The following is a 57,671-nucleotide window of genomic DNA, read 5'->3' as shown; positions in this document are numbered from 1 at the left end:
GCCGGTTCGACCATCGTTCCGATGCCCTCACCGGTGAAGAGTTCGAGCAGAACCGAGTGCTCTACACGTCCGTCGATGACATGTGCGCTGGGAACGCCTCCGAGGACGGCGCGCAGACACGCCTCCATCTTGGGCACCATCCCGGCATCCAGAGACGGCAACAGCGCCTCGAGAGACGTGGTGTCGATGACCGACGTCAGGGACGAGCGGTCGGGCCAATTCGTGTACAGCCCTTCGACATCGGTGAGAACGACGAGCTTCTGCGCGCCGATCGCCTCCGCGAGAGCAGCGGCCGCGGTGTCGGCGTTGATGTTGTGCACGACGCCGTCCGCATCCGGGGCGATGGTCGACACGACCGGGATACGCCCCGCCGCGATCAGATCGTGGATGGCTGCGGGCCTGACCGAGGTGACGTCACCCACCAGGCCGATGTCGGTGGCTACCCCGTCGACCGTGACGGACCGGCGGGTGGCGGTGAACAGGTGCGCGTCCTCCCCGGAGATGCCGACGGCGTACGGCCCGTGGGCGTTGATCAGGCCGACCAGCTCGCGCCCGACCTGACCGAACAAGACCATCCGCACGACGTCCATGACCTCCGGAGTGGTCACTCGGAAGCCGCCCCGGAACTCGCCCTGCAGACCGAGTTTGGTGAGCATCGAGGTGATCTGCGGGCCGCCGCCATGCACCACGACGGGGTGAATTCCGACGGTGCGAAGGAACGCCATGTCCGCGGCGAAGGCACGTTTGAGGGTGTCGTCGATCATCGCGTTGCCGCCGTACTTGACCACGACGATCTTGCCGGACCACTGCTGCAACCACGGCAGTGCGTCCGCGAGGATGCCCGCCTTCTCCAACGCTGTCGTCGTCATGAGGAATACGCCGAATTCTCTTCGACGTACGCGTGCGAGAGATCGGTCGTGCGGATGGACGCGGTGGCGCTCCCCACCCCTAGATCGACGTCGACCGTGATGTCGACACCCGACAGATCGACCTCGCGCGCCCCGGGTGCTCCCATTCCGTCGACGCACACCGCCTGGCCGTTGAACAGGACAGCGATGCGCTCGGGATCGAGTGCGACAGGGGCGATTCCGACGGCGGCGAGGACGCGCCCCCAGTTCGGGTCCGACCCGAACAATGCGGTCTTGACGAGGCTGTCGCGAGCGACGGTGCGCGCAGCGATCAGTGCGTCGTCCTCGCTCGCGGCTCCCGTGACGGTGATCCGGATTCGTTTGGTGACGCCCTCCGCGTCGGCCATCAACTGGTCGGCGAGATCGTCACAGACTGCCAGCACCGCGCCGTCGAGTTCTTTCTGGGTGGCCGTCACGCCACTGGCGCCCGACGCGAGAAGCAAGACCGTGTCGTTGGTCGACGTGGCTCCGTCGACGTCGAGACGATCGAACGACAGGCGGGTCGCAGCACGCAGTGCAGCGTCGAGTTGTTCGGCCGTGGCCACCACGTCCGTGGTGATCACGCACAGCATCGTTGCGAGCGACGGGGCGAGCATGCCGGCACCCTTCGCCATTCCTCCGACGTTCCATCCGTGCGCGTGATGGACCGCGGCCTGCTTGGGCACGGTGTCCGTGGTCATGATGGCGTGCGCCGCGTCCGTGCCGCCGGAGATTCCGCCGGCGAGTTCGTGCACCACGTCGGCGATTCCAGAACTGATTTTGTCCATGGGCAGACGGTCACCGATGAGCCCGGTCGAACACACGGCCACGTCGATCGCCCCGGTGTCCGTACCCCAATTGCTCAGTGCAGCAGCAAGTTCCTCGGCGGTGCGGTGCGTGTCCTGGAATCCGGGAGCACCGGTGCACGCGTTGGCACCGCCGGAGTTCAGAACGACCGCACGCAGCGTGCCGGTGGTCAGCACCTGCTGGGACCACAACACGGGCGCAGCTTTGATCTTGTTGGTGGTGAACACGCCGGCTGCGGTGAGGTCGGGCCCCTCGTTCACGACGAGGGCCAGATCGGGACCGCCACTGGCCTTGATTCCTGCCGCGATTCCCGCGGCACGGAAACCGGCCGACGCAGTGACACCCTGCGTCCGCAACAAGACGCCCGGCTGAACCTTCTCGGAGTTCACGATGTCGTCGGTCACGGTGCAACTCCTACGGTGCTGAGGCCGTCCGTCTCGGCGAAACCGACGGCGAGGTTCATGGATTGGACTGCGGCACCGGCGGTTCCCTTGGTCAGGTTGTCGATGGCCGCGACGACCACGAGCAGGCCCGCCTCCGTGTCGACGTCGACCTGGAGCGTGACTGCGTTGGACCCGACCACGGAACCGGTCTGCGGCAGTTGGCCTTCCGGCAGCAGGTGCACGAACGGCTCGGCCGCGTAAGCCTTTTCGTAGACCTCGCGTGCTTGCGCCGCGGACACGTCGGTCGGCGCCGAGCACGTCGTCAGGATTCCGCGCGGCATCGGTGCGAGTACCGGGGTGAACGAGACGACGACATCGCGACCCGCTGCTGCCGACAGATTCTGTCTGATCTCGGGCGTGTGGCGGTGCGCACCGGCGATGCCGTAGGCGCGGACCGAACCCATCACCTCCGACCCGAGGAGATTCGCTTTCGGAGCACGTCCGGCCCCCGACGTTCCGCTGACGGAGACGACCGTGACCCGAGGCTCGACGATGCTCGCCGCGACGGCAGGCGCCATGGCGATGGAGGCGCCGGTGGGATAGCAACCCGGCACCGCGATGCGCCGAGCTCCGATCAGTTTCTCGCGGCCGCCGGGCAATTCGGGCAGTCCGTACGGCCAGTGCCCGGCGTACTCACCACCGTAATAGCGGTCCCACGCCGCGCTGTCGGTGAGCCGGAAGTCGGCGCCACAGTCGATGACGAGGGTTTCGTCACCGAGTTGTTCCGCGATCACAGCGGAATTGCCGTGCGGCAGACCGAGAAACACGATGTCGTGGCCACCCAGTTCCTCGACCGTGGTCGCGGTCAGAACGCGATCGGCCAACGGGAGCAGATGCGGGTGATGCTCCCCCAGCGTCGAACCCGCGTTGCCGCCGGCGGTCAACGCGCCGATCCGCAGCTCACCTCTGACGTACGCCGGGTGGGTGAGCAGCAAACGCAAGATCTCGCCGCCCGCGTACCCACTCGCACCGGCAACTGCCACCGTCCTCGATCCCATGCGATTGATTATGCATCATCATGCAAACTCATTCACACGCGGGTCGAGCCTCAGGACCGGATGACCGCCCCGACCGCATCCGCTGCCGCCGCGAGCGCGGAATCGCGCGCAGCACTGGCCTCGTCCTCGGTCAACGTCCGGTCGGTCGCCCGGAAGCGCAGTGCGAACGCCAGGGATTTCTTCGACTCGCCGATCTGCTCGCTCCGATACACGTCGAAGATGCGCACATCCTCGAGGAGCTCTCCGCCGCCCGACCGAAGGGCCTCGGCGACGGTTGCCGACGGCACGTCGGCATCGACGACGACGGCCAGATCCTGCAAGACCGCCGGGTACGGCGAGATCCGCGGAGCCGGAAGCACCTCGACGACGGGAACGGCATCGAGGTTCATCTCCAGCGCACACGTGCGCGGAGGCAGACCGGCCCGCTCCAGAACGGCGGGGTGAAGCTCACCGGCCCAGCCGACGACGACGCCGTCGACCGTCAGCTCGGCGCACCGGCCGGGGTGCCACGGCGCGTGCTGCGCCGATGCCAAGGTCACCGTGACTCCGGAGGCGTCGGCGATCGCAGCGGCGGCCGCGAAGACGTCGCTCGGCTCGGCCGGCCGCGCCGGTCCCCACGGCCCCGCCGGGTCACGCATGCCCGTCAGCACGACGCACACGTGCAGCGGCTGCACCGGGAGCGACTGCTTCAGCGCGTCGATCTCCTCGTCGGTCGGACGATGATCAACAGCCAAAGCGTCGATCGGCCGCGTGCCCTCGCCCGGCTGCACCACCTGCGCGATCGAGTACAGCGCCAGGTCACGCTGTCCGCGGGAGATGTTGCGGGACGCGATCTCCAGAAGCGCGGGGAGCAACGTCGTCGCCAACTCGGGACGGTCGGCTTCGAGCGGATTGAGCACCTTGGTGGTGATGCGGCGCGGGTCGTCCGCGTCGAGCCCCCACACGTCGAAGACGCCGGCAGGCAGGAACACCGACGGCAGAACCTCGACGTGCCCCGTGTACGCCAAGGCCTTGCCGACGGCCCGGCGGCGTCGCTGCGCAGGAGTCAGACCCCGGCCCGCAGGCGCGGCCGGAAGGACGGAGGGAATGGCCTCCAAGCCCTCGAGGCGGAGCACCTCTTCCACCAGGTCGGCCGGTTGGCGCAGATCGGGTCGCCACGTGGGCGGAGTGACCACCAACGTGCCCAGACCGTTGTCAGCGGCAGCAACGCTCACGTCGCAGCCGACCTGAGCCAGCCGCCGGGCCGCGGTTCCGTTCGGGTACGCGACGCCCGCGACGCGGTCCGGGAGGTCGATGTCGATCGTCACCGGCGGCATCACCTCTACGCCGCCGAGATCGGTGAGGGTCGGCTCTACGCGTCCGCCCGCGATGGACACCAGCAGTTCCGCGGCGCGATCGAGCGCGTGGACGGGAAGGGAGGAATCGACGATGCGTTCGTAGCGGCGACTCGCCTCGCTGGGGAGCTTGTGGCGGCGCGCCGTTCGGAACACCGCCAACGGATTCCAGACGGCGGCCTCCAGCAGCACGTCGGCCGTGTCTGCGGTCACCTCCGTGCTCGCGCCGCCCATCACACCGGCCAGCGACACGGGACCGGAGCCGTCCGCGATCACCACGTCGTCCTCGTGCAGTGTTCGGGTCACATCGTCGAGCGTCACCAATTGCTCACCCGACGTGGCCCGGCGCACCGTCAGAGCGCCGTCGAGGCGGGCCGCGTCGAACGCGTGCAGCGGCTGCCCCAACTCGAGCATCACGTAGTTCGTCACGTCTACCGACGGAGAGATCGGGCGCACGCCGCACAGCAGCAGGCGCCGCTGAATCCACCACGGTGTGACCGCGGATGCGTCGATCCCCACGACCTTGCGCATCGCGAAGCGCGTGACGCCCGAGTCGTCGTCGAGCGTCACGGGCCAGGCCTCACCCTCGGCCGGTATCGGCGCGACCAGGGCAGGATCGACGTAGTCCAAATCGAAACCGCAGGCGACCTCGCGGCCCAATCCGCGCACGCTCAGGGCGTAGCCACGGTCCGGTGTCACGTTCACGTCGAAGACGGTGTCGTCGAGTCCGAGAACACCGCGCGCATCGTCGCCCGGTTCCGCAGTGCCGTCCGGCAACACCAGGATTCCGGAGTGATCGGAGCCGATCCCCAGCTCGGAGACCGAGCAGATCATGCCGTCGGAGGTGCGGCCGTAGGTCTTGCGCGCCGCGATCGCGAACCCGCCGGGAAGAACGGAACCGGGCAGGGCGGCCACGATCAAGTCGCCTTCCGCGAAATTCCGTGCACCGCAGACGATTCCGCGGGGCACGGACTCCCCCACCTCGACGAGGCAGAAGCGGATTGGCTTCTTGAACTCGGTCAACTCTTCGATGGAGGCGACGCGGCCGATCACGAGCGGACCCGTCACGTTGTCGAGTGGGAAGACGTCCTCGATCTCGAATCCGACGCCCACGATGCCGGCATCGAGATCGGTCGAGGTGACGCTCCACCCGGGGGTCGCCTTCGACGCGACCTCGGTCAGCCAGGACTGTGGCACTCGCACGGGAAACTCGGTTCTCTCGGTTCGGAAAAGGAGGATTCGCGGGACTCGGGTCAGTCCCGAACGCCGAAGGGAAGACTGAAGCGAACGTCACCCTCCACGATGTCGCGCATGTCGGAAATGTCGTTGCGGAACTGCAGCGTTCGTTCCAGGCCCATACCGAAGGCGAATCCGCTGTAGACCTCCGGATCGACGCCGCTGGCGCGCAGAACGTTCGGGTTCACCATTCCGCAGCCGCCCCACTCGACCCAGCCCGGCCCGCCCTTCTTCTTCGGGAACCATACGTCCACCTCGGCGGACGGCTCGGTGAAGGGAAAGTAGTTGGGCCGCATACGGGTTCGGGTGTCGGGGCCGAACAGAGCACGGGCGAACGCATCGAGTGTGCCGCGCAGGTTCGCCATGGTCAGACCCTTGTCGACGGCGAGGCCCTCGACCTGACTGAACACCGGGGTGTGCGTGGTGTCGAGCTCGTCCGTCCGGAACGTACGACCCGGACACACGACGTAGATGGGCAGCTCACGGTCGAGGAGCGACCGCACCTGCACCGGTGAGGTATGCGTGCGCAGCACCTGCCGCGAACCTTCGGGGGCGATGTGGAACGTGTCCTGCATCGTCCGCGCCGGGTGGTCGGGCAGGAAGTTGAGTGCGTCGAAATTGAAGTGCTCGGTCTCCACTTCGGGGCCCTCCGCGACTTCCCAGCCCATGGCGACGAACACGTCGGCCACCTGCTCGGCGATCACGGTGACTGGGTGTCGAGCGCCGACCGGTCGACGCTGCGACGGCAGGGTCACATCGATGGCTTCGGCGACCAGAACGGCTGCGTCACGCTCGGCGAGCAGCACGGCACGGCGCGCATCGAACGCGGATTGAATGCGCTCGCGGGCCACCTTGACGCGCTTCCCGGCGTCGGCTCGCTGATCGCCCGGCAACGTTCCGAGTGCACGCTGCGCCAGCGCCACCGGCGCCTTGTTGCCGATGTGCGCAGACTTGGCCACAGCGAGAGCGTCGAGGTCGGCTGCACCGTCGAACGCCTGCTCGGCGGCGCGAGCAGCAGCGTCGAGCGAATCTTCGCTCAGGTCGGTCTCGTTGTCCGCCACGACGGTCACGCCTCCTCAATGATCGATTTCGGGCCCTGGAAGGCCCGGTTCAGGTTATCGACCGGTGTGGTCACTTCGGAAATCGTTATCTGCGTCGATGCGTGCGCGCGCTCGCGTAGAGACACAGAGCCGCCGCCGTGGCCAAGTTCAAGCTTTCCGCTCGGCCGTGGATGGGAATGCGTACGCGAACGTCGGCGGCGGCGAGGACGTCGGTCGGCAGCCCGTGCGCTTCGTTTCCGAACAACCACGCCGTGGGCGCAGCGAGCAGCTCGTCGGCGTCGTCGAGGTCGACCTCACCGTCCGCGGCCGTGGCGACGATCTGCAAACCGGCCGACGAGAGCGCAGCCATTGCGTCGTCGACCGACCGTTCCCGCACGATCGGCAGATGGAAAAGGCTTCCGGCGGACGAGCGCACACACTTGCCGTTGTGCGGGTCCACACCGTCCCCGGCAAAGACGACGGCATCGGCGCCGGCTGCGTCGGCCACCCTCGTGATGGTGCCGGCGTTCCCCGGTTCCGACACCGCGACCGGGACGGCCACGAGCGTCGGCGTCCCGGCGAGCGCCTGACCCAACGGCACGTCGACGAGTGAACACACCGCAACCAGACCGGGAGGGGTCACCGTGTCCGACAACGCCTTTGCCGCGCGGTCGGTGATGAGCTGCGCGGAGATGCCGACCGACGCCGCATGCTCGACGATCTGCGACGCAGATCCGAACCACGCATCGGTCGCGTAGAGCTCGTTCACCACACCTGCGTCGATCGCCTCTGCGACGGCATTCTCGCCCTCGGCCAGAAATCGTCCGACGCGTCGACGCTCGGCACTCCGCTGGAGCTTGACAGCAGAAACGACCCGCGGTGTCCGCTCGGTGAGCGGTTCCGCGGGTCGTCCGGGTGAATCGAACGCCTGAATCAGGCTGCTTCTCCGGCGGGAGCATTCACGTCGGCGGGCAATGCTGCCTTGGCGATGGCGACGAGGCTGGTGAAGGCCTCCGCATCCGAGACGGCCAGCTCGGCGAGGATCTTGCGATCGACTTCGACGCCGGCAATCTTCAGACCCTGCACGAAGCGGTTGTACGTGATGTCGTTGGCGCGAGCTGCTGCGTTGATACGCGTGATCCACAGCTTGCGGAAGTCACCCTTGCGTGCGCGACGGTCACGGTATGCGTACGTCAGCGAGTGGAGCTGCTGCTCCTTGGCCTTGGTGTAGAGACGCGAGCGCTGTCCGCGGTAACCGCTGGACGCCTCGAGAATCGAACGGCGCTTCTTCTGGGCGTTGACCGCCCTTTTTACGCGTGCCACTGAAAAATCCTGTCGATCTGGGGGCGAATGCCCCGGGTGGGAAGAAGGTCAGATGCCGAGCAGTCGCTTGATACGCGGGGCATCGTTGGGGCTCACGACGGCGGTGCCTTCGAGACGACGTGTCACACGCGAGGACTTGTGCTCGAGCAGGTGGCGACGGCCGGCCTTCTCGCGCAGGATCTTTCCACTACCGGACACCTTGAAACGCTTCTTGGTGCCGCTGTGGGACTTCATCTTCGGCATTGGATCCTCGGTTCTCTTCTTCGATCTTTCGATCGGATGGGTGACGCTTACGCGCCGGGTGCAGGCTGAGCTGGTGCGGACGGAGCAGGAGCAGGAGCGGGCGCCGGTGTCGGTGCCTCGTTGTCCTGGTGCGCCTTCGCCCTGGTCTTGGCACCCTTGTGCGGTGCCAGAACCATGGTCATGTTGCGACCGTCCTGCTTCGCGGAGGTCTCGACGAAGCCGAAATCGGCCACGTCTCCTCCGAGACGCTGCAGAAGCCGGTAACCCAGCTCCGGGCGCGACTGCTCGCGTCCACGGAACATGATCGTGACCTTGACCTTCGATCCTGCTTCCAGGAACCGGATGACGTGACCCTTCTTGGTCTCGTAATCGTGGTCGTCGATCTTCGGGCGAAGCTTCTGCTCCTTGATGACGGTCAGCTGCTGGTTCTTGCGTGATTCACGCGCCTTCTGCGCAGCTTCGTACTTGAACTTCCCGTAGTCCATGATCTTGCAGACCGGCGGACGTGCGTCGGGAGCAACTTCGACAAGATCGAGATCGGCTTCGAGTGCCAAGCGGAGCGCATCTTCAACACGCACGATCCCAACCTGTTCGCCTCCCGGCCCGACAAGCCGGACTTCGGGAACTCGGATGCGATCGTTGATGCGGGTCTCAGTGCTGATGTGGCCTCCTAGGTAGTGCGGTGACGGAAATGTGCTCGTGGTCCGTCTTCCCGACACTCCAGGCCTCGCGGGCGAGCCGCGGAGAAAGGTCGAGCCCCGAGCGGTGACGAATCACTGCGCAGGGCCCTGTGTCGACCGGTCGGGTTCGCTCGACGCGAACTCGATCTCTTTCGAGATCACCACTCGATCCGTGACGAATCGGATGGGACCGGACCACCGGACGGCGAACCGTATCGATGGTGGGAGTTGGGCTCCACTTGCTGCCTGCGGGTACATCCACACGAGCGAGTGCTCGCGAAATGCGCCCGAAGGCGGTCGTACGTTCAGATTAGCATCGAGCCGGTGCCGGAGCGAAATTCGCCGCACGCCTGGCTCCGTGCGATCCTCAAGAGCATGACCGAGAACAGCGACCCCTCCGTCCGCGAGCTTGCGGACGTGCCCGCCGTCGAGGTGATCAGCCGAGCCGCAGTGATGCTCATGAGCTCGGCGGCCGAGAAGCTCGGACTGTCCGAGTCCGATCCCAGCGAAAGCCCGTACCTGGACCTCGACGAGGCACGCCGAGTGATCACCGCCCTGGCCGGACTCGTCACATCGTCGGTCGAATACCTCGGTCCGCACGCCGGCCCGATTCGGGACGGCCTGCAGGCCTTGCAGCGCGCCTTCCGGGAGGCATCGGCTCATCCCGACGCCCCCGGCGCCGGACCGGGCGAGAAGTACACCGGCCCGGTCCACTGACGGCCCGAACTCAACCCACCGCGACAGGGGTCTTGCGCGGGCGCCGCTTCTTGACCGGCGGCGCCACCGCGGCCGACTTGCCCAGCGCTTCCTGAAGGAACTTGCCGGTGTAGCTCTCCGGTACCGCCGCAACCTCTTCCGGGGTGCCCTGCGCCACGAGTTGCCCGCCGCCCGAGCCACCTTCGGGTCCCATGTCCACGACCCAGTCCGACGTCTTGATGACGTCCAGGTTGTGCTCGATCACGATGACCGTGTTGCCCTTCTCGACCAACCCGTTGATCACGATCAGCAGCTTGCGGATGTCCTCGAAGTGCAGGCCCGTCGTCGGTTCGTCGAGGATGTACACCGTTCGCCCCGTCGACCGCTTCTGCAGCTCCGCCGCGAGCTTGACGCGCTGCGCCTCGCCACCGGACAGCGTGGTGGCCGGTTGGCCGAGCCGGACGTACCCGAGTCCGACCTCGTTCAGCGTCTTGAGGTAGCGGTGAATCGAGGTGATCGCCTCGAAGAACTCGGCTGCTTCCTCGATCGGCATGTCGAGAACCTCGGCGATTGTCTTCCCCTTGTAATGCACCTCGAGCGTCTCGCGGTTGTAGCGCGCGCCGTGACACACTTCGCACGGGACGTAGACGTCGGGAAGGAAGTTCATCTCGATCTTCAGAGTGCCGTCACCGGAGCATGCTTCGCAGCGACCTCCCTTGACGTTGAACGAGAATCGTCCGGGCTGGTAGCCCCGCACCTTGGCTTCGGTGGTGGCGGCGAACAGGGTTCTGATCTTGTCGAACACGCCGGTGTACGTGGCGGCGTTCGACCGCGGCGTACGTCCGATCGGTGACTGATCCACCTGCACGAGCTTGTCGAGCTGGTCCAGTCCGTTGATCCGCGTGTGGCGTCCCGGAACCTGACGAGCGCCGTTGAGCTTGTTGGCCATGACGGTGGCGAGGATGTCGTTGACGAGCGTCGACTTGCCCGAGCCGGACACTCCCGTCACCGAGGTGAGCACACCCAGGGGAAAGCTGACGTCGATGTCGCGAAGGTTGTGCTCGCGCGCGCCGACGACCGTGACCTGCCGCTTCGCGTCGACCGACCGGCGCTTGTCCGGAACCTCGATGTGCATGCGACCGGACAGGTAGGCACCGGTGAGCGACTCCGGCGCCTCGAGCAGGCCCTTGTAGTCACCGCTGTGCACGACCCGGCCACCGTGCTCGCCGGCGAGCGGACCGATGTCGACGATCCAGTCGGCCGTGCGAATGGTGTCCTCGTCGTGCTCGACGACGATGAGCGTGTTGCCCAGGTTGCGCAGGCGCGTGAGAGTGTCGATCAGGCGACGGTTGTCGCGCTGGTGCAGGCCGATCGACGGCTCGTCGAGCACGTAGAGCACCCCCACCAGTCCGCTGCCGATCTGTGTCGCGAGCCGGATGCGCTGCGCTTCACCGCCGGACAGCGACCCCGCCGCTCGGGACAGCGTCAGGTATTCGAGGCCCACGTCGAGCAGGAAGCCCAGGCGTGCCTGAATCTCCTTCAGTACCTGACCGGCGATGGCCTCCTCGCGGACTCCGAGGGTGAGACTGCCCAGAAAGTTGGAGCACTCCGAGATCGACAGACTGCAGACCTCGGCGATGGACTTGGGGCCGAAATCGCCGGCCGAGATGGTGACCGACAAAATTTCCGGACGCAGCCGCGCACCCTGGCAGACCGGGCACGGAACGTCGCGCATGTAGCCGTCGTAGCGTTCCTTCATCTGATCCGACTCGGTCTGCTCGAGGCGGCGGTGCAGGAACGGCATCACGCCCTCGAACTCCGCGTAGTACGAGCGAGTGCGGCCGTAACGGTTCTTGTACCGCACGTGCACCTGGTGATCGCTGCCCTCGAGCACGGCACGCTTGACCTTGGCGGGCAGTTTGCGCCACGGCAGATCTATGTCGAATCCCATGGCGTCGGCCAGACCCGACAGCAGCCGACCGAAGTACTCCGACGTCTGCCCCATCGACCACGGAGCGATCGCGCCGTCGGCAAGGCTCAGATCGGGGTCCGGCACGACGAGGTCCGGGTCGACCTCCTTGCGAATACCGAGACCCACACACTCCGGGCAGGCACCGTACGGCGAGTTGAACGAGAACGCACGCGGTTCGAGATCGTCGATGGACAACGGGTGCCCGTTCGGGCACGCGAGCTTCTCGGAGAATCGACGCTCCCGATCGGGGGCGTTGTCCTCGCGGTCGACGAAGTCGAGCACGACGATGCCGTCGGCCAGGCGAAGTGCGGTTTCGATCGAGTCGGTCAGGCGCTGCTTCGACGACGGCTTGACCACCAGTCGGTCGACCACGACCTCGATGTCGTGCTTGTCCTGCTTCTTCAGCTTGGGCGGATCGGTGAGCGAGTGAACGGTGCCGTCGATGCGCACTCGTGAGTAGCCCTGCGTGTTGAGTTGCTCGAAGAGATCGACGAACTCACCCTTGCGCGTGCGGACCACCGGTGCGAGCACCTGGAACCGAAGACCCTCCTCGAGGGCCAGGATCTGGTCGACGATCTGTTGTGGCGTCTGACGAGCGACCGGCTCGCCACACACGGGACAGTGGGCGCTGCCGGCCCGCGCGTAGAGCAACCGCAGGTAGTCGTAGACCTCGGTGATGGTTCCGACCGTCGACCGCGGATTACGGTTGGTCGACTTCTGGTCGATCGACACGGCCGGGGACAGACCTTCGATGAAATCGACGTCGGGCTTGTCCATCTGCCCGAGGAACTGTCGCGCGTACGCCGACAACGACTCCACGTATCGGCGCTGGCCCTCGGCGAAGATGGTGTCGAACGCAAGGCTCGATTTTCCGGAGCCGGACAGACCGGTGAACACGACGAGACTGTCTCGCGGGAGTTCGATGTCGACTCCCTTGAGGTTGTGCTCGCGTGCGCCTTGCACGATCAGGCGGTCCGCCACAATCGTCCTCTCGTCGTTCTTGGTCATCGGTTCATTCGGCGCCGGGTCGTCCCAGGTCGAAGCATGTTCGTTCGCACGGTTTCCCCGTCGGCGCGATGATATGCGCGGCCACCGACAATTCTTTTCGGTCACGTGCACGCTCGGTGACCGTCCACTTCGACGGTAGCCTCCCCACCATGAGCGAGCAGCGAATGTCCATCGACGACGACTACACCGGCGAGGTGTCGACTTCGACACCTCCGCAGCGACGCACGCTGTCCGCCGCGACCATCGTGAAGATGTCGGTCGGCCCCATGGACAACAACGCGTACCTGATCGTCTGTTCCACGACCGGGGAGGCAATGCTGATCGACGCGGCGAACGACTCCGCTCGACTCTCGCAGATGATCGACGAGAACGCACCATCGCTGTCCGTCGTCGTCACCACCCACCGCCACCCCGATCATTGGCAGGCTCTAGCCGACGTCGTCGACGGAACCGCAGCTCCGACGGCCGCGCACCGTCTCGACGCGGAGCCCCTTCCCGTTCCGCCAACGCGTCTTCTCGACGACGGCGACACGGTGAGTGTCGGCGACCTCACGCTCGACGTCGTACACCTCGTCGGCCACACGCCCGGGTCCATCGCACTGGCTCTCACCGATGCGGCGACCGGAACCGTGCATCTGTTCACGGGCGACTCTCTGTTCCCCGGCGGCGTCGGCAAGACCGCCGACGCCGAGGCGTTCACCTCACTCCTCGACGACGTCGAGAACAAGATCTTCGCCCGGTACGACGACTCGACGGTGGTCTACCCCGGCCACGGCAAGGACACCACGCTCGGGGCCGAGCGTCCGCACCTGAAGGAATGGCGCGAACGTGGGTGGTGACTCACAACAGCGCCCGACGGTTGGACCGCTCACGAGCGGGGTATGAATAGGCTGATGTCGACCCCTTTGACGATTTACAACGCAGGAGGCACTAGGTGATTGTCCGTCGAGTCGCTCGACCGATGCTGGCGTCCATCTTCATCGCAGGTGGGATTGACGCACTGCGCAACCCGACCGGGAGGGCCGAGGCGGCCGCTCCCTTGATCGAGAAGACACAGGACGCGTTGCCCAACGAAGTCACCGAGCAGGTTCCCTCGGACCCGGTCACGCTTGTCAAGATCAACGCCGCCGTTCAGGTGGGCGGTGGCATTCTCCTCGCAACGGGCAAGGCACCGCGCATCGCGTCCGCAGCACTCGCCGGCAGCCTGATCCCGACGACGCTCGCCGGTCACGCTTTCTGGGAGGAGACGGACCCGGCCGCCAAGGCTGCACAGCGCACCCAGTTCTTCAAGAACCTCAGCCTGCTCGGTGGCCTTCTCATCGCCGCCGTGGACACCGAGGGCAAGCCGTCGCTGGCATGGCGGGGACGCAAGGCGGCCAAGGTCGCTCAGACCGCCGTGGTCGGTGCACTTCCGCTGACCTCGTCGTCCGACGGCAGCGGTCCCCTCTCCGAGGTGAGCGAAGTCGCCGGAGCGCGCGTGCACAAGCTCGCCCATGTTGCGTCCGAGCGTGGCGCGGTACTGGCGGACGTCGCTCAGGACCGCGGCTCCAAGTTGGCCGAGCTCGCGCAGGAGCGCGGCAGCAAGTGGGCCGACCTGGCCGCCAAGCGTGCAGCCGACCTGGCCGAGGTTGCCGGCCAGCGCGGGTCCGAACTCGCCGAGGTCGCCGGCCAGCGCGGGTCCGAATTCGCCGAGGTGGCCCAGGGACGCGGCAGCAAGCTGGCCGAACTGGCCGCCGAGCGCGCGCGCACCGAGACCGGTGAACTGGCATCGTCGCTCGCCGACTGGAAGACCAAGTACGGCAAGAAGGCCAAGAAGCAGGCCAAGTCGGCCGGCAAGGATGCCAAGAAGCAGTTCGCCTCGGCCCGCAAGGACGCCAAGAAGCAGGTGAAGTCGGGCCGCAAGGACGCCCAGAAGCAGCTCGAAGCCGCACGCAAGAACGCGGAGAAGCAGCTCGAGGCCGCACGCAAGGCAGCCGAGAAGCGAGCCAAGGACGCCAAGTCGCAGCTCGACGGCAAGGTCGGTTCCTGGTCGCTCTGACACATTCACACCGAACGGCCGGCGGGACACTTCAGTCCCGTCGGCCGTTCGTGTTTTCCGGGGCTCTGTTGTTTGGAGGCTCTGTCGCACCGACCTGCGGTGTCAGTCCCGAGTCGCCGATTGTCCGTAGACTTTTCGTCGCACTTCAACGCGAACATCTAGGAGACCACGTGCCGGATCAGGGCACTTCGATCTCGAAGATCGACACCTCGCCGTCCGTCGGCTCGGCAGCAGCGTCGGAGCAGGACCACGTTTCCAGGCTCTACGAACGCCTCGACGCATTGCGTGCCTACGCGACGCGGCGCCTGCGCACCGTTCTTCTCGAGACGGGTGGCACGCCGCAGGCTCGCAGCGAGCGGGAGTCGTACTCGAACCTCTACAACGACGACATCGCCAAATACGACGCGGCGGAGAACGGCCTGTGCTTCGGCCGCATCGACGTCACGGACGAAGCGCCGCGATACATCGGCCGGGTGGGAATCCTCGACGAGGACAACGACTTCGAGTCGATGCTCTACGACTGGCGCGCGCCGCTGGCGCGGCCGTTCTATCTCGCGACCCCGGCCGCACCCGAGGGGGTGCTGCGCAGGCGCCACATTCGCACGCGCAGTCGGCGGGTCACGGGACTGTCCGACGAGTACCTCGACCTCGATGCGGCCACGGCAGCGGGAGTGAGCGACGGTTCCGACGGCGTTGCCGGCGAGAGCGCGCTGCTCACCGCCCTGGACGCCGCACGCACGGGTCAGATGAACGACATCGTGGAGACCATTCAGCGCGAGCAGGACGCGATCATCCGGTCGACACACCGCAGTGTTCTGGTGGTCCAAGGCGGACCGGGAACCGGCAAGACTGCGGTCGCGCTGCACCGCGCCGCATACCTGCTCTACACGTATCGCCAGCAGCTGGACAAGAGCGGCGTGCTGATCGTGGGGCCCAACAGCACCTTCCTCGACTACATCGGTCAAGTGCTCCCGTCGTTGGGCGAGACAGGGGTGCTGCTGTCCACGGTGGGGAACCTGTACCCCGGAGTCGACACCTCGCGCGCGGACACCGTCGACGCAGCCGAGGTCAAGGGGTCCCTGGCCATGATCGACGTCCTCACGCGCGCCGTCCGTGATCGGCAGGAGCTCCCATCCGAGCCGGTCCCGGTGTCGTTCGACACCTATACGCTGACGATCGACAGCAAGATGGTCGGCCGCGCCCGCGGGCGCGCCCGCTCTTCCCGACGGCCGCACAACCTCGCACGACCGATCTTCGTGTCGAGCATGATCGACGCGCTGGCGGACCAGTTCGCCCGTGTGGTCGGATCCGACGTGCTCGACGGCTCCTCTCTCCTGAGTCGCGACGATCTCAAGGACATTCGCGACGAGATGCGTACGGACCCCGACGTGATGGAAGCGATCGGCTCCCTGTGGCCGGAGTTGACGCCGCAGGATGTTCTCGCCGGTCTCTTTGCGTCCGACGACCGACTGTCCGCTGCGGCGGGATCGTTGGACGAGAACGCTCGAGCATCTCTGTTCCGCGCCGACGACGGTCGGTGCAGCCCCGCCGACGCACCGCTGCTCGACGAACTGGCGGAACTTCTCGGCATGGACGACGCCGCCGAACGCGAGCGCGAGCAGCGGCGATGGCGGGCACAGATCGCCGACGCGCAGGGCGCGCTCGACATCCTGACCGGGTCCGCCCCACAGGATCTCGAAGACGAACTCGACCCCGAGATCCTGATGGCGTACGACCTGATCGACGCGGGCCAGCTCGCACAACGCCAGGACGGCGGGAGGCGGTTGACGACTGCCGAACGCGCGGCCGGTGATCGCACCTGGACCTACGGGCACGTGATCGTCGACGAGGCCCAGGAGCTGTCCGAGATGGCGTGGCGCATGGTGATGCGCCGGGTCCCGAACCGGTGGATGACGCTGGTGGGTGACGTCGCCCAGACCGGCGATCCCGCAGGGACGTCGTCGTGGCAGCGGGTGCTCGAGCCATATGTGAAGAACCGGTGGAAGCTGACCGAGCTGACCGTCAACTACCGCACGCCCGCGTCGATCATGGCGGTCGCCCAGGATGTGCTGACCGCGTTGGACCCGGGTGCGAGCGCGCCACGCTCCGTGCGGGACAACGGCTCGATCCCGTGGTCCTTGCGCACGACGTCCGAGGACCTCGCCGCGACGGTGGAGCGACGCATTGCCGAGCATCCCCGGCCCGGTCTGTCTGCGATCCTCGCCGGGCAGGACACCGTGGAGTTGCTGTCACATCTGCGCTCGGACGTCGTGGTGGTGTCGACGGTGACGCAAGCCAAGGGTCTGGAGTTCGACTCGGTGATCATCGTGGAGCCGTCGGAGATCGTCGACGACTCGCCGCGCGGCATGAACGATCTGTACGTCGCACTCACGCGCGCCACGCAGCAGCTGGGCGTCGTGCACGTCCATCCACTCCCGGACGTGCTGTCCGCGCTCGACGAGTTCGCCGCGACCGCCTCCTGAGACGACGCTGCCCGCCACGGCGACACCGTGGCGGGCAGAGACGACTGCGTGGACGTCAGCGAACGGTGTGCACGATCAGCACGTCGCACTGAGCTTTCCGAGCGGCGTCGGACGGCACCGAACCGAGAAGGCGGCCCGTCAGCGAGTTCAAACCGCGATTGCCGATCACGAGGAGATCGGCCTGCACGTCCTTGACCAACTGCAGCAGCGAGTCGACGGGATTGCCGACGACCGACTTCTCCTCGATCGAGCTTGCTCCCGCGGCCACGGCGCGTTCCTTTGCGGTACGCAGAATCTCGCGAGTCGGGGCGGAGCCGGTGATCTGGTAGGCGTCCGCGCCGAGTGCGTCCGCGTCCGAGGAGGTCGACTTAGAGTCGTCCGGGTAGTAGGCGCACGCGATGTACAGCGTCGCGCCGGCGTCACCGGACAGTGCCGCTGCCTTCTCGACGGCCCGCAGGGACGAATCGGAGCCATCGGTTCCGACGACGACAGTGCGGTAAGCGCTCATTCATTTCCTCCATGGATGATCCGGGTGTTTCACACATCATTCGGCGCCGGTGGAGCTACTGCGCCATCGGCAATGACAGTAGCGCCTGTCGGCGGCGAACACGGAGCGATTACACGTAGACGTGCTGGTTCTAGACCTTCGCCTACATTGGTGCCATGCACCTCGTCCGAATGTCCAAGCGAACGATGGCTTTCGGTGGGGCAGCTTTGGTTCTCGTCCTCGTCGCCGTGATCGCCGTCATGTTCTTCCGGTCCGACGCCGACTCCGCTTCGGTGCGAACCGAGGACGCGATGATGCCGTTCCCGGAGAGCCCCGGGTCGAGCGAGACCGTGAATATCGATACCCGCCTCTATCTTCCGGCCACCACGCCCGCGCCCGCGGTCCTGCTGGCTCACGGTTTCGGCGGCGACAAGAACTCCGTCGACGGCCAGGCACGCGACCTGGCGAGCCGGGGATTCGTCGTTCTCGCTTACACGGCCCGCGGTTTCGGCGCCAGCACCGGGAAGATCTCGCTCGACGATCCGGACCGCGAGGTGGCCGACGCGCGCGGTCTGGTGGACTACCTCTCCACTCGCTCCGACGTGGTGCAGCAGGACGGCCCGGGTGATCCGCGAGTGGGCGTGGCGGGCGGTTCGTACGGCGGCGCACTCGCTTTGATGCTCGCGGGGACCGATCGGCGCATCGACGCGGACGCCGCGGCCATCACGTGGAACGACCTCGGGCAGTCGCTCTTTCCCAATTACGCCGCCCCGATCGACGCGAACGCGGTCGCCGGCTACGTGCCTCCGACCCCGGCAGCAGCGACCGCCGGTGGAACGGGTGTACTCAAGAAGGGTTGGGCCGGTGTGTTCTTCGGCGCCGGCGCGCTGCCCTCCGCGGGCGGCGGCGATCAGGCGAGCGGGGGCGCGCAACCGCCGGCGGCCGGGTCGCAGTCGGGAACCCCGGACCCGTGTGGGCGCTTCGCGACAGAGTTCTGCGCCGCGTACGCGCAATCCGCCGTCACGGGTGTTCCGAGCGCCGAGACGTCCGCACTTCTGACCCGACACTCCCCCGTGTCGTTCGCTTCGAACATCAAAGCTCCTACGCTTCTGGTTCAGGGACAACAGGATTCGTTGTTCGGACTGGACCAGGCGGACGCCACCGCGCGACAGATCGCCGAGGCCGGCGGTTCCGTTCAGGTGAAGTGGTTCGAAGGAGGTCACGACGCCGGCGGCACCAACGCAGCCAGCGACGCCGAGATGGCGGACTTCCTCACCGACCACCTCATGGGCGGCGGCGATACCACGAAGGACAGCCAGTTCTCGTACAGCCTCACAGGGGATCCCACCGATCAGGGTCGCCGCGCCCAAACCATGACAACGGCGGACTACCCCGGTCTCACCGCCGGACAACAGGTTCCGACCCAGAACATCGAACTGTCCCCGGTCACGGACGGTCCGTCGCAAATCGTGGTCCGCCCACCCGGCGCGACACCGTCGGCCATCTCGTCCATTCCCGGCCTTGGATCGCCCCTGGCCGCGGTGAGCGCATCGGCCGCTGCATCTGCTCTGGCCTCCGACATCCCCGGTCAGAGCGCAACTTTCCGCAGCGATCCGCTCGGTTCCTCGCTCACCATCACCGGAACGTCGACCGTCGATCTCACCGTGGGCGCCATCGCAGGGACGCAGCAATCCGTCCTGTTCGCCAAGCTGTACGACGTCTCGCCGGACGGTCGACGGACGCTTCCGAACGGGCTGGTGTCGGCACTTCGGCTGCCCGACAACACATCCGGAACGGCCACCACCGTGCGCGTCGCCCTTCCCGGTATCGGATATCGCGTCCCGGCCGGCCATCACCTCGAGGTGACTGTCGCCACCACGGACCAGGCGTATTCCGTGCCGCTCGAGCCGGCCCAGTTCTCGGTCTCCCTCGCCGACCGGTCACTCGTCGTACTGAGTGTCCCGTCGGAATCGACCACCTCGTCGTTCCCGGTCTGGCCGCTCGTCGGTATCGGGATCCTGGCCGCACTGGTCGCTGCCCTCGTCGCGGCGAGCACCATCGTGAGTCGACGCCGAGTGGCCGCCGAGGTCGATCCCGCCCTCGTCGACACGCCCCTGGTCATCACCGACCTGAGCAAGACGTACTCCAACGGGTTCAAGGCCGTGAACGGTGTGTCCTTCACCGTGGAGAAAGGACAGGTTCTCGGACTCCTCGGACCCAACGGCGCCGGAAAGACCACCACCCTGCGCATGCTGATGGGTCTCATGACACCGACCAGCGGTGACATCCGGGTGTTCGGTCACGCGGTCACACCCGGATCGCCGGTCCTGTCTCGCCTCGGGTCGTTCGTCGAAGGTTCCGGTTTCCTGCCGCACCTGTCGGGCTCGGAGAATCTGCGGTTGTACTGGGAGGCGACCGGACGACCGCTCGAGGACGCGCATCTCGAGGAGGCGATGACCATCGCCGATCTGGGAGCGGCGGTCGAGCGGAAGGTGCGCTCCTACAGCCAGGGCATGCGGCAGCGACTGGCCATTGCACAGGCGATGCTCGGGCTGCCGGACCTGATGGTGCTCGACGAACCGACCAACGGTCTCGACCCGCCTCAGATCCGCACCATGCGCGACGTGCTGATCAACTACGCGCGGACCGGCCGCACGGTCCTGGTGAGCAGTCACCTGCTCGCCGAGGTGGAACAGACGTGCACCCACGTCGTGGTGATGAACCGCGGTGCGGTCATCAGTTCGGGAACCGTGCAGCAATTGATCGGAGGCGTCGGCCCCACCGAGTTCCGCGTCGACCCGGTCGAGCGCGGCGCCGAGGTGTTGCGCGGCCTCGACGGTGTCGGGACCGTGGCGGCCAATCCGACAGACCCGAACGCGATTCGCGCCGACCTCGGCGCCGTGGCGACCGGTGACGCCGTACGCGCCCTGGTCGATGCGGGTGTCACCGTGAACTCCGTGTCGCGCTCCACCCGACTCGAGGACGTGTTCCTCGACCTGGTGCACGACGATGCCATCAAGGACGAACAGGAAGTTCTCACGTGACCAACGCACACGCCGACGGACGCGTCGCCGGCTATTCGGCACGGTCGACGCTTCCGTTGAGGACGGAGCTCGCGCGACAGTTCAAGCGACGCCGCACTCAATTGGCTCTCGGGTTTCTGGCGCTGTTGCCGGTGATCCTCGCGATAGCGTTCGCGGTGGGCGGTTCGGATGCCGATTCCGACACCGGCGGCCTTATCGAGCTCGGCACCCGCAGCGGGGTGAACTTCACGGTCTTCGCGCTGTTCGTGTCCGTCGGTTTCCTGCTGATCGTGGTGGTCGCGCTGTTCTTCGGCGATTCGGTGGCCAGCGAGGCATCGTGGTCGAGCCTGAAGTACCTGCTGGCCATCCCGGTGCCCCGCACGCGGCTGCTCGCGCAGAAGGCGGCGGTGTCGGCAATTCTGTCCGCGTTGGCGATCACTGTCCTCGTCGGAGTGTCGTTGCTTCTCGGAACCATTTTCTACGGGACCGGAAGCTTGGTGAGCCCGTTCGGCGACTCACTCCCCTACGCCACTGCACTGGGCCGGCTGGGGATCGGCGTGGCGTTCATTGCCGTCAACATGTTGTGGGTCGCCGGCTTGGCCCTGGCGCTGTCGGTCTCGACCGATGCTCCTCTGGGCGCGGTCGGAGGCACGGTCATGGTGTCGATTCTGGTTCAGATCCTGGACCAGATCACCGCTCTGGGATCGCTGAGAAACTTTCTGCCGGGCCACTATTCGACGTCGTGGACCAGCGTTCTGTCACCGACCCTGCAGTGGGACGATCTGTTGATCGGCGCCTTCTCCTCCGCCGCCTACGCCACCGTCTTCGGCCTGCTGGCGTGGCGGCGGTTCGCGACGAAGGACATCACGAGCTGACCGGAGCTACTTCAGTCCCGCGGCGTCCATCCCACGCAGTTCCTTCTTGAGATCCTGAATCTCGTCGCGGAGCCGACCGGCAAGCTCGAACTGCAGTTCGCGCGCGGCGTTCATCATCTGGTCGGTCATGCTCTTGACGAGATCGGCGAGTTCGGCGCGCGGCATCGACGTGACATCGCGGCCCTCGTACACGCCTGCGCTGACCGCTCGACCCGCCTCTCCGGGGGCACGACGTCCGCGACTGGCGTTGCGACCCGAGCCACCGATCTCCACGGTGGCATCGGTGTCGTCGGCCTCCTCGTAGACCTGGTCGAGGATGTCCGCGATCTTCTTGCGCAGAGGCTGCGGATCCACGCCCTTCTCGAGGTTGTAGGCAATCTGCTTGGCGCGGCGCCGCTCGGTCTCCTCGATGGCGTAGGCCATCGAATCGGTGATCTTGTCGGCGTACATATGCACCTGACCCGACACGTTGCGGGCCGCGCGGCCGATCGTCTGGATGAGGCTGGTGCCGCTGCGCAGGAAGCCCTCCTTGTCCGCGTCGAGGATGGCGACGAGCGACACTTCCGGAAGGTCGAGACCCTCGCGGAGCAGGTTGATACCGACGAGGACGTCGTACTCGCCGAGACGCAGCTGGCGAAGCAGCTCCACGCGACGCAGCGTGTCGATGTCGGAGTGGAGGTACCGCACGCGAATACCGAGTTCGAGGAGGTAGTCGGTGAGGTCTTCGGACATCTTCTTCGTCAAGGTGGTGACCAGCACGCGCTCGTCCCGCTCGGTGCGCTGCCGGATCTCGTGCACCAGATCGTCGATCTGCCCCTTGGTCGGTTTGATGACGACCTCCGGGTCGACCAGACCCGTCGGGCGAATGACCTGCTCGACGAACTCGCCGCCGACCTGGCCCAACTCGTACTTGCCCGGCGTCGCGGACAGGTAGACCGTCTGCCCGATCCGCTGGGTGAACTCCTCCCACGTGAGCGGTCGATTGTCGGTGGCGGACGGCAGACGGAATCCGAACTCCACCAGGTTCCGCTTGCGCGACATGTCGCCCTCGTACATGGCGCCGATCTGCGGGACCGTCACGTGCGATTCGTCGATGACGAGCAGGAAGTCTTCGGGGAAGTAGTCGATCAGAGTTGCCGGCGCAGTGCCGGCGCCGCGACCGTCGATGTGGCGGGAGTAGTTCTCGATTCCCGAGCAGAAGCCGACCTGCTTGATCATCTCCAGGTCGTACTGGGTACGCATCCGCAGTCGCTGAGCCTCGAGCAGCTTGCCTTTGCCCTCCAACTCGGCGAGGCGCTCCTCGAGCTCTGCCTCGATGTCTCGGACCGCACGTTCCATGCGCTCCGGCCCGGCCACGTAATGAGTGGCCGGGAAGATGCGGACGCTGTCGACCTGTCGAACGACGTCTCCGGTCAGGGGGTGCAGGTAGTACAGGGCCTCGACCTCGTCCCCGAAGAACTCGATGCGAATGGCGAGCTCCTCGTACGAGGGAATGATCTCCACGGTGTCACCGCGAACGCGGAACGACCCACGCGTGAACGCCATGTCGTTGCGGGTGTACTGCACATCGACCAGCAGCCGCAGGAACGCATCCCGCGGAACCTCGACGCCGAGTTCGAGGTGAATCGACCGGTCGACGTACGACTGCGGCGTACCCAGACCGTAGATGCAGGACACCGACGCGACCACCACGACGTCTCGCCGCGAGAGCAAGCTCGCGGTGGCCGAGTGGCGCAGACGTTCGACATCGTCGTTGACCGACGAATCCTTCTCGATGTACGTATCGGTCTGAGCGATGTACGCCTCGGGCTGGTAGTAGTCGTAGTACGAGACGAAGTACTCGACGGCGTTGTTGGGCAACATCTCTCGCAACTCGTTCGCCAACTGCGCGGCCAGCGTCTTGTTGGGCGCCATCACCAGCGTGGGCCGCTGCACCTGCTCGATCAGCCACGCGGTGGTGGCCGACTTTCCGGTGCCCGTTGCTCCGAGCAGCACGACGTTCTTCTCGCCGTCGTTGATGCGGCGAGTGAGCTCGGCGATGGCCGCCGGCTGGTCACCCGCAGGGGTATGTTCGCTGACTACCGTGAACGGTTGTTCGGACCGCTCGATCTCACCCACCGGTCGGAATTCGGAATGGGCCACGACGGGTTGTTCAGCTGCAAACGCCATGTCTCCAGGGTAAACGTGGGCACCGACAAGTTCCTGTCCCGCAGGTCGGCGGTAGCGTCGTCCCATGCCGCCCCACCCGCATCGGCTCCACGTCCCGAAGGTCGAAACGTTCGACGTCGCGCAGCTCACCAACACCGACCCGAAGGGATTCCTTCGTCCGGTGGACGAATACCGCGTCGAACCGTGGGGTCTGTACATGGCCCGGCCGTCCGACCACCCGTCGTTCCGGTACCTCGAATCGTGGCTTCTACCGGCGCTCGGTCTGCGAGCCTCGATATTTCACTACGTGCCCGAGCACGCCCGCGATCAGGACTACTACGTCGACATCGGCGAGTTCACCCGTGACGGTGACGTGTGGACCTCGGTGGATCACTATCTCGACATCGTCGTGCGCAGAGGCCGCGACATCGAACTACTGGACGTGGACGAGTTGCTCGATGCTCGAGTACTGGGTCTGCTGGATTCGGACACCTGTGAGCGAGCGATCCATCGGGCGACCACCGCCGTGGACGGAATCGCGCGCCACGACCACGATCTGGACGCGTGGCTGACCTCGTTGGGCATGCCGACGACCTGGCGCGACGAACACGACCGATGACTGCGTCGAAGTCGACTAGATTGTCGGCGTGCACAGAATTTTCACGACACCGTTCAGCTCGGTCTATCCCCACTACGTGGCCAAAGCCGAGCGCAAGGGCCGCACCAAGGCCGAAGTGGACGAGATCATCCGGTGGCTCACCGACTTCGACGAGGCGGAACTGACTCGCCATCTCGATGCCGGGACCACGTTCGAGGAATTCTTTGCCGCCGCCCGCGTCAATCCCCATGTCTCGCTGATCACCGGATCGGTCTGTGGAGTCAAGGTTCAGGAAGTCGAGGACCCGCTGATGCAGAAGATCCGCTACCTCGACAAGTTGGTCGACGAACTCGCCAAGGGCAAGGCGATGGACAAGATCCTCCGCAGCCCCGTCAGCCGGTAGGTTCCGAGTCCGTCCACCCGGTGTCCTGGATCCACGTCTGCACTCCATCGTAGGCGGCGTCGAACCAGGGCGCCTTGGCGTCGACGTACGCAGCGATGGCGGACGAATAATCGTCGACGCCGGCTGCGGCCTCTTCTGCACGCCGCTTCACGTCCGCGTACTCCGCGGCGACCGACGCCTCCGCGCGCAACCAGTCCCGGAACGCCAGGGCGAACTGCTGACCTGGCCACCCGTCCACCCGAAGATGAACGTTCACCGGGCGCGCCGGATCGGCCGATCCGTGAATTCGCTTCTGCCACAATCCGGGATCTGCTTCGCCGGGCACCGCACCGGACGACTTCGGATCGTCGGTGGTGATGTTGTCGATGCGAGGAAAGCCGATGTCGTGCAACGGCTTCCGCAGGGCATCCGCCGCGTCGAGACTGGTCACGGAAATCTGGATGTCGATGACGTCCTTCGCGGGCATGCCCGGCACGGCCGTCGAGCCGATGTGATCGATACGCGTCGGCGTCTCGCCACAGGCCGCGGCGAGTTTGGCGATGATGCGCGCCGCATCCGGCGCCCACCGCTCGTTCCACTCCACCAGCCTCGGAAGCGATCTCGCGACGGTACCGCTGCGGACGTTCTCCGCGAACGGCACGAGTCGGTCGGTCCAGAGTTCGCGAACGACGACTTCGAGGTCGGATTGCGCGCCGGAGTTGTCGAGCCAGACGTCCGCCACGGCCCGACGGCGGTCGTCGGTCGCCTGGGCTGCGATGCGTGAGCGCGCATCGGCTTCGGTGATGCCGCGGATCTCCACGAGTCTGCGCACGCGCTCCTCCTCCTCGACGTGGACGACGATGACGAGGGCGAAATACGCTGCGGCGCCGGTCTCCACGAGGAGGGGAATGTCCTGCACGACGATCGCGTCGTCGGCGGCCTCGTCGAGCAGTTGCTGACGGCGCGCGCCGACGAGGGGATGGACGATCGCGTTGAGCGCGAGCCGTGACTCCTCGTCCCCGAATGCAATGGCGCCCAACGCCGGTCGGTTCAACGACCCGTCCTCGGCGAGAATGTCCTCACCGAACTTCTCGACCAGCGCGGCCAGCCCCGGAGTTCCCGGTTCGACGACCTCGCGAGCGATGAGATCGCCGTCGACGATCACCGCTCCCAGCGAGGCAAGAGTCTTCGACACGGTCGACTTTCCGGCACCGATTCCCCCGGTCAATCCAATGTTCAGCACGGCACTCAGTCTGCCATCCCTGCCAAGATCAACACGCCGCGAAACACCCGTCCCAAATACCTCAGGTTTACCAACTCTTCGGTTATCTTCAGGGCGCGCAACAGACTGACCGCTCGTACGATCAAAGGACGACAATGGAACCTCACCGGAATCTGCCGGGTCGGCACCGTCTCGGCATGCCGGGCGGTGTCCACTGCATCTTGATTCCCCAGGTTGCCGACGCACTGGCCGAACACCGCCGCAACTGGTTCACGACACTCCTCAATCTGAACCCCGCACGCCACAGTTTCGCGTCGATGCGTCGTCGCGGCGACAGCATCGGCTCGTCCTGGGGTGCAGCCACCGCAGGCTGATCCGCCCGGTCACGAGACCCGGCTCCCGACGTACGGGAGCCGGGATTTTTGTGTGTCGAGGAGCGGCAGGTCGGTAGAACGCCGAAGGCCCCGAATCCTCATGGATTCGGGGCCTTCGGTTACGAGTCGGTGATGCGTGTCAGGCGTTGCCCGACAGCTTCTCCCGCAGAGCTGCGAGCTGAGCATCGCTGGCGAGCGATCCACCGGTCGACTCCGGAGCGGCGGCCGCAGGCGCACCGTCCTCGGACGGGGTGGCACCGGTCTCGGACGAGTAGCCGGCGGCAGCGTTGGCTGCTTCCTGCGCCTCGTCTGCGGCGGTCTTCTCCATCTGAGCGGTGTGCATCTTGTGACGACGCTCGGCCTCTGCGTAGCGGCCTTCCCACTCTTCGCGCTGCTTGTCGAAGCCTTCGATCCAGTCGTTGGTCTCGGAGTCGAAGCCTTCGGGGAACACGTAGTTGCCCTGCTCGTCGTACGAGTCCGCCATGCCGTACTTGGACGGATCGAACTCGGCGCTGTAGTCCTCGTTGGCCTGCTTCAGCGACAGCGAGATGCGGCGACGCTCGAGGTCGATGTCGATGACCTTGACGAGCGCGTCGTCACCGACGGTGACAACCTGATCCGGCACCTCGACGTGGCGCTCGGCCAGCTCGGAGATGTGCACGAGGCCCTCGATGCCCTCTTCGACGCGAACGAACGCACCGAAGGGAACCAGCTTGGTGACCTTGCCGGGCACGATCTGACCGATCGCGTGGGTACGGGCGAACTGACGCCACGGATCTTCCTGAGTTGCCTTGAGCGACAGGGACACACGCTCGCGGTCCAGGTCGACGTCGAGAACCTCGACGGTGACCTCGTTGCCGACCTCGACGACCTCGGACGGGTGGTCGATGTGCTTCCAGGACAGCTCGGACACGTGCACCAGGCCGTCGACCCCACCGAGATCGACGAACGCGCCGAAGTTGACGATCGAGGACACGACGCCCTTGCGGACCTGGCCCTTCTGCAGCTGGTGCAGGAACTCGCTGCGAACCTCGGACTGCGTCTGCTCGAGCCATGCACGGCGAGAGAGGACGACGTTGTTGCGGTTCTTGTCGAGCTCGATGATCTTGGCCTCGATCTCCTTGCCGACGTACGGCTGGAGGTCGCGGACGCGACGCATCTCGACGAGCGAGGCGGGAAGGAAGCCACGGAGACCGATGTCGAGGATGAGGCCACCCTTGACGACCTCGATGACGGTGCCCTTGACGGCCTCGTCCTTCTCCTTGAGTTCCTCGATCGTGCCCCAGGCACGCTCGTACTGCGCGCGCTTCTTCGACAGGATCAGGCGACCCTCTTTGTCCTCCTTGGTGAGGACGAGAGCTTCGATCTCATCTCCCACGGAGACGACCTCGTTGGGGTCGACGTCGTGCTTGATGGAGAGCTCACGGGACGGGATGACGCCTTCGGTCTTGTAACCGATGTCGAGCAGAACCTCGTCACGGTCGACCTTGACGATGGTTCCTTCGACGATGTCTCCATCGTTGAAGTACTTGATCGTGGCGTCGATCGCGGCGAGGAAGTCCTCCGCAGAGCCGATGTCGTTGACGGCGACCTGCGGTGAGGTGACGGTGGAAGAGGGCATGTGTTGAGTTGCTCCGGACGGGTTGTGGTCGGTGGATGGATGTTCGGTCGGACATTCACACGACGACACCGTGACGGAGAGCAGGTGCCACATTCGAACTGCCGAACGGCGAGAACTGCAGTAACTTCACGCGTACGTCGTGTGATGCTGGTGCCGTACCCGGGACAGAAATCATCCCCGGTAGACATTCGCGTATGTGAGACTACGCGCCGTCCGTCGAGGCGGGCAAACCCGGCTACGGTAGTGCGCGTGTCTGCCGATTCCGATCGCGTGTCCGCAGAATTGCCGTCGACCCCGCCGCCCGCGCCCGAGGTCGGCGCCCCCGGGCGCCGCAAGGTCGATTCGCGTTCCAGCGAACGCGCGTCTCGGTCGTGGTGGGACCGCGACGCCGGTGACTACCACCGCACACACGGCGATTTTCTCGGTGTCTCCAGCCCGCTCGGTGAGTTCGTCTGGTGCCCCGAAGGCCTGCACGAAGGGGACGTCCACCTCCTGGGTGACGTGGCCGGAAGGTCGGTTCTCGAAATCGGATGTGGCTCGGCGCCGTGTTCGCGCTGGTTGGCCTCCCACGGCGCCCGGGCAGTCGGCCTCGACATCTCGATGGGAATGCTCGAACACGGTCGGCGGGCGATCGCGGACCAGGATGGCCCGGCGCCGACTCTGCTGCAGGCCTCCGCCGAATCACTCCCGTTCGCCGACGACTCCTTCGACATCGCCTGCTCCGCGTTCGGCGCCATCCCCTTCGTCGCCGATTCGGCGGCCGTGATGCGGGAAGTCCGGCGGGTGCTGCGGCCCGGCGGTCGCTGGGTGTTCTCCGTCAACCACCCGATGCGGTGGGTCTTTCCCGACGACCCCGGCCCGGCCGGACTGACCGCGACCATTCCCTACTTCGATCGCACGCCGTACGCGGAGTTCGATGCCGAGGGAGTCGCCACCTACGTCGAACATCACCGCACGGTCGGCGATCGGGTCCGGGAAATCGTCGGAGCGGGTCTCGTTCTTCGAGACATCGTCGAACCGGACTGGCCAGAATGGCTCGATCGAGAGTGGGGTCAGTGGTCGCCGCTTCGTGGCGAGATATTTCCCGGTACCGCGATCTTCTGCTGCGAGAAACCGCTCTAGCCGCGCAACGCGTGCGCGACGACGACCTCGACGAATTCGCTGGTCGACGCGAGCCCGCCGATGTCCGACGTCGCCACTCCCGATTCGATGGTCGCCGCCACCGCACGCTCGATGTGCCTGGCGGCCGACGCGAACGAAGACGGTCCCGAATGCGACGCCAACCAGTCCAGCATCAAGGCGCTCGACGAGATGATGGCGGTCGGATTCGCACGATTGTGGCCGGCGATGTCGGGCGCCGATCCGTGGGCCGCCTGGGCCATCACCTTCGAATCGGACGCATTGATCGACGGAGCGCTGCCGAGCGAACCCGCCAATTCACCGGTGAGGTCGGAGAGGATGTCGCCGAACATGTTCTCGGCGACCAGAACGTCGAACTCCTCGCCCGAACGCACCAGGTGCGCGGTGACGGCATCGACGTGCTCGCTGCGCACCTCGACATCCGGGAAGTCCTCGGCCACGTCGAGGCAGGCATCGCGAAACAGGCCCGTCGTCAGCGCGAGGACGTTGGTCTTGTGCACGATGGTGAGCTTCTTCCTGCGTGATCGCGCGAGCTCGAACGCCTGGCGAGCGATGCGCTCGCACGCCGAGCGGGTGAAGACGCCGACCGCGAGCGCGACGTCGGCGGTGGGCATGAACTCCCCCGATCCGACGAACATGTTGCGGTCCGCGTAGAAGCCTTCGGTGTTCTCGCGCACGACGACGAGGTCCATCGACGGCGACATCGCGCGAACACCCGGTATCGCCTTGGCCGGCCGAATGTTCGCGTACAGGTCGAAGTGCTTGCGCACGGTCCCACCGGGGGTCAGCCGACCGCGGAACTCCTCCGGGTACGACGCGCTGTCGTGCGGACCGACGATCCACCCGTGCAACGAGGCGAGCGCGTCGAGCGTGGCGTCGGGAATCGGGGTGCCCACCTCGTCCAATGCGTCGCGCCCGAAGGCGAGCGGCACCCACGCGATCGGCGGACCCCCGACGGCCGACACCGCCGCGTCGACGACACGCACGGCACCGGGGACAATCTCCTTGCCGATACCGTCACCGTCCATCACACCGATGGGGTAACCCGCCCCGCTGAAATCCCGGCCGGCCTCCGGCCTACCCGCCATAACCCGACCGGCCTCCGGCCTACCCGCAGAGTTGCTTGCACTAGCCATGAGGCCATCATTGCTCACCATGGTGCAGTCGATCGAAATGCTGCTCGACGACGAACTCGACGAGCGGGTGCGTCGGGAGTGGGACTATCTGGCCGAACTCGGCCTTCCCAGCCAGGCCAAGCACCGCGGCGCTTCCAATCGACCGCACGTCACGATCGGCGTGGCCCAGTCGATTCCCGACGAGGCCGAGCGCGAACTCATCGAGGTCGCGCGGGGCGCACACCCAGACCTGAGGCTCGGCGGACTGCTGGTGTTCGGCGGCCGCAACGTGGTGCTCGCACGGGCGGTGGTTCCGTCGACCGGGGTGCTCGACCTTCACCACCGAACGCAGCACGCCCTGCGGCACGCCGACGGCGTGCCGCCGCATCTCGCTCCGGAGCAGTGGACGCCGCACGTGACGTTGGCGATGCGCATGACACCGGACCAGCTCGCCTCCGCCGTACGTGAATTGATTCCGACACTGAGCGATGCCGTCGGCGCCGTCTCGCGAATCCGCCGGTGGGACGGTGACGGCAAGCGGGAGTGGCCCATCAGCTGACTCGTTCGCCGGTGGGAACCGCAGGTCGGGACTAGCATCTCGCCCATGACGGTCGGGGGACTCGGGGGTGCACTGGCCGGCGCGGCCGGCGCTTTCGGCAGTAACGCGCGCAACCCGAACCTGCGCCGAGCCCAACTCAGCTTTCTCGGAGCATGGACTGCGGAATGGGCGTTCACCGTCGGCCTGGGCATCGTCGCGTACCGAGACGGCGGCGCGGCGGCAGTCGGACTGGTGGGACTGCTGCGCATGGTTCCGTCGGCGGTTCTCGCCCCACTGCTCTCCCCGCTCGCCGACCGCGGCCGACGCGAACGTGTCCTGCTCGTCGTGTCGGTTCTGCGTGCCGTGGCAACCGGCGCCGTTGCCGTCGTCGTCGGGGTCGGCGGACCGACAGCCGTCGTGTACGCGCTCGCCGCAGTCTCGACCGTTGCGGCGACGCTCTATCGGCCGGCGCACTCTGCCCTGTTGCCGTCGCTGTGTCGGAGCGGGTACGAACTCGCCGGCGCCAATGTGGTCCGCGGACTGCTCGACGCCGCTGCCACACTCGTCGGGCCTCTGCTCGCCACCCTCCTGCTGCGGTTCTACGACGTGACCGTGGTGTTCGCGGTGGCCGCCGGCGCATCGCTGTGGGCGGGCGCCCTGGTGCTCCGATTGAAGTACGACGCCCCTCCCCGACCGGCTGCCCCGACGAACGAGGGACTCCTTCGATCGGCGATGGAAGGGCTCGGGGTGGTGCGCCGCAGTCGCGACCTGACACTCGTCATCGGTCTCGCCGCTGCGCAATCGTTCACCCGCGGAGCGCTGACAGTCCTGACGGTGGTGGTCGCGATACAACTTCTGGGTACCGGCGAACCGGGAGTCGGGCTGTTGAACGCCGCGATCGGCGCCGGCGCCGTACTGGGTTCGCTGGGCGCGTCCCTCCTCGTCAGCACGAAGAAGCTCGGAGCGTGGTTCGCGGTCGGGGTGGCGCTGTGGGGCGTTCCGGTCGCACTGATCGGCATCGTGCCGCAGTGGGTCCTGGCGTTGGTCCTGTTGGCCTGTGTCGGCATCGGCAACTCGCTCATCGACCTGTCCGGATTCACGTTGCTCGCTCGGCTCGCCGCCGACAAAGTGCTCGCGCGAGTGTTCGGGGCGCTGGAAAGTGTTGTGGCACTGTCGATCGGCGTCGGGGCGATCATCGCGTCGACCCTGGTCGAATGGTTCGGCATCCGTCCCACCCTCGTCGCCGTCGGCTTGGTGTGTCCCGTTCTCGCGGTGCTCTCGTGGCGACGGCTGCGCCGAATGGACGACTCGATCGGTGTGCTCGACCACGACATCGACCTGCTGCACTCGGTGCACATGCTGAGCGTTCTCCCGCTGCCCGCCATCGAACAGCTCGCGCGCGGACTCGAACCGGTGGTCGTACCGTCGGGCCGACCGGTCTTCTCGCAAGGCGAGGTCGGTGACCACTACTTCGTCATCGAATCGGGAGCGGCCGACGTGGTCGGTGACGGACGACTCATCACCTCGCTCGGCCCCGGGGACGGATTCGGCGAGATCGCCCTGCTTCGACGCACCAGGCGAACGGCGTCGGTGGTGGCGACCGACGAACTCAGGCTTGCGGCGCTCCGATCCGATCGTTTTCTTCCCGCGGTCCTCGGCTACACGCCGAGCGCGCGGGAAGCGGGGTCGGTGGTCGAGAACCTTCTCGACCGCTTCACGCCCGACGGTGAGCAGGAACGCCCGCCGAGTTGACCGTCCACTCGGCGACCGAACGAACCGAACCAGCAGAAACGAGCACGTCATGACAACCGGACCCACACTTCTTCTCATCGCCGACATGAGTGGTTACACCGCCTACATGGGCTCGCACCGGATGAGCTTGGCGCACGCGGAGGTGAACACCGGTCGGCTTCTCGGACGCGTGGTCGACGCGGTACCCGACTTCGAGTTGATCGAGATCGAGGGCGACGCAGCTTTCCTCGCCCTGAGTACGGACTCGCTGGACGGCCGGACCGTCCTGCAACGCACTCTCGACGCAGCCGCCGCCATGCACCAGGCGTTCCACAGAGAGCGCACCTACGTGCAGACCAATCTGTGTCCGTGCAAGAGCTGCACCCGCGCGACGAGCCTGCAACTCAAGTTCGTGGCGCACCTCGGTGAAGTGGCGACTCAGACGATCCGCAACCGGCGCAAGCTCGTCGGCATCGACGTCATCCATGTGCATCGCCTGCTCAAGAACCCGGTCGAGCTGGACGAATACGTGTTGCTGTCCGACGAGCTCCTGCGGGCCGGCGGGTCGTCCGTCCCGGTCTCCACCACCGAAGTGCCCCAGGATCTCGAGGGAATCGGCCCGGTCACGTCGCACGTCGTGGACATCGCAGATCTTCCGGTATCGGAGGCCGCCGTGCGCGGACCGTCGGTTATCGGCAGACTCGGTAAGACCCTCGCCGTCGCCGGCGCCGGAATGCCGTACATGCTGGGACTGCGACGCAGACGACTCACCGCCACCGCCTGATGGCAGCGCGCGGTCGGAACGGACGAATGTGGCGCACGACGACTCGACCCCCGGGGCACTGCGTGTCCTGGGTATCTTTGCCCATCCCGACGACGAAACCATCTGCGCCGGCGGCACGTTGGCCAAGTACGCCGGCAACGGAGCCGACGTCCGGGTGGTGTCGTTCACGAAAGGCGGCGCCGGACAGATTCGCGACGCCGGCACGGCCACGCGCGCAACACTGACCGCGGTCCGCGAAAAAGAGCTCGCTGCGGCAGGCCTCGAGCTCGGACTCGTCGAGACACACTGTCTCGATTTCGTCGACGGTGGGCTAGCTGACGTCGGCGCCTCCGAGCTCGCCGACATCGCCTCGACCCTGCTGGACCGATTCGCACCCGACGTCGTGATCACGTTCGGGCCCGACGGATTCTCCGGTCACTCCGACCACATCGCCGTCGGGGCGGCCGTCACCACCGCCTGCACCGAACACAGCTCGGCGATCCGGCTCTTCCACTGCTATCTACCGCGGAGCCGCATGTTGCTCGGCGCCCGATTGGCCGAATGGGTCGTCGAACTGGCGACCCGCTTCAAGGGATCCGACGAGTTCGTCCGCGCGCTGTGGGTGTTCTCGCGGGAGACGAGCGCACTGGGGTACGCGGGAGACCTGGTGAACGTCGAATGGTTCCCGTCCGGTTCCTACCTCGTCGAACAGGGCGAAGCCGCCCACTCCATGTACTTCCTGCTCTCCGGGACGGTGGAGATCCGCCGCGAGAACGACGACGGGCAGGTACACGTGGTCGACCGGTCCGGACCGGGTGAGTTCATCGGTGAAGTCAGCATCGCGACAGGTCGACCCCGCAACGCGCACGTCGTCGCGCTGGACGACGTGACCAGCCTGACCTTCGTCGCAGCGGAATCCGTTCCCAACGACGGCCGCGCCGGATCTGCCGAGACCAGGGCCCTACCCTCGGGTGATCGGGTGGACGCCCGCGTGGACACGTGCATCGACGTCTCCGCCTTCGTCGGCCACAAAATCAAGGCCACTGCAGCTCATCGGTCGCAGTACCCCATCGATCCCACGATGTTTCCCGACGCGATTCTGCGCGAGATGTTCGGTGTCGAATACTTCGTGCGGGTGCTCCCCAAACGCGCACTCGACACCTCGCTGACGTAGTACTGCCAGTCGGGATGATTCCGCGCGGCGGATGCGTTGACGCCTATACACAGCTTGACAAGACACACGAGAGGAACAGCGTGGCTACGCAGACACTGACCCAGCAGAACTTCGACGACACCGTGACCGGCAACGACGTGGTCCTGGTGGACTTCTGGGCATCGTGGTGCGGGCCGTGCCGTCAGTTCGCTCCCACGTTCGAGAAGTCGTCCGAATCGCATCCCGACGTGGTGTTCGGCAAGGTCGACACCGAGGCGGAGCAGGGACTCGCTGCTGCCGCGAACATTCGGTCGATTCCGACGCTCATGGCGTTCCGCGAGGGTGTCCTCGTGTTCGCGCAGCCCGGCGCACTCCCCCCGGCGGCCCTCGAAGACCTCGTGGGACAGGTGAAGGCACTGGACATGGACGACGTACGCAAGCAGATCGCGGAGCAGGCCGAACAGCAGGCAGCCGAGTAGAAGTTCAGGTTGTCGAGCAGAACTTCGAGAAAAAGCCGGGCAGGTCCACGTGGGCCTGCCCGGCTTTTCTGTTACTCGTCGTGATCAGTGTGCGGCGCCGTCCCAGGTTCGTCCTGTTCCGACCGATACCTCGAGCGGCACCGACAGATCGATGACGTGCGCCATCTTGCTGCGCACCAACTCCTCGACTTCCGCGCGCTCGGACTCGACCACTTCGAGAACGAGTTCGTCGTGCACCTGCAGAAGCATCCGCGACTTCAGGTCGGACGCGTCCAACGCCTTCTGGACGTCGATCATCGCGACCTTGATGATGTCGGCCGCGGTTCCCTGAATAGGTGCGTTCAAAGCGGCACGTTCGGCAACCTCGCGGCGCTGCCGATTGTCGCTGGTGAGGTCGGGAAGGTACCGGCGTCGGCCGTACAGGGTCGAGGTGTAGCCCACCTTGCGGGCAGCCTCCACCACCTCGTGCAGATAATCGCGCACCCCGCCGAACCGGGAGAAGTACGCGTCCATCTGCTCTTTGGCTTCCTCGGTGGAGATCTTGAGCTGCTGAGAGAGCCCGTAGGCGCTGAGCCCGTACGCCAATCCGTAGGACATGGCCTTGACCCGCCGGCGCAGTTCGGGCGTGACCTCGTCGATCGGCACGCCGAACGCGCGGGAGCCGACGAAACTGTGCAGGTCCTCGCCCGTGTTGAACGCCTCGATCAGGCCGGCGTCCTTGGATACGTGCGCCATGATGCGCATCTCGATCTGGCTGTAGTCGGCGGTGAGAATCATGTCGTACCCGTCGCCGACCACGAATGCTTCGCGGATCTCGCGACCGGCAGCCGTCTTGACCGGAATGTTCTGCAGGTTCGGCTCGGTCGACGACAGTCGGCCCGTCGCCGCGATGGTCTGATTGAACGTGGTGTGCACCCGGCCGTCGTCGGACACCGATTTGAGCAACCCGTCGACGGTCACCTTGAGCCGTGTGGCGTCACGGTGGTCCAACATGTGACGCAGGAACGGATGCTCGGTCTTCTCGAAGAGCGTCTGCAGCGCTTCGGCGTCGGTGGTGTAGCCGGTCTTTGTGCGCTTGGTCTTGGGCATGTCGAGCTCGTCGAACAGCACGACCTGCAACTGCTTGGGCGATCCGAGATTGATCTGCTTACCGATCACCGCGTACGCCGCCTCGGCCGCCACCGACACCTCGCCCGCGAATCTGCTCTGCAGATCGTGAAGGTGGTCGAGATCGATTGCGATGCCGGTGCGTTCGACGGTCGCAAGCACCTCGAGCAGTGGCAACTCCATGTCCGAGAGCAGTGGAACGGACTCGATGAGCACCAGTTCCTTGTCCAGAGCCTCCGCCAGGTCGAGGACCGCTTGCGCGCGCAGAATCTGCCCCTCGGCAACGGCGGTCTGCGCATCGTCCTCGGAATCGAGGAGCGACAGCTGCGCGTCCTCGGCACCGTCGACCCGCAGGTTTCGCTTCAGGTACCGCAGCGAGAGGTCGTCGAGGGTGAAGCTGCGCTGCCCGGGGCGGACGAGGTATGCCGCGAGAGCCGTGTCGCTGGTGAGGCCCTGCAGAGACATGCCGCGCCCGTGCAGCGCGTGGATGGCCCACTTGGCCTCGTGCAGCGCCTTCGGCTTGGATGGATCGGCAAGCCACGCCGCAAGCGCGGCCTCGTCGGCCTCGGTGAGCGCGACGGTTTCGACATACGCACCCTCGCCGTCCGATGCAGCGAAGGCGACAGCAGTGGCCTCGCCGTTGTACGGCGATCGGGTGCCGACCACGGACAGTCCGGTCCGCTCCCCCGAATCGGCGTGCGCAGCAAGCCAATCCGGCAGTTCGCCGGGTGCGAGGGCGCCGCCGCGGATCTCGAAGCCTTCGTCCGACTCCGGCTCGGCCGAGGTGAGCGTGTCGAACAAGCGGTCACGCAGAACGCGGAACTCGAGGTCGTCGAACAGCGCGTGCACACGGTCGCGATCCCATGCCTGCAGCTGGAGTTGGTCCGGTGTGTACGGCAGGGGAACGTCGCGCACCATCTCGGTGAGCTGACGGTTGAGCACCACGCTGGACAGGTTGGCGCGCAGCGCGTCCCCCACCTTGCCGCGCACGGTGTCCACCCGATCGACGAGCGCCTCGAGGCTGCCGTACTCCTTGATCCACTTGGTGGCCGTCTTCTCCCCCACCCCCGGAATGCCGGGAAGGTTGTCACTCGGATCTCCGCGCAGCGCGGCGAAATCCGGGTACTGGCTCGGGGTCAGGCCGTACTTGGCCTCGACCTCCTCGGGTGTGAAGCGCGTCAGGTCGGACACGCCCTTACGCGGGTAGAGGACGGTGACGTTCTTGTTCACGAGCTGAATCGAGTCACGGTCCCCCGTTACCACCAACACCCGATATCCGAGTTCGACGGCTTGCGTGGTGAGCGTGGCGATGATGTCGTCGGCCTCGAAACCCGGCTCCGCCATCACGGGGATGCCGAGCGCGCCGAGCACGTCCTTCGTGAGATCGATCTGGCCGGAGAACTCGTCGGGCGTCTTGAGCCGGTTCGCCTTGTACTCCGGATACGCCTCGGCGCGGAACGTCTGCCGTGACACGTCGAAGGCTGCGGCGATGTGCGTGGGCGACTCGTCCTGCAGGAGCTTGATCAGCATGGACGTGAACCCGTAGACGGCGTTGGTGGTCTGGCCGCTGGTGGTCTTGAAGTTCTCTGCCGGAAGCGCATAGAACGCTCGGTAGGCGACGGAGTGGCCGTCGATCAACATCAGGGTGGGTGTCGCTGACTTCGCTGGGCTCACTCGGTCAGTCTAGGGAGGCCCACCGACAACCGCGGCGACCCCCGCACGGCGGGCGAATCCAGCGGAGGAAACAAGACCGAAACACCCAAGAAATTGAAGACGGCGTTTCGGTGACTCTTCAACCGATACAGTCCCACAATTGCCAGAAGTTAATCCGCCAGCACGTCTCTCGTCGGCCCGAGCCGACATCGTTCTATCGTCCGGAGGACCCAGCTTGCCCCCCACGACTCCGCGGCGGCACAGCCGAGCGCTGGTGTTCACCAGCCTCGGCCGAGCGCTCGTCGTCATGCTCCTCGGTCTGATCGCATTCGCCACCTTCAGCGGAACCGCGTTCGCCCAGGAACCCACTCCCACACCCGCACCGGCCACGAGCGCGCCGGCCACATCGCAAACTCCCCCCGCCGACGCCATCACCGTCCGCGGTGCACTGAACAACGCGGGTGAACGCCTGGCCGGTGTCGATGTCCGCGCGGTGGACTCGTCCGGTGCCGAGGTTGCGCGCACCACGTCGGGCGCCAACGGTGCCTGGACACTCGACGTCTCCCCCGGCGCCTACACGTTCGAGGTCGTGGCGGACACGCTCCCCGACGGCGTCTCCGTACAGGGTTCGGTGCAGCGCACGATCGCCGAGGGCCAGTCGAACACCGTCATCTTCTCGTTCGGCGAAGCGCGGACCGCCACGGTGGTTCCGTTCTGGGAGAAGTTCATTCGCATCACGGTGGACGGGTTGCGCTTCGGTCTCGTCATCGCCCTCGCGGCGATCGGACTGAGCCTCATCTTCGGAACGACGAGCCTGACCAACTTCGCGCACGGCGAGTTGGTCACCCTGGGCGCCGTCGCGGCCTGGGTGTTCAACGTCAAGATGGGTATTCAGCTGATCCCGGCGACGGTGCTCGCGATCATCGTGGGCGTCGCGGTCGGATGGCTGAACAACGCGATCGTCTGGAAACCGTTGCGACGGCGCAGAACCGGCCTGATCGCACAGCTGGTCGTCTCGATCGGCCTGGCGATCCTCCTCCGCTACCTCATCCTCATCTTCTACTCCGACCGTTCGCAGTCGTTCGTGGACTACCGCGCTCAGACCGAGAACGAGTGGGGTCCGTTCGCCATCACGAACGTGAACCTCGCGTGCATCATCATCAGCATCGTGGTGCTGCTTCTCGTGGCACTGATGTTGCAGCGCACCCGAATCGGCAAGGCGATGCGCGCGGTCGCGGACAACAAGGACCTCGCAGCGTCGTCCGGAATCGACGTCGAGCGGGTCATCACCTTCGTGTGGTGCCTCGGCGGCGGTCTCGCTGCCCTCGGCGGCGTCCTGTTCGGACTCTCCGAGCTCGGCGGAACCGTCCAGTGGGAAATGGGCTTCAAGCTCCTGCTCCTCATGTTCGCGGGCATCACGCTCGGCGGACTCGGCACGGCGTACGGCGCACTGCTCGGCTGCGTCATCGTGGGCCTGCTGGTGCAGTGGTCCACTCTCGTGATCAACCCCGACCTCAAGTACATCGGAGGACTGCTCGTCTTGATCCTCATCCTCATCGTCCGGCCGCAAGGCATCCTCGGCTCGCGGCAAAGGATCGGCTGATCCATGGATATTGTTGGAGCACTTCAGATCTCGTTGGCCCAGCTCATCGGGCCGTCCGCCATCTTCTACGCGCTGCTCGCGATCGGGCTCAATCTTCACTTCGGCTACGCCGGACTGCTGAACTTCGGCCAGATCGGGTTCGCCCTGCTCGGTGGATACGGCGTGGGCATCATGACCATTACGTACGAGCAGCCTCTGTGGCTCGGCATTCTCGTCGGCCTGGCCGCCGCGGGTCTGCTCGCACTGGTACTCGGCATTCCCACGCTGCGACTTCGAGCCGACTATCTGGCCATCGTCACGATCGCAGCATCGGAAATTCTCCGTCTCGTGTTTCGATCGACGGCCACCAACGGTGTCACCGGGTCGACCAACGGCCTGTTCGGGTTCGCCGACCCCTTCACGAAGCTGAGCCCGTTCGACTCGGCCAAGCAGTACGACTTCGTCGGCGTGCGGTTCTACGGCGACGACCTGTGGGCAATGGTCGTCGGCTGGACGTTGGTGCTGCTGCTCTGCGGCCTGGTCTACCTTTTGACCCACAGCCCATGGGGACGCGTGCTCAAGGCGGTCCGTGAGGACGAGGACGCAGCGCGCTCGCTGGGCAAGAACGTCTTCGTCTACAAGATGCAGGCGCTCGTTCTCGGCGGCGTGATCGGCGGCGCGGGCGGTGTCTTCAACGCCCTGCAAACCAAGTCGATCAACCCGGACTTCTACTCCACTGCGCAGACGTTCTTCGCGTTCGGAGCGTTGATCCTGGGCGGAGCAGCCACGGTGTTCGGTCCGGTCGTCGGAGCCATGCTGTTCTGGTTCCTGCTCTCGATTCCCGACGTACTGCTGCGCCAGGCGTCGGCAGGCGACAATCCGATCATCAACCTGACCGAGCAGCAGGTCGGCGCAATTCGCTACGTCCTGCTCGGCCTCCTCATCGCGGTGCTCATGATTTTCAGACCGCAAGGAATACTGGGCAACAAGCGGGAGGTTCAGCTCGATGCCTGACACAACTGTCGATTCACGCAAACCCCTGTCCGAGGAGCAGCGTTCGTCGCTGTTCGCGGCTGTGGACAACACTCCGGGTGTCGCGAAACCGGACCCGACCCTCGTCGTCGACGGCGTCTCGAGAACCTTCGGCGGCCTCAAGGCAGTCGACGTCGCTCACCTCGAAATTCAGCGAGGGTGCATCACGGGATTGATCGGGCCCAACGGCGCCGGCAAGACCACACTGTTCAACCTGCTCACCGGGTTCGACCAGCCGGACACCGGTACCTGGTCCATGGACGGCAAGTCGCTCGGCAAGATGACCCCGCATCAGGTCGCACGCCAAGGCGTCGTGCGGACGTTCCAGCTCACCAAGGCCCTGTCGAAGCTGACCGTGCTCGACAACGTCCGACTCGGCGCCACCGGTCAGAAGGGTGAGCGCATCTTCAATTCGCTCCTGCCCTGGACCTGGAAAGCACAGGAGCGCGAGGTCACCGAGCGTGCCAACGAACTGCTGGCTCGTTTCAAGCTCGACGCCAAGGCCACCGATCTCGCCGGCTCGCTCTCGGGCGGTCAACGCAAGCTGCTCGAAATGGCGCGTGCACTGATGACCGACCCGGCGGTGGTCATGCTCGACGAACCGATGGCCGGTGTGAATCCTGCACTGACGCAGAGCCTTCTGGGTCACATCAAGTCGTTGCGCGACGAGGGCATGACCGTCGTGTTCGTCGAGCACGACATGGACGTCATCCGCGACATCAGCGACTGGGTCGTCGTGATGGCCCAGGGAAGCGTGATCGCCGAATCCGCACCCGCGCAACTGGCGGACAACGAGGCAGTCGTCGACGCGTACCTTGGAACGCACCACGATCAGGCACTCGAATTCGACGAGAACGGCAACCCCGTCGGGGCGACGGCCGAACTCGCCGAAGCACTCGAACAAGCCGAAGCGGAGACCCTCGAGGCCGGCGGCGACCTGTCCGCGGCCGACGTCGACGTGACACCGCAGGCACTGAAGAAGGACCCCTCATGACCGAATCGGCTGCAGGACAACAACTGACCGCCGCAGAATTCGCCGCAACACCCGAGGAACATGCCCGGCTCGCCGAAGGCGCTCTCGTTCGCGCGGACAATTTGGTGGCCGGCTACATCCCCGGCGTCGACATTCTCAAGGAGTGCAACTTCTTCCTCAACGACGGTGAGATCGTCGGCATCATCGGCCCGAACGGCGCCGGAAAGTCGACACTGCTCAAGGCGCTGTTCGGACTCATTCCGATCCGCAAAGGTCAGGTGACCCTGGGCGGTGACAACATCACGTCGGCAGCGGCGCACGTATTGGTCACCAAGGGCGTGGGATACGTCCCGCAGACCCAGAACGTGTTCCCGTCGCTCACCATCGAGGAAAACCTCGAAATGGGAATCTACTTGCGGCCCAAGAAGTTCGCGGAGCGATTCGACTTCGTGAGCGAGTTGTTCCCGCTGCTGAGCGAGCGTCGCAAGGTCAAGGCCGGAGCCCTGTCCGGTGGCGAACGGCAGATGGTGGCCATGGGCCGTGCACTGATGATGGAACCGTCGGTTCTCCTCCTCGACGAGCCGTCCGCAGGCCTGTCGCCAATGTTCCAGGACGAGGTGTTCATTCGTTGCAAGCGGATCAATGCCGCAGGCGTGTCGATCATCATGGTCGAGCAGAACGCCCGGCGATGCCTGCAGATCTGTGACCGCGGATATGTTCTAGACCAGGGCAAGAACGCCTACACCGACACCGGCGCCAATCTGATGAACGACCCCAAGGTGATCGAGCTGTACCTCGGTACGTTGGCGGGAAGCAAAGAGAAGAAATAAGCACCGACCCCTGCCGCATCGGCCGTCCCGCGCTCCTCAGCGCGGGGCGGCCGATTGCGTTGTGGTGCAGAGGTGTTGGGGCGGGGGGCGGGGCCGGGGCGGCGCTTGGGCACCCCGGATCGTCTCGCGCCCATCCGATTGCGGGTGCATGACGCGAACTGCGGTGCCCGGAGCGCGGTCGGGCGCGGCAGCCGTCCCTGTGCACCCCGGATCGTCTCGCGCCCGTGCGATTGCGAGTGCCTGACGCGAACCGCGGTGCCCGGCAACGGACCCCACACACGACGATGGCCCGGATTCGCGAGGAATCCGGGCCATCGATCGAGCTGGTGTTACTTCTTGACGACGATGTATCCCGGTGTCGGCTCGATCAGCTTGTTGTCCGGTCCGAATTCGAGGCGACCGTAGGATCCGACCGACGGCTCGCCGGAATCGGTGAATGCGAGCTCACCGGTGATTCCGTCGTAGTCGATGTCGGTTCCGGCCTTCACCAGCGGCAGGCACTCTGCGAAGCTGGTGCACTTCGTTCCGTCCTTGGTGACGCTGTTGATGTTCGCGGCGATGTCCGTTCCTCCGGTGGACTTTGCCTGCTCGGCAGCGAGAGCCGAGATGACCACTGCGTCGTACGACTCACCGGCGTAGTTGTAGTCGACCAGCGCCGGGTTGAGCTCCTTCAGACGCGCCTGGAACGCCGGGCCCGTGTCGGTGAGAGGCGTGGTGCCCTTCATGCCGGCCAGCAAGCCCGGTGCGACGGCCTCACCGAGAGCGTTGCCCATGTTGCCGTCGACTCCGTAGACGGCCTTGGACGACGGTCCGATGCCAACCTCGGCCATACGGGTCAGGATCTTCGCCGACTCGTCGAAGCCGATGACGGCGATGGCATCCGGGTTGAAGCTCTTGACCTGGTCGACCTCAGCGTTGAACGACTGCGCGTTGGGGTCGTAGATGATCTTCTGGATCTGATCCGACGCGATGCCCGCAGCTTCGAGGTCCGACTGGGCGTTGGCTGCGAGGCCGGTGCCGTACGGGTCGTTGAGCGCGAGGATGGACACGCGCTGGCCACCGTCTTCGGCGATCAGCTGCGAGAGTGCCTGTGCCTGCAGAACGTCCGTGGGTGCCGTACGGAAGTACTGACCCTTGTCCGGGTAGCAGACGAACTGGTCGGACGTGTTGGCCGGCGAGAACTGGACGACTCCCGCGCTGGAGATCTTGTCGATCACCTTGAGCGACACGGACGACGACGCGGCGCCGATGATCACGTCGACGCCCTGCGACAGCTCACGGTCGACCGTGGTGTTGGCGGTGTCCGTGGTGGTGTCACCCGAGTCGCCGGGGAGGAGCTCGACGGGCTGCGACAGAACGCCGCCCGCTCCGTTGATGTCGTTGACTGCCAACTGAACACCCGCGATTTCCGGCGGTCCGAGGAACGCGAGGCTGCCGGTCTCGGGGAGGATCGTGCCGATCTTCATCGGGGTCGTGACCGGGGTGGCACCCGCTGTTGCCTGCTCGGGGGTGCAGTCCGTGGAGACTGTCGACTCCGCCGCTGCCGAGTCGCCCGAGGCGGCACTCGTGGAAGTGTCACCGCCGGAAGCGGAGTCGCTCGACGAACAGCCGAAGAGTGCGAGCGATGCGACGCCCACAACCGCAGCCGTCCGGACGATGGTCCGTTTTGCCATGTAAAGGTCTCCTAGAAATTTGTGCGACGCGTATCGAGACCGCGTTCGCTCGTGGGAGTGACGGTATCTCCCCGCGGCGTTTTGCGACCCGCTCAGCAGGGCCTCGTGACCTGACTGTTATCTGCCGAAGGCGTCATTTAACACCGCCGTAGCGTGGCGCCTCGTACTACTCGGCAGGCGGTGCGTCGAGCGTCTCGATGACGACCTGCGCGACGGCCTTCATGGTGGTCCGTCGGTCCATCGCGGCCCGCTGAATCCACCGGAACGCATCGGGCTCGGACAGCGACTGCGACGTCATCAGCAAGCCCTTGGCTCGCTCGACCAACTTGCGGGTGTTCAGCCGCTCCTGCAGATCCGCGACCTCACCTTCGAGCGCCGAGATTTCCGAGAACCGGCTCGCCGCGAGCTCGACCGCAGGAACAAGATCGGCCTTGGTGAACGGCTTCACGATGTAGGCCATGGCCCCGGCGTCGCGCGCTCGCTCGACGAGTTCCCGCTGGCTGAACGCCGTGAGAATGACAACGGGCGCAATGCGATTCGCAGCGATCTCCGACGCCGCGTCGATCCCGTCACGCCGCGGCATCTTGACGTCCATGATCACCAGATCGGGCCGGAGTTCGGTGGCGAGGTCGACCGCCTGCTGCCCGTCGGCGGCCTCCCCCACCACGTCGTACCCCTCCTCGCGCAGCATCTCCACGAGGTCCAACCTGATCAGGGACTCGTCCTCGGCCACCAACACCCGCCGCGCCGGTGCGCCACTTCCCGCGGAGTCGGTGGAGTCGGAACTCGCTGTCGGAGCATCCATCTTCGATCAGTCCCCTTCGACGTGAACCGTTGTCCGACACCGCACCGGCGCCGGCTCTCAGTCTTGCCGCCGCGCGGGGCGGGGGCCAGTCGAGGGTACCGGTGCCGCGCCGACCGCACCCGTCTTCTACACTTCATCACCGCGCCCTCGTATCCCAATTGGCAGAGGAAACGGATTCAAAACCCGTGCAGTGTGAGTTCGAGTCTCACCGAGGGCACCACGGTCGGCGCGGCTACGTCAGCCCCGTCCCTTCCAGATCACCCCAGTCCCCTCCAAATCACCCCAGCCCCTGCCTCACGATGAACGTCGAATCGCCCTTGAAGAACGGCGAACCGTTGTCTCGGTTGGCGTAGAACAAGAAGTTCGCGTGGGTCAGGTAACGCCGCTGGTCGGAGAACAATCTGAGCGACGTGTTCGACCCGGTCAGGCCGGTACCCGGCAGGAACGTCGACGTGGACCGGAAACTCGAGGTCCCGTCGTTTCTCCGCACCCACATCTTCCCGTTCTCGGACCTCAGGAAGTAGCCGGGGAAATTGACCGACTCGAACGACACTCCTGAACTCGAGGCCAGGCCGCTCCGCACGACGAAGGTGGAATCGGCCTTGGCCACCGCGTCGGACGCACCGTTCACCGGCTGCAACTTGGCTTCGAAGCCGTTGTGGCGCAGCAGATATCCGGGCCAGCTTACCGACTCCAGACCGACCTTGGTTCCCACCGCCAGCGGGACGGTGATCGGCCCGGTCGTGGTCGGAGGAACGGTCGTCGTCGGCGCTACGGTCGTGGTCGGCGGCACTGTGGTCGTCGGCGCCACGGTTGTGGTGGTCGGCGGCACCGTCGTGGTCGGAGGAGCGGTGGTGGTGGTGGTGGGCGTCGTCGTGGTCGGTGTGGCCACCAGACCCGGTCGGACGACCAGGGTGGCGTCTCCTCGTTCCCCGTTGAACGTGGGGAATCCGAACTGGAAGTTCTGGTGGCGCAGGAACTTCGACTGATCGGAGAACAGCGCCAGCGACGTGTTCTGTCCGGTCAGACCCGTGACCGCGAGGAAGGTTGCGTCGGCGGCGAATCCGGCCGATCCGTCACCCTTCACGAGCCTCGCTCGGCCGTTGTCGTTCTTGATGAAGAACCCGGGGAAATTGACGGCCTCGAACGAGAATCCGGTCGGTGACGCCAAGCCCTGCCGGACGATGAACGTCGAATCCTGCTTGTCGATGGTGGCCGAATTCGCGTCCACCTTCTCGAGGTTCACGTTGTAGTTCCCGTGACGCACGCGGTATCCCGGCCAGCTGACCGACTCCATGCTGACCGCGGTGCCGACGGTCAGCGGGACCGATCCGGTCACGGCCGGACCGGCACCGCCCACACCGTTCGCTGCCGACTGATCGGCGGGGAACACGTTGACCTGACCGCCTGCGTTGTTGCGGAAGGTAACCAGCTGCGACGGGGACGGAACGCCGGCCGAGTCGACGGCCTGGATCAGGTACGTACCGGGCGGGACGGTGTTCTTGCTCTGCGGGAGCGAGAGGTTGAGCTTGGACCCGTCGCGGGTGAAGTTCAACGGGATTCGGCGCTGGTCCTGATTCACCGAGTGCGTCGAGTTTCCGGCGCTGATCAACGACACCGACGCGATACCACGCGTGTCGTTGGTGCCGAGGGAGATGGATCCACCCCACGTCAGGTCACCCGAGATCGACGTCAGGAGAGGACGATTGGCCCATCCGACCTTGCCGTCCGAACCCTTGGCGAAGAGGTTGGGCGGGTAGTACATCTCGGAGTTGAAGTTGTCTTCCGGTCCCGGTACGCCGCCGCCGCCGGTGAACACCGATCCGCTCGGCATCAGAACGGACGTCGAGTGATACGTGCGGGTGCGCTTGGCAGTGGCCGTGGCGCGCCACTGCTGGGTGCTGGGGCTCCAGATCTCGCCCGTCGTCATGGAATTGCCTGCGCCGCCCTGGGTTCCGACTGTGGTGCCGCCGTTCGCGAACACCTCACCGTTCGGCAGGATCGTTGCGCCGTGCCAGTTGCGCTTGCTCTGCATCGAAGCCGCGGTGGTCACAACGGGCGACGATCCGTTGATGTCGATCAATGTCGTTGCGTTGGTGGCGGTTCGGCCGTCTTCGTTCATTGCCTGGCCGCCGCCCGAGAGCATCAGCTTGCCGGGCTCGTACATGACTGCGGTTCCGGAGACGCCCCCGAAGCTCGGGGTGGTTCCGACGCCGTTCAGCGTTCCGTTGTTGGCGACCGACATCTTCCACATCTGATCGCCCGAAATGCCGAAGATGTTGCCGTCCGGAGCGATGAAGGTGCGGGGGTACCAGTAACGGTTGTCCTTGCCTCCGAACGCCAGCGTGCTGCGGATTCCCGACAGCTTGGTCCAGTTTCCGGAACCGTCGCCGATCTCCGGGGTAAGCGCCACGCCGTTCTCGTCGTCCGGGCGCGTGTACGCCTGGGTGTTGTAGTAGTCGGAACCGCCGAGGACGAGGATGCGGTCGTCCTGCAATCGCATGACCGACGCATACCACCGCTGCAGCGCGAGGCTCGGACCCATGGATTCCGCCTTGGAGCCGGGGTCGTAGTACATGGTGCTCATGGTCGAGTTGCCGCCGACCATGATGACGCGGCCGTCCGGAAGAATTTGCATTGCCGAGCAGAACGAGTCGTAGGACGCCATGGAGGGGACCTGCGAATGCGCGGTGTCGATCATGCCGAGCTGCGGATTCCACTCGTCGATGGTGAAACCGCCCTGCCGTGCCTCGGACAGCGGGGATCCGTAGGTGACCAGGTTTCCGTTGGGGAGCAGGCTCGCGTGAACCGGGATGACCGGCCATCCGACCTGAGGGCCGAACATTCCCTTGGTGTCGGCATCGGCCGCGGGAGTCATTCGACCGAGCAGTGCATCCCCCGGCTGGGTCAGCGCGATACTCGAGCCGCTGACCGTGAATTGGCCGGGGGCCGCGGCACCGGCGACGCCGGACGACGCGAGGGCCACCGCGCCGGCTGCGAGCAGCGTCGGCACGACGACAGCAACACCCACTCGGGTGCGCAATGGGGACAGTTTCATCAACCATGTTCTTTCGCTAGGTCCTATAACCTCGCGAACCGTAACAGTCTTTGTCCCTGTTTTAAGATTCTTTTACCTACTCGAATCCTGTTTTGGATCCACTCTCAGCGGGGCGGGCATTCCGCCCCTGCTGCAGGGATCAGTCACGAGACGGAAAGTGGCGAATCAGCCCTTCCTGGACCACGGTTGCCACCAGTTCCCCGGTGCGTGCGAAGAACCGACCGGTCGCCAGGCCGCGCGAACCCGCAGCGACGGGCGACTCGGTCGAATACAGCATCCAGTCGTCGAAACGGAACGGACGGTGGAACCAGATGGAGTGGTTCACCGTGGCGGCGACGATGCGATCGAGACCCCACGACAGACCGTGCGTGGTGATGATCGAGTCGAGAACCGTTGTGTCGGAAGCATATCCGAGAGTGGCAACGTGCACCGTCGGGTCGTCGGGCAGTGGCCCGTCGGCTTTCATCCACACGCGGTTGTGATTCAGCTTCTCCCCGGTCCCACGCATGATCCAGGCCGGATCGTTGGCGTACCGCATGTCGATAGGCTTGAGAGCGTCGACGAACATCTGCAGCCGGTCCTCGTAACCCTCGAAGTGATTACCGAGCGGCGGTAGATCCTCCGGGTAGGCCACCTCGGGAAGTTCCACGCTGTGCTCGAGTCCGGCGCGGAAGTCCTGGAACGCCGCGAGCATCACGAACAGCTCGCTGCCGTTCTGATACGCGGTGACCTGACGGTTGGCGAAGGCCCGGCCGTCGCGGTGTCGCTCGACCCGATATTCGATGTCCGCCTTGACATCTCCGCCGCGTATGAAGTGGGCGTTGATCGCGTGGACCGGGCGGTTGCCGGACACGGTACGACCGGCCGCGATGAGCGCTTGCGCGACGAGTTGCCCTCCGAACGTGCGGCTCGCAACCTGCGCGGGGTGCTTTCCGACGAACGTGTCCTCGTCCACCTCGGTCAGATCCAGTATGTCGAGAAGACCCTCGAGATCGGCCGACCTTCGTGCCGGTGTCCCCACACCGGCGCCCCCCACTCCGACACTGCCCCCCACTCCGACACTGCCCCCCACATCGATCAAGCGGATCAGTCCTCTTCTCCCAGGCGGTGCACGGTGATCAAGTTGGTGGAGCCTACCGTGCCTGGGGGCGCTCCGGCGACGATGACGACCTGGTCGCCGCGGTTGTACCGCTCGAGTTCGAGCAGCGACTTGTCGACCTCACGGACCATGCCGTCCGTCGTGTCGACGAACGGAACCAGGAACGTCTCGGTGCCCCACGTGAGCGCGAGCTGACTGCGAACCTCGGGAATGGAGGTGAACGCGAGCAACGGCAGGCGCGAGTGCAACCGTGCCATGCGGCGGACGGTGTCACCCGACTGCGTGAACGCGACCAGCGCCTTGGCGTCGAGCCGCTCGCCGATGTCGCGAGCCGCGTAGGAGATGACGCCACGCTTGGTGCGTGGTGTGTGCGTGAGCGCGGGAACTGCGTCCCCGTCCGTCTCGACCGTCTCGACGATGCGCGCCATCGTGCGCACGGTCTCCATGACGAACTTGCCCACGGAGGTCTCTCCCGACAGCATCACGGCGTCGGTTCCGTCCAGAACGGCGTTGGCGACGTCGGACGCTTCCGCGCGGGTCGGGCGGGAGTTCTCGATCATGGACTCGAGCATCTGGGTCGCGACGATGACGGGCTTGGCGTTGGCACGAGCGATCTGGATGGCCCGCTTCTGCACCAGCGGCACCTGCTCGAGCGGCAGCTCGACGCCGAGGTCACCGCGCGCCACCATCACTGCGTCGAAGGCGAGCACGATCGCTTCGAGATTGTCGACGGCTTCGGGCTTCTCGATCTTGGCAATCACGGGAACGCGGCGACCGACTCGATCCATGACTGTGTGCACCAGTTCCACGTCGGCCGGCGACCGCACGAAGGACAGTGCGATGAAGTCGACTCCGAGCGCGAGAGCGAACTCGAGATCGGCGGTGTCCTTCTCCGACATGGCCGGCACGGACACGTCCATACCGGGGAGCGACACGCCCTTGTTGTTGCTGACCGGCCCACCTTCGGTGACACGGCACAGAACGTCGTTGCCCTCGACACCGGTGACGACCAGCCCGACCTTGCCGTCGTCGACGAGGAGGCGGTCACCTTCCTTCGCGTCCATCGCGAGCTCTTTGTACGTGGTGGACACGCGGTCGTGAGTACCTTCGCACTCGTCGACGGTGATTCGAATCAGTTCACCGTTGGCCCAGGTGGTGCGGCCTTCCTTGAAACGGCCGAGCCGAATCTTCGGACCCTGCAGGTCGGCCAGGATGCCGACCGCCTTGCCGGTCTCGTTCGACGCTTTGCGCACCCGGTTGTAGTTGGCTTCGTGATCGGGGTAATCGCCGTGGCTGAAGTTCAGCCGGGCGACGTCCATTCCGCTCTCGACGAGTTCCTTGATCCGCTCGTCCGTTGCTGTCGCAGGTCCCAGGGTGCATACGATTTTCGTCCGTCGGCTCACCCGACAAACCCTAGTCCCTGAGAACGTTGTTCTCTATCGAACGTGACCGCTATGTCCTGACAAGTGGGCTGGAGTGGAGCCCGCGAAACGACAAAGGGACACCGGAGTGGAGCCCGCGAAACGACAAAAAGGACACTACCCGTGGGTAACTCAGACCACCGCTAGCGGAAGTGCCGTCGGATGAACCGGGGCCGGCAGTTCGGAGAAGCCGGTGAGATAGGTGTCCACGCCGTTCGCCGCCGAACGACCCTCGGCGATCGCCCACACCACGAGCGACGCTCCGCGATGCGCGTCGCCGCAGACGAATACACCCGGCGCCGACGTCTGCCAGTCGGGTCCGCACGAGACGTTGCCGCGGCGATTCATGGCGATTCCGTAGCCGTCGAACAGCGGCCCCTTCTCCGGCCCCTCGAATCCGATCGCGAAAAGCGCCAGATCACAGGGCAATTCGATCTCCTCGCCCACCGGCGTGATCGTGCGTCGACCGTCTTCGTCGCGTTCGACCTTGACCTCGGCGAGCACCATCGCCCGCACGTGACCGTTGTCGTCACCGAGGAACCGTTGCACCGCCACCTCGTACCGTCGCACCCCGCCTTCGGCGTGTGCGGGCGACGTGCGCAGCACGAGCGGCCACGCGGGCCACGGCGACAAATCGGGGTTTCGATCGGCGGGCAGCTCGGCGTTGTAGTCGAGCTGCGTCACCGACGCAGCGCCCTGCCGGTGCGCCGTACCGAGACAGTCGGCACCGGTGTCGCCGCCGCCGATGATGACCACGTGCTTGTCCTTGGCGGAAATGGTGGTGGGCCCGTCGCCTTCGCACTCCCGGTTGGAAGGAACCAGATGCTCCATCGCGAGATGGATGCCGTCCAGCTCGCGTCCCTCCACGTCCGTGTTGTCGCGCCCGGCCAGCGCACCGACGGCCAGGATCACCGCGTCGAAGGAACTCCGCAGCTGTTCCACCGTGAAGTCGACACCGACCTCGCAGTCGGTGACGAAATGCGTACCCTCGGCGCGCATTTGCATCAGACGCTGATCGAGCACGGACTTCTCGAGCTTGAACTCGGGGATGCCGTATCGCAGAAGACCACCGAGCCGGTCGTCGCGTTCGAACACCGTGACGTCGTGTCCGGCGCGCGTGAGCTGTTGTGCCGCAGCAAGACCGGCCGGTCCCGATCCCACGACGGCGACCTTCTTGCCGGTGCTGATGGTCGGCGGCGACGGCTCGATGCACCCGTCGGCCCATGCGACGTCCACGATGGTCTGCTCGATCCGCTTGATCGTCACGCTGCCGCCGGTGTCGGGCTCGGAGATCGAGAGCACGCACGCCGACTCGCACGGGGCGGGGCAGATCCGCCCGGTGAACTCCGGGAAATTGTTGGTCGCGTGCAGGCGGTCGATGGCCGCGTCCCAGCGGCCCCGCCGTACCAGATCGTTCCACTCGGGGATGAGGTTGCCGAGCGGGCAGCCCGCCGAACCGGAGTGGCAGAACGGGATGCCGCAGTCCATACAGCGGCGCGCCTGCTCGGCCACCTCTTCCTGGCGTTCCTGCATGGGCTGCGGCGCGTACACCTCACGCCAGTCGCCGACGCGTTCGTCGACCGGACGCTTGAGAGCGTCCTTCTTGACGACCTTCAGAAATCCCTGCGGATCAGCCACGAGCTGCCTCCATGATTGCGGTGTCGACATCGCGGCCCTCTGCCCGCGCCATGCGCGTGGCGTCGAGAACTCGCTGGTAGTCGATGGGCATGACCTTCGAGAACTGCGCGGATCGACGCGGCCAGTCGGCCAGGATGGACGCTGCCACTGTCGAACCCGTGACGTCGCGGTGCTTTTCCACCACGTCACGCAGCCACACCAGGTCGTCCGGATCGGGGGTCTGGATCTCGACCATGGCGGTGTTGACGTTCTTCGGATCGAGCGCCAGCACGAACGCGATGCCGCCCGACATGCCGGCCGCCATGTTGCGGCCGGTGGGGCCGAGCACGACGCACCGACCGCCCGTCATATACTCGAAGGCGTGGTCGCCCACACCCTCGTTGACGGTGATTGCCCCGGAGTTGCGGACGGCGAACCGCTCCCCCACTCGTCCGCGCAGGAAGACTTCGCCCGACGTCGCGCCGTACAGAATCGTGTTACCCGCGATGACGTTGTCCTCCGGTACGAAGGAGACGTCCGCCGCGGGCCGCACGACGATACGGCCACCGGACAGGCCCTTGCCGACGTAGTCGTTCGCGTCGCCGATCAGGTCGATCGTGATGCCCGGCGGCAGGAACGCACCGAGGGACTGCCCGGCCGAGCCGGTGAACTCGATGTGGATGGTGTCGTCGGGCAACCCCGCGGCGCCGTAGCGCCGGGTGACCTCGGAACCCAGAAGCGTTCCGACCGTGCGGTTGACGTTGCGTACCGGTAGTTCGAGCCGCACCGGGTGCGCATCCTCGAGCGCCCCCTCCGACAGTTGGATCAAGGTGCGGTCGAGCGCGAGGTCGAGTCCGTGATCCTGATCGCGCAGCCGGCGCCGCTGCGTCAGCTTGGCGCCGTGTTGGTCGGTCGGGATGGCGAAGACCGCCGACAGGTCGAGACCTCGGCTCTTCCAGTGCGCCACCCCCTCTTCGGTTCTCAGCACGTCGGCACGGCCCACTGCCTCGTCGATACTGCGGAAACCGAGCTGCGCCAGATAGTGTCGGACGTCCTGCGCGATGAAGCGGAAGAACTCCTCGACGAACTCGGGCTTGCCGTTGAATCGCTTACGCAGTTCGGGGTTCTGCGTCGCCACACCCACCGGACAGGTGTCGAGGTGGCAGACCCGCATCATGATGCAGCCGGCCACGATGAGCGGGGCAGTGGAGAATCCGAATTCCTCGGCACCGAGGAGTGCGGCGACGATCACGTCACGACCGGTTCGCATGCCGCCGTCGGCCTGCACGGTGATCCGATCACGAAGTCCGTTGAGTACCAATGTCTGTTGGGCGTCGGCCAGACCGACCTCCCAGGGAGCGCCGGCGTGCTTGAGCGACGTCAATGGAGCGGCACCGGTGCCGCCGTCGTAACCGGAGATGAGCACCACGTCGGCATGAGCCTTGCTCACTCCCGTCGCGACCGTTCCGACACCGACCGAGCTCACCAATTTCACGTGCACGCGGGCGTTCTCGTTCGCGTTCTTCAGATCGTGGATCAGCTGAGCCAGATCCTCGATGGAGTAGATGTCGTGGTGCGGCGGCGGCGAGATGAGACCGACACCCGGAGTCGAGTGCCGCGTCTTCGCCACCCACGGATACACCTTGTATCCCGGAAGTTGGCCACCCTCACCGGGTTTCGCACCCTGCGCCATCTTGATCTGAATGTCGGTGGCGTTCACGAGATAGTCGCTGGTGACGCCGAACCGGCCGCTGGCCACCTGCTTGACCGCGCTGCGTCGTTCCGGATCGTAGAGCCGGTCGGTGTCCTCGCCGCCCTCACCGGAGTTCGACCGCCCACCGAGGTGGTTCATCGCGACCGCCATCGTCTCGTGCGCCTCCGCCGAGATCGACCCGTAGCTCATGGCGCCCGTGTTGAAGCGCGTGACGATCGACTCGACCGACTCCACTTCGTCGAGCGGAACCGGCTCGCGCAGAGTCTCGTCGAACCCGAACAGACCCCGCAGCGCGCCGCCCTCGCGGGTGAGACGGTCCACCTCGTCGGTGTACTTCTGGAACACCTCGTACCGTCCGGTGCGGGTGGCGTGCTGGAGAAGGAACACCGTCTCGGGTGTGAACAGGTGCAGCTCGCCCTCGCGGCGGAACTGGTACTCCCCACCCACGTCGAGACGACGATGCACGCGATCGGTGGGGTTCTCCGGGTACGCGCGGCGGTGGCGAAGCTTGACCTCCTCGGCGACGACATCGATCCCCACGCCGCCGAGTTTGCTGGCGGTGCCCTTGAAGTACTCGCGCACGAATTCCTTGTCGAGCCCCACGGCCTCGAAAACCTGTGCGCCCGTGTAGGAGCCGACCGTCGAGATCCCCATCTTCGACATGACCTTGAGCACGCCCTTGCCCAGGCCCTTGAGGTAGTTGCGGACCGCCTGCGTCGGTTCGACGCCCGTCAGTTCGCCCTCGCCGACGAGGTCCTCGATGGACTCCATGGCAAGGTAGGGATTGACTGCGGCAGCGCCGAATCCGATCAGCAACGCGAGGTGGTGCACCTCGCGGGCGTCGCCGGACTCGACCACGAGCGCCACCTTGGTGCGCTCCTTCGTCCGCACCAGGTGGTGGTGCACCGCCGACGTCGCCAACAACGACGGAATGGGAGCGCGGGTGTGGTCGGAGTCGCGGTCGGAGATGATCAGCGTGCTGAAACCTGCCGCAATCGCGTCGCTTGCGCGTACACGCAAGTCCTCGATCGCGTCCGCAAGCCCCTCGCCGCCGCGTTCCACGTCGTACAGAGCGCGCAGGACGGTGGCCGACAGACCGGGGTGATCGCCGTCGTCGTCGATGTGGATGATCTTGTTCAGGTCGTCGTTGTCGAGGACGGGCCACGGCAATTCGATCTGTCGGCACGACGCCGCCGTGGGCGCGAGCAGGTTCTGCTCCGGTCCCATCACGCGTGACAGCGAGGTGACGATCTCTTCTCGGATGGCGTCGAGCGGCGGGTTCGTCACCTGGGCGAACAGTTCGATGAAGTAGTCGTAGAGCTGACGCGACCGCTGTGACAGCACTGCGGGAGGCGTGTCGGTGCCCATCGACCCGAGGGGCTCACCTCCGGACGCGGCCATCGGCACGAGAAGGAGCCGCAGGTCCTCCTCCGTGTATCCGAATGCGACCTGACGCCGGACGACGGAATCGTGGTTGTACTGGATGTGCGCGCGAGGCGGGAGGGTGTTGATGTTCAGCAGCCCGGCGTGCAACCACTCGTCGTACGGATGGGCGGAAGCCAAATTCGCCTTGATCTCCTCGTCGGGAACGAGCCGACCGGCGACGGTGTCGACGAGGAACATCTTTCCCGGCTCGAGGCGACCCTTGGCCACCACCTCGGACTGCGCGACGTCGAGCACGCCCGCCTCGCTCGCGAGGATGATCTTGTCGTCGGCGGTCCGCCACCACCGGCCGGGCCGTAATCCGTTGCGATCCAACGTCGCTCCGACGTAGGCGCCGTCGGTGAAGGTGACGCACGCCGGTCCGTCCCAGGCCTCCATCATCGAGGAGTGGAACTGGTAGAAGGCGCGCACCTTCGGGTCCATCGTGGCGTCGTTCTCCCACGGTTCCGGAACCATCATCATGACCGCGTGCGGAACGCTGCGGCCACCGAGATGCAGGAGCTCGAGCACCTCGTCCAGAGAGACCGAGTCCGACGCGTCCGGGGTGCAGATGGGGTAGAGCCGCGTGAGGTCACCGGGAATCACGTCGCTGGCGAGCATGGCTTCGCGGGCACGCATCCGGTTGCGGTTGCCCTTGACGGTGTTGATCTCACCGTTGTGCGCGACGAAGCGGTGCGGGTGCGCCAGGGGCCACGACGGGAACGTGTTCGTGGAGAACCGGCTGTGCACGATGGCGATAGCGCTGCTGCACAACGGGTTACGCAGCTCCGGGAAGTACAGCGGAAGCTGCATCGTGGTGAGCATGCCCTTGAAGGTCATGGTGCGCGAGGACAGCGACGGAAAGAAGACGCCGCTGCCTTCCTCCTCGACCTCGGGGGTCACCCGCTCCGCCCGCTTGCGGACCGCGTAGACGAGACGATCGAGGTCCAGACCGGACGGCCGCACGCCGTCCTTCGGCGGGGCGGCGAGGAACAGGTATCGCATGAACGGCATGCATCCGAGGGCCGTCAGGCCCACGTCGGCGGCGTCGGGATCGACCGCGACGTCGTGCCAGCCGAGAACATCGAGGTTCTCTTGCGCCGCAATCGATTCGATGCGAGCCACGGCGGCGTTGCGCTCGCGCAGACCCTGCGGAAGGAAGCAGATGCCGGCGGCGTAGGAATTGGCGCCGTCGGGCGACGGTGCAGGCAACTCGAAATCCACCAGGTCGGCCAGGAACTCCGCCGGGAGTTGGATGAGGATGCCGGCGCCGTCACCGCTGTTCGGTTCGGCTCCGGCTGCGCCGCGGTGTTCGAGGTTCTCCAGGGCGAGAAGCGCATCGGCGACGATGGAGTGCGACCGGCGCCCCTGAATGTCGGCGACCATGGCGACGCCACACGAGTCGGTTTCCTGCGACGGGTCGTAGAGACCCTGCTCCGCGGGCAGCTGGGAAAACAGCACTTCGGTCACCTCCATGTCGGCCCCACGTCGACCACTCGAGGTGGTGACATGGACGGCACACGCACAACGCTATCTTCGATCTACCGGGACAGCGTCGGCCCGAAGAGGCATGCAGAGAATGAGCGACGGTAACTCGTTGATCGGGTTACCGGTCGGTCCTGGTCGAGCGTATCAGTTCCTGAGCAGGCGTCCCGCGCCGTCGCGCGGCTTGCCGGTGAGCAGGATGACGCCGTCGACGATGGCCCAGATTCCGGTGGCGAACAGCACCGGAAGTCCGAGCAGCGCACCGATGAGCGTGAAGATCAACAGATAGCTCACCACGGTCAGCACGGCCATGGCCACGCCGATACCGTTCGAGCCCATGTAGAACCGACCTATTCCGATCGGCAGGCCGACGAACACAGGAACGATCTGCAGCAGCCCCGCCAACAGTTTGGACTTGTCGGAGAACGGCTGACCCGTCATCGGGTCGCGGCCGTAGGGCGCACCGGGGTCGACCGGAGCCCCGTAGCCGGGCTGGGCGAAGGGCTGCTGATACTGCGGCTGCTGATCCCATTGCGGTTGCTGATCCCATTGCGGTTGCTGATACTGCGGTTGTTCGTACTGCGGCTGCTGGTACTGGGGCTGCTGGTACTGGGGCGCCTGCTGATCCCACGTCGGCTGCTGACCCGAAGGCGGCGGCGAGAACTGCGACTGCCCGGAGTTGTCGGGCGCAGGCGGGAACTTCTTGGTCAGATCGGGCCGATCGGGTTCGCTCACTTGGCTTCGTCCTTCCCGGTGTCCCTGCCGGCAGTATCGCTGACGGTCGTGTCGCTGACGGTCGTGTCGCTGACGGTCGTGTCGCTGTTCGCCGTCTCGCTGCTCGCCGTGTCACTGCTGGTCGCAGCGTTCACGGAGACAGTGTCCGTCGAATCGCCGCTTTCGTCCAGCTCCGACGTATCGCCGGACGAACGCAGGCTTTCGGGATCTTCACGGCCCTTGCGAGCGAACACGACGTAGAGGGCCGCGAGAACGAACACGATGCTCGACGTGAAGGAGTTGATGCGAATTCCCGCGATCTCGGTGGCGTAGTCCGAGCGCATGAGCTCCACGACGAACCGGCCGACGCAGTAGCCCGCGACGTAGAGCGCGAACAACCGGCCGTGGCCGATGCGGAATCGACGATCGACGACGACCAGGAGGATCACGATGAGGACGTTCCACAGCAATTCGTAGAGGAACGTCGGGTGCACGACGCGTTCGACCAGACCGGTCGAGATCCCGTTCAACGAGTCGGTGCGGCCGTTGGCGTCGACCCGCTCGTAGATCTCGAGACCCCACGGAAGGGTGGTCTCGCGCCCGTACAGCTCCTGGTTGAAGTAGTTGCCGATTCGGCCGATCGCTTGTG

At 65.8% G+C, this 57,671-nt stretch carries 44 protein-coding genes and 1 tRNA gene (2 of these 45 only partly in view); 20 read left to right on the top strand and 25 right to left on the bottom strand.

All coding sequences use genetic code 11. The features are described 5' to 3' along the window. From argB to infC, 9 genes are all read right to left on the bottom strand, one after another. Positions 1–869 carry the 5' portion of an acetylglutamate kinase gene (gene argB / locus AC59JP_RS20515; RefSeq protein WP_497327631.1) on the bottom strand. The gene continues 25 nt to the left of window position 1, outside the view, so only the first 869 of its 894 coding nucleotides appear in the window; it begins with the start codon at positions 867–869; the stop codon falls past the left edge of the window. After that, entirely contained in the window at positions 866–2,098 is a 1,233-nt protein-coding gene (gene argJ, locus AC59JP_RS20510; RefSeq protein ID WP_497327630.1) for a bifunctional glutamate N-acetyltransferase/amino-acid acetyltransferase ArgJ, read from the bottom strand. The genes argB and argJ overlap by 4 nt, the downstream gene beginning before the upstream one ends. Next, positions 2,095–3,135 (bottom strand): N-acetyl-gamma-glutamyl-phosphate reductase, encoded by a 1,041-nt coding sequence (gene argC, locus AC59JP_RS20505; RefSeq protein WP_497327629.1) that lies wholly within the window; start codon positions 3,133–3,135, stop codon positions 2,095–2,097. Before argC ends, argJ begins: the two co-directional genes overlap by 4 nt. 50 nt (positions 3,136–3,185) lie before the next feature. Continuing rightward, on the bottom strand, positions 3,186–5,672 hold the full coding sequence (gene pheT, locus AC59JP_RS20500; RefSeq protein WP_497327628.1) for a phenylalanine--tRNA ligase subunit beta: 2,487 nt from the start codon (positions 5,670–5,672) through the stop codon (positions 3,186–3,188). 50 nt (positions 5,673–5,722) lie between these two features. Continuing rightward, the gene (pheS, locus tag AC59JP_RS20495) at positions 5,723–6,775 is read right to left on the bottom strand and encodes a phenylalanine--tRNA ligase subunit alpha (RefSeq protein WP_497327627.1); all 1,053 of its coding nucleotides are present in this window, start codon (positions 6,773–6,775) and stop codon (positions 5,723–5,725) included. Positions 6,776–6,851: 76 nt separating this feature from the next. Then, on the bottom strand, positions 6,852–7,679 hold the full coding sequence (locus AC59JP_RS20490) for a TrmH family RNA methyltransferase (RefSeq protein WP_497327686.1): 828 nt from the start codon (positions 7,677–7,679) through the stop codon (positions 6,852–6,854). Next, entirely contained in the window at positions 7,679–8,068 is a 390-nt protein-coding gene (gene rplT, locus AC59JP_RS20485) for a 50S ribosomal protein L20 (RefSeq protein ID WP_188545372.1), read from the bottom strand. Before rplT ends, AC59JP_RS20490 begins: the two co-directional genes overlap by 1 nt. 48 nt (positions 8,069–8,116) lie before the next feature. Further along, on the bottom strand, positions 8,117–8,311 hold the full coding sequence (gene rpmI, locus AC59JP_RS20480; protein ID WP_497327626.1) for a 50S ribosomal protein L35: 195 nt from the start codon (positions 8,309–8,311) through the stop codon (positions 8,117–8,119). Between the two features lie 47 nt (positions 8,312–8,358). After that, positions 8,359–9,030 (bottom strand): translation initiation factor IF-3, encoded by a 672-nt coding sequence (infC, locus tag AC59JP_RS20475; protein ID WP_497327625.1) that lies wholly within the window; start codon positions 9,028–9,030, stop codon positions 8,359–8,361. A gap of 336 nt (positions 9,031–9,366) precedes the next feature. On the opposite strand from infC, the gene AC59JP_RS20470 reads away from it, so the two are divergent. After that, complete coding sequence (locus AC59JP_RS20470; RefSeq protein ID WP_497327624.1) at positions 9,367–9,708, top strand: DUF1844 domain-containing protein; 342 nt, start codon at positions 9,367–9,369, stop codon at positions 9,706–9,708. A gap of 10 nt (positions 9,709–9,718) precedes the next feature. On the opposite strand, the gene uvrA is transcribed toward AC59JP_RS20470, so the two are convergent. Next, positions 9,719–12,640 carry an excinuclease ABC subunit UvrA gene (gene uvrA / locus AC59JP_RS20465; protein WP_497327685.1) on the bottom strand — a complete coding sequence of 974 codons (2,922 nt, stop codon included), beginning with the start codon at positions 12,638–12,640 and terminating at the stop codon, positions 9,719–9,721. Between the two features lie 176 nt (positions 12,641–12,816). Between uvrA and AC59JP_RS20460 the strand changes: the two genes are divergently transcribed. The 3 genes from AC59JP_RS20460 (at position 12,817) to AC59JP_RS20450 (ending at position 17,188) form a co-directional block, all read left to right on the top strand. After that, positions 12,817–13,506 (top strand): MBL fold metallo-hydrolase, encoded by a 690-nt coding sequence (locus AC59JP_RS20460; protein WP_497327623.1) that lies wholly within the window; start codon positions 12,817–12,819, stop codon positions 13,504–13,506. A 95-nt stretch (positions 13,507–13,601) separates the two neighbouring features. Beyond that, complete coding sequence (locus AC59JP_RS20455) at positions 13,602–14,705, top strand: DoxX family protein (protein ID WP_497327622.1); 1,104 nt, start codon at positions 13,602–13,604, stop codon at positions 14,703–14,705. 170 nt (positions 14,706–14,875) lie between these two features. Next, positions 14,876–17,188, top strand: a complete 2,313-nt coding sequence (locus tag AC59JP_RS20450; protein ID WP_497327621.1) for a HelD family protein — start codon at positions 14,876–14,878, stop codon at positions 17,186–17,188. 55 nt (positions 17,189–17,243) lie between these two features. Here the strand turns inward: AC59JP_RS20450 and AC59JP_RS20445 are convergent, their stop codons facing one another. Continuing rightward, the gene (locus tag AC59JP_RS20445; RefSeq protein WP_497327619.1) at positions 17,244–17,696 is read right to left on the bottom strand and encodes a universal stress protein; all 453 of its coding nucleotides are present in this window, start codon (positions 17,694–17,696) and stop codon (positions 17,244–17,246) included. Positions 17,697–17,851: 155 nt separating this feature from the next. On the opposite strand from AC59JP_RS20445, the gene AC59JP_RS20440 reads away from it, so the two are divergent. Beyond that, positions 17,852–20,719, top strand: coding sequence for an alpha/beta fold hydrolase (locus AC59JP_RS20440; protein ID WP_497327618.1), 2,868 nt, complete (start codon positions 17,852–17,854; stop codon positions 20,717–20,719). Beyond that, positions 20,716–21,573 (top strand): ABC transporter permease, encoded by an 858-nt coding sequence (locus AC59JP_RS20435; protein ID WP_497327617.1) that lies wholly within the window; start codon positions 20,716–20,718, stop codon positions 21,571–21,573. The genes AC59JP_RS20440 and AC59JP_RS20435 overlap by 4 nt, the downstream gene beginning before the upstream one ends. A 6-nt stretch (positions 21,574–21,579) precedes the next feature. On the opposite strand, the gene uvrB is transcribed toward AC59JP_RS20435, so the two are convergent. Then, positions 21,580–23,742 carry an excinuclease ABC subunit UvrB gene (gene uvrB / locus AC59JP_RS20430; protein WP_497327616.1) on the bottom strand — a complete coding sequence of 721 codons (2,163 nt, stop codon included), beginning with the start codon at positions 23,740–23,742 and terminating at the stop codon, positions 21,580–21,582. A gap of 64 nt (positions 23,743–23,806) precedes the next feature. Here uvrB and AC59JP_RS20425 point away from each other — a divergent pair, with 64 nt between their 5' ends. Both AC59JP_RS20425 and AC59JP_RS20420 read left to right on the top strand, forming a co-directional pair. After that, entirely contained in the window at positions 23,807–24,340 is a 534-nt protein-coding gene (locus AC59JP_RS20425; protein ID WP_497327615.1) for a ribonuclease FAU-1 family protein, read from the top strand. Positions 24,341–24,368: 28 nt separating this feature from the next. Beyond that, positions 24,369–24,722, top strand: coding sequence for a DUF2200 domain-containing protein (locus tag AC59JP_RS20420; RefSeq protein WP_497327614.1), 354 nt, complete (start codon positions 24,369–24,371; stop codon positions 24,720–24,722). Here AC59JP_RS20420 and coaE read toward each other — a convergent pair. Next, complete coding sequence (coaE, locus tag AC59JP_RS20415; protein ID WP_497327613.1) at positions 24,712–25,944, bottom strand: dephospho-CoA kinase; 1,233 nt, start codon at positions 25,942–25,944, stop codon at positions 24,712–24,714. The genes AC59JP_RS20420 and coaE overlap by 11 nt on opposite strands. A 134-nt stretch (positions 25,945–26,078) precedes the next feature. On the opposite strand from coaE, the gene AC59JP_RS20410 reads away from it, so the two are divergent. Then, positions 26,079–26,297, top strand: coding sequence for a hypothetical protein (locus tag AC59JP_RS20410; protein WP_497327612.1), 219 nt, complete (start codon positions 26,079–26,081; stop codon positions 26,295–26,297). Between the two features lie 139 nt (positions 26,298–26,436). On the opposite strand, the gene rpsA is transcribed toward AC59JP_RS20410, so the two are convergent. Beyond that, positions 26,437–27,918: a 30S ribosomal protein S1 gene (gene rpsA / locus AC59JP_RS20405; protein ID WP_497327611.1), complete on the bottom strand. Its 1,482-nt coding sequence runs from the start codon at positions 27,916–27,918 to the stop codon at positions 26,437–26,439. A gap of 282 nt (positions 27,919–28,200) precedes the next feature. On the opposite strand from rpsA, the gene AC59JP_RS20400 reads away from it, so the two are divergent. Beyond that, on the top strand, positions 28,201–29,040 hold the full coding sequence (locus AC59JP_RS20400) for a class I SAM-dependent methyltransferase (RefSeq protein WP_497327684.1): 840 nt from the start codon (positions 28,201–28,203) through the stop codon (positions 29,038–29,040). Here AC59JP_RS20400 and AC59JP_RS20395 read toward each other — a convergent pair. Further along, a complete protein-coding gene (locus tag AC59JP_RS20395) occupies positions 29,037–30,146 on the bottom strand; it encodes an isocitrate/isopropylmalate dehydrogenase family protein (RefSeq protein ID WP_497327683.1) in 1,110 nt (369 codons plus the stop codon). The two genes, AC59JP_RS20400 and AC59JP_RS20395, sit on opposite strands and share 4 nt — an antisense overlap. 67 nt (positions 30,147–30,213) lie before the next feature. On the opposite strand from AC59JP_RS20395, the gene AC59JP_RS20390 reads away from it, so the two are divergent. The 5 genes from AC59JP_RS20390 (at position 30,214) to trxA (ending at position 34,837) form a co-directional block, all read left to right on the top strand. Next, complete coding sequence (locus tag AC59JP_RS20390) at positions 30,214–30,732, top strand: 2'-5' RNA ligase family protein (RefSeq protein WP_497327610.1); 519 nt, start codon at positions 30,214–30,216, stop codon at positions 30,730–30,732. A gap of 45 nt (positions 30,733–30,777) precedes the next feature. Beyond that, positions 30,778–32,463, top strand: a complete 1,686-nt coding sequence (locus AC59JP_RS20385) for an MFS transporter (RefSeq protein ID WP_497327609.1) — start codon at positions 30,778–30,780, stop codon at positions 32,461–32,463. A 49-nt stretch (positions 32,464–32,512) separates the two neighbouring features. Then, entirely contained in the window at positions 32,513–33,226 is a 714-nt protein-coding gene (locus AC59JP_RS20380) for a DUF2652 domain-containing protein (protein ID WP_497327608.1), read from the top strand. A 28-nt stretch (positions 33,227–33,254) separates the two neighbouring features. After that, complete coding sequence (locus AC59JP_RS20375) at positions 33,255–34,379, top strand: PIG-L family deacetylase (RefSeq protein WP_497327607.1); 1,125 nt, start codon at positions 33,255–33,257, stop codon at positions 34,377–34,379. An 80-nt stretch (positions 34,380–34,459) separates the two neighbouring features. Next, a complete protein-coding gene (gene trxA / locus AC59JP_RS20370; protein WP_497327606.1) occupies positions 34,460–34,837 on the top strand; it encodes a thioredoxin in 378 nt (125 codons plus the stop codon). Positions 34,838–34,921: 84 nt separating this feature from the next. Here the strand turns inward: trxA and polA are convergent, their stop codons facing one another. Next, complete coding sequence (gene polA / locus AC59JP_RS20365; protein WP_497327682.1) at positions 34,922–37,585, bottom strand: DNA polymerase I; 2,664 nt, start codon at positions 37,583–37,585, stop codon at positions 34,922–34,924. Positions 37,586–37,904: 319 nt separating this feature from the next. On the opposite strand from polA, the gene AC59JP_RS20360 reads away from it, so the two are divergent. The 4 genes from AC59JP_RS20360 to AC59JP_RS20345 are packed head-to-tail and all read left to right on the top strand — an operon-like array spanning position 37,905 to position 42,014. Further along, a complete protein-coding gene (locus tag AC59JP_RS20360) occupies positions 37,905–39,200 on the top strand; it encodes a branched-chain amino acid ABC transporter permease (protein WP_497327681.1) in 1,296 nt (431 codons plus the stop codon). Between the two features lie 3 nt (positions 39,201–39,203). Then, complete coding sequence (locus AC59JP_RS20355) at positions 39,204–40,193, top strand: branched-chain amino acid ABC transporter permease (RefSeq protein WP_497327605.1); 990 nt, start codon at positions 39,204–39,206, stop codon at positions 40,191–40,193. After that, a complete protein-coding gene (locus AC59JP_RS20350; RefSeq protein ID WP_497327604.1) occupies positions 40,186–41,205 on the top strand; it encodes an ABC transporter ATP-binding protein in 1,020 nt (339 codons plus the stop codon). The genes AC59JP_RS20355 and AC59JP_RS20350 overlap by 8 nt, the downstream gene beginning before the upstream one ends. Continuing rightward, on the top strand, positions 41,202–42,014 hold the full coding sequence (locus AC59JP_RS20345; protein WP_497327603.1) for an ABC transporter ATP-binding protein: 813 nt from the start codon (positions 41,202–41,204) through the stop codon (positions 42,012–42,014). Before AC59JP_RS20350 ends, AC59JP_RS20345 begins: the two co-directional genes overlap by 4 nt. Before the next feature lie 329 nt (positions 42,015–42,343). Here the strand turns inward: AC59JP_RS20345 and AC59JP_RS20340 are convergent, their stop codons facing one another. Beyond that, positions 42,344–43,687, bottom strand: a complete 1,344-nt coding sequence (locus AC59JP_RS20340; protein WP_497327602.1) for an ABC transporter substrate-binding protein — start codon at positions 43,685–43,687, stop codon at positions 42,344–42,346. Positions 43,688–43,853: 166 nt separating this feature from the next. Beyond that, complete coding sequence (locus AC59JP_RS20335) at positions 43,854–44,492, bottom strand: ANTAR domain-containing response regulator (RefSeq protein WP_497327601.1); 639 nt, start codon at positions 44,490–44,492, stop codon at positions 43,854–43,856. A 143-nt stretch (positions 44,493–44,635) separates the two neighbouring features. Here AC59JP_RS20335 and AC59JP_RS20330 point away from each other — a divergent pair. Then, positions 44,636–44,712, top strand: a tRNA-Leu gene (locus AC59JP_RS20330). A 57-nt stretch (positions 44,713–44,769) separates the two neighbouring features. On the opposite strand, the gene AC59JP_RS20325 is transcribed toward AC59JP_RS20330, so the two are convergent. The 7 genes from AC59JP_RS20325 to lgt all read right to left on the bottom strand — a co-directional run. Then, entirely contained in the window at positions 44,770–47,550 is a 2,781-nt protein-coding gene (locus tag AC59JP_RS20325; protein ID WP_497327600.1) for an AbfB domain-containing protein, read from the bottom strand. 139 nt (positions 47,551–47,689) lie between these two features. Then, a complete protein-coding gene (locus AC59JP_RS20320; protein WP_497327599.1) occupies positions 47,690–48,571 on the bottom strand; it encodes an acyl-CoA thioesterase in 882 nt (293 codons plus the stop codon). Positions 48,572–48,636: 65 nt separating this feature from the next. Next, positions 48,637–50,052, bottom strand: coding sequence for a pyruvate kinase (gene pyk, locus AC59JP_RS20315; protein WP_497327598.1), 1,416 nt, complete (start codon positions 50,050–50,052; stop codon positions 48,637–48,639). Between the two features lie 150 nt (positions 50,053–50,202). After that, positions 50,203–51,708, bottom strand: a complete 1,506-nt coding sequence (locus tag AC59JP_RS20310; protein WP_497327597.1) for a glutamate synthase subunit beta — start codon at positions 51,706–51,708, stop codon at positions 50,203–50,205. Beyond that, complete coding sequence (gene gltB, locus AC59JP_RS20305) at positions 51,701–56,284, bottom strand: glutamate synthase large subunit (protein ID WP_497327596.1); 4,584 nt, start codon at positions 56,282–56,284, stop codon at positions 51,701–51,703. Before gltB ends, AC59JP_RS20310 begins: the two co-directional genes overlap by 8 nt. A gap of 171 nt (positions 56,285–56,455) precedes the next feature. Next, positions 56,456–57,043 (bottom strand): TM2 domain-containing protein, encoded by a 588-nt coding sequence (locus AC59JP_RS20300; protein ID WP_497327595.1) that lies wholly within the window; start codon positions 57,041–57,043, stop codon positions 56,456–56,458. Beyond that, positions 57,040–57,671, bottom strand: the 3' portion of a protein-coding gene (lgt, locus tag AC59JP_RS20295) for a prolipoprotein diacylglyceryl transferase (RefSeq protein WP_497327594.1). Its footprint extends 424 nt past the window's final position; only the last 632 of its 1,056 coding nucleotides appear in the window; its start codon lies off the right edge, out of view; it ends in the stop codon at positions 57,040–57,042. The genes AC59JP_RS20300 and lgt overlap by 4 nt, the downstream gene beginning before the upstream one ends.

The sequence above is a fragment of the Rhodococcus sp. 320_ES genome, assembly GCF_059691855.1.
The sequence above is the reverse complement of the archived record's forward strand: the minus strand, read 5'-3'. Positions and strand labels throughout refer to the sequence as shown.

Excerpts from the sequence above, each read along its gene's own strand:
- AC59JP_RS20380 (WP_497327608.1), top strand. The coding sequence starts at position 32,513 with ATGACAACCGGACCCACACTTCTTCTCATCGCCGACATGAGTGGTTAC.
- argC (WP_497327629.1), bottom strand. The coding sequence starts at position 3,135 with ATGGGATCGAGGACGGTGGCAGTTGCCGGTGCGAGTGGGTACGCGGGC.
- rpsA (WP_497327611.1), bottom strand. The coding sequence starts at position 27,918 with ATGCCCTCTTCCACCGTCACCTCACCGCAGGTCGCCGTCAACGACATC.
- AC59JP_RS20390 (WP_497327610.1), top strand. The coding sequence starts at position 30,214 with ATGGTGCAGTCGATCGAAATGCTGCTCGACGACGAACTCGACGAGCGG.
- AC59JP_RS20470 (WP_497327624.1), top strand. The coding sequence starts at position 9,367 with ATGACCGAGAACAGCGACCCCTCCGTCCGCGAGCTTGCGGACGTGCCC.
- AC59JP_RS20360 (WP_497327681.1), top strand. The coding sequence starts at position 37,905 with ATGCTCCTCGGTCTGATCGCATTCGCCACCTTCAGCGGAACCGCGTTC.
- AC59JP_RS20355 (WP_497327605.1), top strand. The coding sequence starts at position 39,204 with ATGGATATTGTTGGAGCACTTCAGATCTCGTTGGCCCAGCTCATCGGG.
- rpmI (WP_497327626.1), bottom strand. The coding sequence starts at position 8,311 with ATGCCGAAGATGAAGTCCCACAGCGGCACCAAGAAGCGTTTCAAGGTG.
- AC59JP_RS20440 (WP_497327618.1), top strand. The coding sequence starts at position 17,852 with ATGCACCTCGTCCGAATGTCCAAGCGAACGATGGCTTTCGGTGGGGCA.
- AC59JP_RS20350 (WP_497327604.1), top strand. The coding sequence starts at position 40,186 with ATGCCTGACACAACTGTCGATTCACGCAAACCCCTGTCCGAGGAGCAG.
- AC59JP_RS20345 (WP_497327603.1), top strand. The coding sequence starts at position 41,202 with ATGACCGAATCGGCTGCAGGACAACAACTGACCGCCGCAGAATTCGCC.
- AC59JP_RS20335 (WP_497327601.1), bottom strand. The coding sequence starts at position 44,492 with ATGGATGCTCCGACAGCGAGTTCCGACTCCACCGACTCCGCGGGAAGT.
- polA (WP_497327682.1), bottom strand. The coding sequence starts at position 37,585 with ATGTTGATCGACGGCCACTCCGTCGCCTACCGAGCGTTCTATGCGCTT.
- AC59JP_RS20395 (WP_497327683.1), bottom strand. The coding sequence starts at position 30,146 with ATGGCGGGTAGGCCGGAGGCCGGCCGGGATTTCAGCGGGGCGGGTTAC.
- AC59JP_RS20425 (WP_497327615.1), top strand. The coding sequence starts at position 23,807 with ATGCCGCCCCACCCGCATCGGCTCCACGTCCCGAAGGTCGAAACGTTC.
- AC59JP_RS20385 (WP_497327609.1), top strand. The coding sequence starts at position 30,778 with ATGACGGTCGGGGGACTCGGGGGTGCACTGGCCGGCGCGGCCGGCGCT.
- AC59JP_RS20445 (WP_497327619.1), bottom strand. The coding sequence starts at position 17,696 with ATGAGCGCTTACCGCACTGTCGTCGTCGGAACCGATGGCTCCGATTCG.
- uvrB (WP_497327616.1), bottom strand. The coding sequence starts at position 23,742 with ATGGCGTTTGCAGCTGAACAACCCGTCGTGGCCCATTCCGAATTCCGA.
- AC59JP_RS20460 (WP_497327623.1), top strand. The coding sequence starts at position 12,817 with ATGAGCGAGCAGCGAATGTCCATCGACGACGACTACACCGGCGAGGTG.
- AC59JP_RS20325 (WP_497327600.1), bottom strand. The coding sequence starts at position 47,550 with ATGAAACTGTCCCCATTGCGCACCCGAGTGGGTGTTGCTGTCGTCGTG.
- AC59JP_RS20340 (WP_497327602.1), bottom strand. The coding sequence starts at position 43,687 with ATGGCAAAACGGACCATCGTCCGGACGGCTGCGGTTGTGGGCGTCGCA.
- AC59JP_RS20410 (WP_497327612.1), top strand. The coding sequence starts at position 26,079 with ATGGAACCTCACCGGAATCTGCCGGGTCGGCACCGTCTCGGCATGCCG.